Origin of the sequence: Streptomyces sp. NPDC018045, from assembly GCF_044327445.1 — a bacterium.
In the GTDB taxonomy this organism is placed as follows: Bacteria; Actinomycetota; Actinomycetes; order Streptomycetales; family Streptomycetaceae; genus Streptomyces.
Genome location: NZ_JBIRFL010000004.1, coordinates 110045 through 166305 on the forward strand (window position 1 = coordinate 110045; position 56261 = coordinate 166305).

The 56261-nt window shown below is 73.1% G+C and carries 51 protein-coding genes and 1 riboswitch (2 of these 52 running past the window's edge); of the genes, 9 read left to right on the top strand and 42 right to left on the bottom strand.

Annotation, left to right across the window (positions count from 1 at the left end):
- On the bottom strand, window positions 1-453 hold the 5' end (the start) of the coding sequence (gene ribD, locus ACH4EB_RS11365) for a bifunctional diaminohydroxyphosphoribosylaminopyrimidine deaminase/5-amino-6-(5-phosphoribosylamino)uracil reductase RibD (RefSeq protein ID WP_398347606.1). 642 nt of this gene lie to the left of the window's left edge; the window shows 453 of its 1095 coding nt (coding positions 1-453); the start codon lies at window positions 451-453; its stop codon lies off the left edge, out of view.
- 184 nt (window positions 454-637) lie between these two features.
- A riboswitch (FMN riboswitch) is annotated at window positions 638-768 on the bottom strand.
- A gap of 181 nt (window positions 769-949) precedes the next feature.
- Here ribD and ACH4EB_RS11370 point away from each other — a divergent pair.
- Window positions 950-1741 carry an SDR family oxidoreductase gene (locus tag ACH4EB_RS11370; protein WP_398347183.1) on the top strand — a complete coding sequence of 264 codons (792 nt, stop codon included), beginning with the start codon at window positions 950-952 and terminating at the stop codon, window positions 1739-1741.
- Window positions 1742-1935: 194 nt separating this feature from the next.
- On the opposite strand, the gene ACH4EB_RS11375 is transcribed toward ACH4EB_RS11370, so the two are convergent.
- Window positions 1936-3210 (bottom strand): ROK family transcriptional regulator, encoded by a 1275-nt coding sequence (locus ACH4EB_RS11375; RefSeq protein ID WP_398347184.1) that lies wholly within the window; start codon window positions 3208-3210, stop codon window positions 1936-1938.
- A 96-nt stretch (window positions 3211-3306) separates the two neighbouring features.
- Here ACH4EB_RS11375 and ACH4EB_RS11380 point away from each other — a divergent pair, with 96 nt between their 5' ends.
- A complete protein-coding gene (locus tag ACH4EB_RS11380; protein ID WP_398347185.1) occupies window positions 3307-4572 on the top strand; it encodes an MFS transporter in 1266 nt (421 codons plus the stop codon).
- A gap of 60 nt (window positions 4573-4632) precedes the next feature.
- Here the strand turns inward: ACH4EB_RS11380 and ACH4EB_RS11385 are convergent, their stop codons facing one another.
- A complete protein-coding gene (locus ACH4EB_RS11385; protein WP_398347186.1) occupies window positions 4633-5103 on the bottom strand; it encodes an acyl-CoA thioesterase in 471 nt (156 codons plus the stop codon).
- 289 nt (window positions 5104-5392) lie between these two features.
- On the opposite strand from ACH4EB_RS11385, the gene ACH4EB_RS11390 reads away from it, so the two are divergent.
- Window positions 5393-6811 (top strand): uracil-xanthine permease family protein, encoded by a 1419-nt coding sequence (locus tag ACH4EB_RS11390; RefSeq protein ID WP_398347187.1) that lies wholly within the window; start codon window positions 5393-5395, stop codon window positions 6809-6811.
- Between the two features lie 39 nt (window positions 6812-6850).
- Here the strand turns inward: ACH4EB_RS11390 and ACH4EB_RS11395 are convergent, their stop codons facing one another.
- Window positions 6851-7303 carry a phospholipase gene (locus ACH4EB_RS11395; protein ID WP_398347188.1) on the bottom strand — a complete coding sequence of 151 codons (453 nt, stop codon included), beginning with the start codon at window positions 7301-7303 and terminating at the stop codon, window positions 6851-6853.
- Between the two features lie 214 nt (window positions 7304-7517).
- On the opposite strand from ACH4EB_RS11395, the gene ACH4EB_RS11400 reads away from it, so the two are divergent.
- Entirely contained in the window at window positions 7518-8267 is a 750-nt protein-coding gene (locus ACH4EB_RS11400; RefSeq protein WP_398347189.1) for a DUF5995 family protein, read from the top strand.
- 48 nt (window positions 8268-8315) lie between these two features.
- On the opposite strand, the gene ACH4EB_RS11405 is transcribed toward ACH4EB_RS11400, so the two are convergent.
- Window positions 8316-10016, bottom strand: a complete 1701-nt coding sequence (locus tag ACH4EB_RS11405; protein WP_398347190.1) for a flavin monoamine oxidase family protein — start codon at window positions 10014-10016, stop codon at window positions 8316-8318.
- A 128-nt stretch (window positions 10017-10144) separates the two neighbouring features.
- On the bottom strand, window positions 10145-10942 hold the full coding sequence (locus ACH4EB_RS11410; protein ID WP_398347191.1) for a carbon-nitrogen hydrolase family protein: 798 nt from the start codon (window positions 10940-10942) through the stop codon (window positions 10145-10147).
- Window positions 10943-11795: 853 nt separating this feature from the next.
- On the opposite strand from ACH4EB_RS11410, the gene ACH4EB_RS11415 reads away from it, so the two are divergent.
- Window positions 11796-12800 carry a YdcF family protein gene (locus ACH4EB_RS11415; RefSeq protein WP_398347192.1) on the top strand — a complete coding sequence of 335 codons (1005 nt, stop codon included), beginning with the start codon at window positions 11796-11798 and terminating at the stop codon, window positions 12798-12800.
- 39 nt (window positions 12801-12839) lie between these two features.
- On the opposite strand, the gene ACH4EB_RS11420 is transcribed toward ACH4EB_RS11415, so the two are convergent.
- The 3 genes from ACH4EB_RS11420 to ACH4EB_RS11430 form a co-directional block, all read right to left on the bottom strand.
- Window positions 12840-13289 carry an Lrp/AsnC family transcriptional regulator gene (locus ACH4EB_RS11420; protein ID WP_030017398.1) on the bottom strand — a complete coding sequence of 150 codons (450 nt, stop codon included), beginning with the start codon at window positions 13287-13289 and terminating at the stop codon, window positions 12840-12842.
- 19 nt (window positions 13290-13308) lie between these two features.
- Window positions 13309-14784 carry an amino acid permease gene (locus ACH4EB_RS11425; protein ID WP_398347193.1) on the bottom strand — a complete coding sequence of 492 codons (1476 nt, stop codon included), beginning with the start codon at window positions 14782-14784 and terminating at the stop codon, window positions 13309-13311.
- 359 nt (window positions 14785-15143) lie between these two features.
- Window positions 15144-16583: a GuaB1 family IMP dehydrogenase-related protein gene (locus ACH4EB_RS11430; protein ID WP_398347194.1), complete on the bottom strand. Its 1440-nt coding sequence runs from the start codon at window positions 16581-16583 to the stop codon at window positions 15144-15146.
- Window positions 16584-17067: 484 nt separating this feature from the next.
- On the opposite strand from ACH4EB_RS11430, the gene ACH4EB_RS11435 reads away from it, so the two are divergent.
- Window positions 17068-18210: a PP2C family protein-serine/threonine phosphatase gene (locus ACH4EB_RS11435; protein WP_398347195.1), complete on the top strand. Its 1143-nt coding sequence runs from the start codon at window positions 17068-17070 to the stop codon at window positions 18208-18210.
- 21 nt (window positions 18211-18231) lie between these two features.
- Here the strand turns inward: ACH4EB_RS11435 and ACH4EB_RS11440 are convergent, their stop codons facing one another.
- The 9 genes from ACH4EB_RS11440 to fmt all read right to left on the bottom strand — a co-directional run bounded on the left by ACH4EB_RS11440 (window position 18232) and on the right by fmt (window position 27048).
- Window positions 18232-19278, bottom strand: coding sequence for a hemolysin family protein (locus ACH4EB_RS11440; protein WP_398347196.1), 1047 nt, complete (start codon window positions 19276-19278; stop codon window positions 18232-18234).
- Window positions 19275-20618, bottom strand: coding sequence for a hemolysin family protein (locus ACH4EB_RS11445; protein ID WP_398347197.1), 1344 nt, complete (start codon window positions 20616-20618; stop codon window positions 19275-19277). The genes ACH4EB_RS11440 and ACH4EB_RS11445 overlap by 4 nt, the downstream gene beginning before the upstream one ends.
- Before the next feature lie 164 nt (window positions 20619-20782).
- A complete protein-coding gene (locus ACH4EB_RS11450) occupies window positions 20783-21166 on the bottom strand; it encodes a DUF2809 domain-containing protein (RefSeq protein WP_398347198.1) in 384 nt (127 codons plus the stop codon).
- A gap of 59 nt (window positions 21167-21225) precedes the next feature.
- Entirely contained in the window at window positions 21226-21675 is a 450-nt protein-coding gene (locus ACH4EB_RS11455; RefSeq protein ID WP_398347199.1) for a barstar family protein, read from the bottom strand.
- Complete coding sequence (locus tag ACH4EB_RS11460) at window positions 21672-22115, bottom strand: ribonuclease domain-containing protein (RefSeq protein ID WP_398347200.1); 444 nt, start codon at window positions 22113-22115, stop codon at window positions 21672-21674. The genes ACH4EB_RS11455 and ACH4EB_RS11460 overlap by 4 nt, the downstream gene beginning before the upstream one ends.
- A gap of 155 nt (window positions 22116-22270) precedes the next feature.
- The gene (locus tag ACH4EB_RS11465; protein WP_398347607.1) at window positions 22271-23260 is read right to left on the bottom strand and encodes a sugar-binding transcriptional regulator; all 990 of its coding nucleotides are present in this window, start codon (window positions 23258-23260) and stop codon (window positions 22271-22273) included.
- 234 nt (window positions 23261-23494) lie between these two features.
- Entirely contained in the window at window positions 23495-24178 is a 684-nt protein-coding gene (rpe, locus tag ACH4EB_RS11470) for a ribulose-phosphate 3-epimerase (protein ID WP_398347201.1), read from the bottom strand.
- Window positions 24179-24243: 65 nt separating this feature from the next.
- Window positions 24244-25674: an RsmB/NOP family class I SAM-dependent RNA methyltransferase gene (locus ACH4EB_RS11475; protein WP_398347202.1), complete on the bottom strand. Its 1431-nt coding sequence runs from the start codon at window positions 25672-25674 to the stop codon at window positions 24244-24246.
- A gap of 441 nt (window positions 25675-26115) precedes the next feature.
- Window positions 26116-27048 (bottom strand): methionyl-tRNA formyltransferase, encoded by a 933-nt coding sequence (gene fmt, locus ACH4EB_RS11480; protein WP_398347203.1) that lies wholly within the window; start codon window positions 27046-27048, stop codon window positions 26116-26118.
- Between the two features lie 245 nt (window positions 27049-27293).
- On the opposite strand from fmt, the gene ACH4EB_RS11485 reads away from it, so the two are divergent.
- Window positions 27294-27836: a hypothetical protein gene (locus ACH4EB_RS11485; protein ID WP_398347204.1), complete on the top strand. Its 543-nt coding sequence runs from the start codon at window positions 27294-27296 to the stop codon at window positions 27834-27836.
- A gap of 153 nt (window positions 27837-27989) precedes the next feature.
- Here ACH4EB_RS11485 and ACH4EB_RS11490 read toward each other — a convergent pair whose 3' ends face one another.
- On the bottom strand, window positions 27990-30113 hold the full coding sequence (locus ACH4EB_RS11490; protein ID WP_398347205.1) for a primosomal protein N': 2124 nt from the start codon (window positions 30111-30113) through the stop codon (window positions 27990-27992).
- Window positions 30114-30346: 233 nt separating this feature from the next.
- On the opposite strand from ACH4EB_RS11490, the gene ACH4EB_RS11495 reads away from it, so the two are divergent.
- Window positions 30347-31432: a helix-turn-helix domain-containing protein gene (locus tag ACH4EB_RS11495; protein ID WP_398347206.1), complete on the top strand. Its 1086-nt coding sequence runs from the start codon at window positions 30347-30349 to the stop codon at window positions 31430-31432.
- A 133-nt stretch (window positions 31433-31565) separates the two neighbouring features.
- Here ACH4EB_RS11495 and metK read toward each other — a convergent pair whose 3' ends face one another.
- The 13 genes from metK to pyrR form a co-directional block, all read right to left on the bottom strand.
- Window positions 31566-32774, bottom strand: a complete 1209-nt coding sequence (gene metK, locus ACH4EB_RS11500; protein WP_398347207.1) for a methionine adenosyltransferase — start codon at window positions 32772-32774, stop codon at window positions 31566-31568.
- Window positions 32775-33005: 231 nt separating this feature from the next.
- Window positions 33006-34295 carry a bifunctional phosphopantothenoylcysteine decarboxylase/phosphopantothenate--cysteine ligase CoaBC gene (gene coaBC / locus ACH4EB_RS11505; protein ID WP_398347208.1) on the bottom strand — a complete coding sequence of 430 codons (1290 nt, stop codon included), beginning with the start codon at window positions 34293-34295 and terminating at the stop codon, window positions 33006-33008.
- A gap of 163 nt (window positions 34296-34458) precedes the next feature.
- The gene (rpoZ, locus tag ACH4EB_RS11510; protein ID WP_003982715.1) at window positions 34459-34731 is read right to left on the bottom strand and encodes a DNA-directed RNA polymerase subunit omega; all 273 of its coding nucleotides are present in this window, start codon (window positions 34729-34731) and stop codon (window positions 34459-34461) included.
- 40 nt (window positions 34732-34771) lie between these two features.
- Window positions 34772-35365 (bottom strand): guanylate kinase, encoded by a 594-nt coding sequence (gene gmk / locus ACH4EB_RS11515; RefSeq protein WP_398347209.1) that lies wholly within the window; start codon window positions 35363-35365, stop codon window positions 34772-34774.
- Window positions 35366-35403: 38 nt separating this feature from the next.
- On the bottom strand, window positions 35404-35727 hold the full coding sequence (locus tag ACH4EB_RS11520; protein ID WP_398347210.1) for an integration host factor: 324 nt from the start codon (window positions 35725-35727) through the stop codon (window positions 35404-35406).
- 192 nt (window positions 35728-35919) lie between these two features.
- On the bottom strand, window positions 35920-36780 hold the full coding sequence (gene pyrF / locus ACH4EB_RS11525; protein WP_398347211.1) for an orotidine-5'-phosphate decarboxylase: 861 nt from the start codon (window positions 36778-36780) through the stop codon (window positions 35920-35922).
- Window positions 36777-37886 carry a quinone-dependent dihydroorotate dehydrogenase gene (locus ACH4EB_RS11530; RefSeq protein ID WP_398347212.1) on the bottom strand — a complete coding sequence of 370 codons (1110 nt, stop codon included), beginning with the start codon at window positions 37884-37886 and terminating at the stop codon, window positions 36777-36779. The genes pyrF and ACH4EB_RS11530 overlap by 4 nt, the downstream gene beginning before the upstream one ends.
- A gap of 94 nt (window positions 37887-37980) precedes the next feature.
- Window positions 37981-41292, bottom strand: a complete 3312-nt coding sequence (carB, locus tag ACH4EB_RS11535; RefSeq protein ID WP_398347213.1) for a carbamoyl-phosphate synthase large subunit — start codon at window positions 41290-41292, stop codon at window positions 37981-37983.
- Window positions 41285-42466, bottom strand: a complete 1182-nt coding sequence (gene carA / locus ACH4EB_RS11540) for a glutamine-hydrolyzing carbamoyl-phosphate synthase small subunit (protein WP_398347214.1) — start codon at window positions 42464-42466, stop codon at window positions 41285-41287. Before carA ends, carB begins: the two co-directional genes overlap by 8 nt.
- Window positions 42463-43044, bottom strand: a complete 582-nt coding sequence (locus ACH4EB_RS11545; RefSeq protein ID WP_398347215.1) for a hypothetical protein — start codon at window positions 43042-43044, stop codon at window positions 42463-42465. The genes carA and ACH4EB_RS11545 overlap by 4 nt, the downstream gene beginning before the upstream one ends.
- Window positions 43041-44336, bottom strand: coding sequence for a dihydroorotase (locus tag ACH4EB_RS11550; protein WP_398347216.1), 1296 nt, complete (start codon window positions 44334-44336; stop codon window positions 43041-43043). The genes ACH4EB_RS11545 and ACH4EB_RS11550 overlap by 4 nt, the downstream gene beginning before the upstream one ends.
- Window positions 44337-44338: 2 nt before the next feature.
- Window positions 44339-45373, bottom strand: a complete 1035-nt coding sequence (locus ACH4EB_RS11555; RefSeq protein WP_398347217.1) for an aspartate carbamoyltransferase catalytic subunit — start codon at window positions 45371-45373, stop codon at window positions 44339-44341.
- Between the two features lie 94 nt (window positions 45374-45467).
- Complete coding sequence (gene pyrR, locus ACH4EB_RS11560; RefSeq protein ID WP_398347218.1) at window positions 45468-46043, bottom strand: bifunctional pyr operon transcriptional regulator/uracil phosphoribosyltransferase PyrR; 576 nt, start codon at window positions 46041-46043, stop codon at window positions 45468-45470.
- A 222-nt stretch (window positions 46044-46265) separates the two neighbouring features.
- Here pyrR and bldD point away from each other — a divergent pair, with 222 nt between their 5' ends.
- Window positions 46266-46766: a transcriptional regulator BldD gene (bldD, locus tag ACH4EB_RS11565; protein ID WP_398347219.1), complete on the top strand. Its 501-nt coding sequence runs from the start codon at window positions 46266-46268 to the stop codon at window positions 46764-46766.
- Window positions 46767-47009: 243 nt separating this feature from the next.
- Here bldD and nusB read toward each other — a convergent pair whose 3' ends face one another.
- The 10 genes from nusB to mltG form a co-directional block, all read right to left on the bottom strand.
- The gene (gene nusB, locus ACH4EB_RS11570; RefSeq protein ID WP_398347220.1) at window positions 47010-47444 is read right to left on the bottom strand and encodes a transcription antitermination factor NusB; all 435 of its coding nucleotides are present in this window, start codon (window positions 47442-47444) and stop codon (window positions 47010-47012) included.
- 2 nt (window positions 47445-47446) lie between these two features.
- Window positions 47447-48013, bottom strand: a complete 567-nt coding sequence (gene efp / locus ACH4EB_RS11575) for an elongation factor P (RefSeq protein ID WP_030999396.1) — start codon at window positions 48011-48013, stop codon at window positions 47447-47449.
- A 68-nt stretch (window positions 48014-48081) separates the two neighbouring features.
- Window positions 48082-49188, bottom strand: a complete 1107-nt coding sequence (locus ACH4EB_RS11580; protein WP_398347222.1) for an aminopeptidase P family protein — start codon at window positions 49186-49188, stop codon at window positions 48082-48084.
- 88 nt (window positions 49189-49276) lie between these two features.
- Complete coding sequence (locus ACH4EB_RS11585) at window positions 49277-50113, bottom strand: AAA family ATPase (RefSeq protein ID WP_398347223.1); 837 nt, start codon at window positions 50111-50113, stop codon at window positions 49277-49279.
- Window positions 50114-50376: 263 nt separating this feature from the next.
- Window positions 50377-50814, bottom strand: coding sequence for a type II 3-dehydroquinate dehydratase (gene aroQ / locus ACH4EB_RS11590; protein WP_398347224.1), 438 nt, complete (start codon window positions 50812-50814; stop codon window positions 50377-50379).
- Entirely contained in the window at window positions 50811-51902 is a 1092-nt protein-coding gene (aroB, locus tag ACH4EB_RS11595) for a 3-dehydroquinate synthase (RefSeq protein ID WP_398347225.1), read from the bottom strand. Before aroB ends, aroQ begins: the two co-directional genes overlap by 4 nt.
- Window positions 51899-52480 (bottom strand): shikimate kinase, encoded by a 582-nt coding sequence (locus tag ACH4EB_RS11600; protein WP_398347226.1) that lies wholly within the window; start codon window positions 52478-52480, stop codon window positions 51899-51901. Before ACH4EB_RS11600 ends, aroB begins: the two co-directional genes overlap by 4 nt.
- A complete protein-coding gene (gene aroC / locus ACH4EB_RS11605; protein ID WP_398347227.1) occupies window positions 52477-53661 on the bottom strand; it encodes a chorismate synthase in 1185 nt (394 codons plus the stop codon). The genes ACH4EB_RS11600 and aroC overlap by 4 nt, the downstream gene beginning before the upstream one ends.
- A gap of 114 nt (window positions 53662-53775) precedes the next feature.
- Window positions 53776-54615: a shikimate dehydrogenase gene (locus ACH4EB_RS11610; RefSeq protein WP_398347228.1), complete on the bottom strand. Its 840-nt coding sequence runs from the start codon at window positions 54613-54615 to the stop codon at window positions 53776-53778.
- A gap of 113 nt (window positions 54616-54728) precedes the next feature.
- On the bottom strand, window positions 54729-56261 hold the 3' portion of the coding sequence (gene mltG / locus ACH4EB_RS11615; RefSeq protein ID WP_398347229.1) for an endolytic transglycosylase MltG. Its footprint extends 264 nt past the window's final position; only the last 1533 of its 1797 coding nucleotides appear in the window; the start codon falls outside the window, past its right edge — the gene reads right to left on this strand; its stop codon occupies window positions 54729-54731.

A 56261-nucleotide genomic window follows, 5' to 3' on the forward strand; every position in this document is an offset into this window, starting at 1 on the left:
GAGCGTGGCGGCGTACTTCCACAGCACGAAGGGACGGCGGCGCAGTACGGCGGTCAGCCACGCCTCGTTGCCGGCGGCGGCCTCGTCGGCGAGCAGGCCGCCCTCGACGTCCAGGCCGGCCTCGGCCAGGGTGGTGGAACCGCCGGTGGCGGTGGGGTTGGGGTCCGGGACGGCGTAGTACACCCGGGCGATGCCCGCCGCGATGAGGGCCTGGGCACAGGGGCCGGTGCGGCCGGTGTGGTTGCAGGGTTCCAGCGTGACGAAGGCGGTGCCGCCCCTGGCCCGCTCGCCCGCCTCGCGCAGCGCGTTGACCTCGGCGTGCGGGCCGCCGGCCCGCTCGTGCCAGCCCTCCCCCACGACGCGCCCGGCGGCGTCCAGGACGACACAGCCGACGACGGGATTGGGACTGGTGTGTCCGAGGCCGCGGGCGGCAAGCTGGATGGCTCGGCGCATCGCCGCGGTCTGCGCGGGGGCTGGGGTGGCCACCGGGTCCTCCTGCCACTCGGGCACGGACTCCGGGGCTGTCACAACGGACAGGAAAACGGGAACGGGACAACGGGGACACCGAGGCCAAGGAGGAGGCCGCCTTCGTGAAGACGAGGACGACCGCCGGCGGCGGTGTACCGCTGCTCGCCCGCCGCGCACTGCCTCCCATCCGGACTTTAACCGTCGGTGCAGGAATTCCACCTGCTCAACCGGCCGCTGGAGGCGACCGGGTCGCGGACTGTTACCGCCGGTTCGGAATTTCACCGACCCCGGAGTGCGCTGCGTATGTCAATTCAGTACGGCTTCAGTCTGCCACGTCTGATCGTCGGCCATGCGGGCGGCGACCTGTGGAGTGGCTCACAGACGGCGGCACGGGCCTCACCCTCCGGCCCGCCGCGCCGTCCCAGCGCCGCGGGCCCCCACCGGCCCGGACCGCCCACCCCCGACCCGAGGAATGATCGCGATGACGACGATTTTGGTGACCGGCGGCACGGGCACGCTCGGCCGGGCCGTGGTGGACCGGCTGCTCGCCGCAGGTCACGACGTCCGCACCCTCAGCCGCCGCCCGCACCCCGGTACCGGGCGGCCCCGGCTGCACGCGTACGCGGTCGACCTGCGCGACGGCTCGGGCCTGGCCCCGGCGGTGGCGGGCGTGGAGACCGTGGTGCACTGCGCCTCGGCGCCGACCGGCGACACCGAGGCGGCCGGCCGGCTCGTCGAGGCGGCGCTGACGGCCGGGGTGCGGCACCTGGTCTACATCTCCATCGTCGGCGTGGACCGGATCCCGCTGGGCTACTACCGCGCGAAACACGAGGTGGAGCGGCTGATCGAGGACTCGGGGCTCGGCTGGACCGTACTGCGTACCACCCAGTTCCACGACCTGCTGCTGCGACTGGTCAAGGCCGGGGCGCGGCTGCCGGTGATGCCGGTGCCGACCGGTGTGCGGTTCCAGCCGGTGGACGTCCGCGAGGTCGCCGGCCGGCTCGTGGAGCTGGCGTCTGCGGAGCCGGCGGGCCGGGTGGCGGACCTGGGCGGCCCCGAGACCCGTACCGCCCGTGACCTCGTACGGGACACCCTCCGGGCCGGCGGGCGGCGGCGTCTGCTGGTACCGCTGTGGGTGCCGGGCGGAGTAGGCGCGGCGCTGCGGCGGGGCGAGAACCTGGCACCGGAGCACGCGGACGGCACGATCAGCTACGGGGACTTCCTGGCGGAGCGGACGGGCGGGAGCGGCAGAGGGGGGCGGGCCGGAGGGTAGCGGCGGGGGCGGGGGCCCGGCGCTCCCGGGACGGCAGGCCGCCGGTGGCCCGGCAGTCCGGCGCTCCCGGGACGGCCGGGGCGGGCACCCGGCAATCCGGCTACCGCCAGGCCCCGTGCCCCGGACCTCGCTCGGGCCCGAACGTGTCGCGGGCCCGGCTCAGGCCGCAGGCCCGAACAGGTCGCGGTCCCCGCTCAGGCCACAGGACCGAACAGGTCCTCCTGTGCCGCGTCCATCGCCGCGAGCACCGCGCCGCGCAGCACGGCCCGGCCGCCGACCGTCCCCGCGCGTACCTCGGTGCGCAGCGGGGACATCCGCGCGAGGTGACCGGCGACCCGGGCGGCCAGCGCGTCGCCGCCCGCGCGGCCGGTCTCGCCGCCGAGTACGACACAGCCGGGGTCCAGTACGGCGCAGACGGCGGCGGCCCCGACGGCGACCCGGGCGGCCAGCGCGTCGAGGAAGGCGGCACCGGCCCCGCCCGCGCGGCCAGCGGCGCGCACCAGCGCCTCGGCGGCGGGAGCACCGGTCGCGTCCGTGCCACCTGGGCCCGCCCCGCCCTGCCCCGGGCCCGCCACGATGCCGTGCTCGGCGGCCAGCCGGCACACCGCCGCGGAACCCGCCAGCGAGTGGAAGCCGCCGTCGCAGCCCGCGGCCGTGGGCAGCGCACCCGTGCCCGGTACGGGCAGGAAGCCGATCTCGCCCGTGCCGCCCGAGGCGCCGCGGCGCAGCCGGCCGTCCAGGACGACGGCGGCGCCGGTGCCGTGGCCGAGCCAGAGCAGGACGTAGGTGTCGCGGTCGCGCGCGGCGCCGTCGCGCTGCTCGGCGATGGCGGCGAGGTTGACCTCGTTCTCCAGCAGGACCGGCGCGGCGGGCCGGTCGCCGACCGCCGTGAGGAGCGCGGCGTGCCAGGCGGGCACCCATTCCGTACCGCCGAAGCGCCCGGTGGCCGGGTCGACCAGGCCGGGCGCGCCGACCGCGACGACGTGCGGGCGTCCGGCTCCGGCCTCGCCGAGCAGCTTCTCCAGGGTGGCCACGCCGTTCGCCGCCGCCTGGCCGGGGTCCGCGTCCGGGCCGACCGGGACGACCGCCTCGGCCAGCACGTGGCCGAGCAGGTCGGCGACCGCGAGGGTGGCGCTGTGCGTGCGCAGGTCCACCGCGGCGAGGTGGGCGCGGCCGGCGACGATGCCGTACAACCGGGCGTTGGGCCCGCGCCGCCGGGCGCCCGACTCGCCGACCACCGCGATCAGCCCGGCGGCCTGGAGGCGTTCGACGAGGTCGGCGACGGTCGGCCGGGAGAGTCCGGTGCCCGCCTTCAGCTCCCCGGCGGTCAGCGGGCCCGCGGCCTGGAGGAGCCGGAGGGCGAGGCGGTCGTTGATGGCCCGCGCGGTGCGCGGCGAGGCGGTGCGCGGGGTGCCGCGTACGGCGGCCGGGGCGGTACGGCCGGGGGCGGGTCCGCGCGTCTCATCCATGCCCGGATCCTTCCAGGCCCCCTGACACGGGGACCGCTGCGAGGGAGCTGCCGGATGTCTCTTATTATCAGGCAGGCTTCCTGATAATTTACGCCCATGGATGGCACCGGCGCTCCCGATGCGGCTCCGCCGCCCGGCCCACCGCCCGGCCCGGTCCGGGGTCGGCACTTCTCCCCGGCCCGGCTGCGCCGCGCCCGCTGGTCCGTCGCGGCGGTCTTCCTCGTTCACGGCTCGGTGACCGGCGGCTTCGCCACCCGCGTCCCCTGGATCCAGGACCACGCGCAGATCAGCGCGGGCCGGCTCGGCCTCGCCCTGGCCTTCCCCGCGATCGGCGCGTCCCTCGCCATGCCACTGGCCGGCCGGATCAGCCACCACCTCGGCGCCCGTGCCGCCCTGCGCACCCTGCTCGCCCTGTGGACCCTCTCGCTCGCACTGCCCGCCCTCTCCCCCAACCTGTACGGGCTGTGCGGCGCCCTGCTGGTGTACGGCGCGACCGCGGGCATGGCGGACGTGGCGATGAACGCGCTGGGCGTGGAGACCGAGGACCGGCTCGGCAAGCCGATCATGTCGGGGCTGCACGGCATGTGGAGCGTGGGCGCCCTGCTCGGCTCGGCGGCCGGCACCGCGGCGGCGCACGCCGGCACCGATGCCCGGCTGCACCTGGCCGTCGCCGCCGCCGTGTCCACCGTCCTGGGTGCCGCCGCCTGCCAGGGCGTGCTGGACCTGCGCAGCACGCCCGGCGCGCATCCGCCGCCGCGCTTCGCGCTGCCCCCGAAGTCCGCGCTGGTCATCGGCGCGGTCGGGTTCTGCGCGGTCTTCGCGGAGGGCGCCAGCCTCGACTGGTCGGCGGTCTACCTGCGCGACGTGCTGGGCACCGACGCGGGCCTGGCGGCCGCCTCGACCACGGCCTTCTCGTGCACCATGGCGGCGGCCCGGCTGGCGGGCGACCGGGTGGTCGCCCGCTTCGGTCCGGTGCGCACCGTACGGGCCAGTGGGATGCTGGCGACGGCGGGCGGCGTCCTGATCGTGCTGGCGCGGCACCCGGCCATGGCGCTGGCGGGCTTCGCGCTGATCGGCCTGGGCATCGCCGTCGTGGTGCCGCTGGCGTTCGCGGCGGCGGGCCGCAGCGGCCCGGCGCCCAGCCAGGCCATCGCCGGCGTCGCCACCATCACGTACACCTCGGGGCTGATCGCCCCGTCGGCCATCGGCGCGATCGCCCAGGCGACCTCGCTGACCGGGTCGTTCCTGCTGGTCACGGTGCTGGCCTGCGGGCTGTTCGCCGGCGCCGGGGTGCTGCGGGTGAAGGGCCGGAACGCCGCCGGGCGCGACGCGGTGGCGGCCGGCGGCCCGGAGCGCTTCTGACCCGGGGTCCGCACACCGGCGTACCCGTCCGCGGGACGGACGCGGACGGGCGTCCGCCGCTCAGGCGGCCTGCGCCTCCGGGCGCAGCAGTTCCGCCGCTGTCTCCCGTGCCCGCTCCGACCACGGGGTGGGGCGCAGCGCCTGCGGGTCGACGCGCACCAGGACGCGGTGGCCGCGCGCGTAGGTCTGCTCGCCGTCGGCGGAGCACAGCCGGAAACCGTAGGTCAGGCCGGTGCGGCCGAGGCGTTCGACCCACAGGTGGGCGGCGTAGTGGCCGGGCCGGGTGACCGGCCGCTCGTACGAGACCTTCATCTCCTTGATGACGTTGCACATGTCGCCGGCCGTCGCCCGGTCCCCGTCGAAGCCGAAGCCGCGGGCGTGCCAGAACTCGGCCCAGGCGCGCTCGACGAGCAGCGGGTAGCGCGAGTTGTGGAGCATGCCGAGCGCGTCGAGGTCGTCGAAGTGCACGGTGACGGGGACCAGTTGTCCGTACGGGACGGCGGGGGCGGCCTCAAGGGCTTCGACGCTCACGGGTTGGTGCTCCTGGTTCTGCGGCGGGCGGTGCCCGTCGGTGTGCGCCGGGCGGCGGGCGGGCCGTGGGGGCCCGGCGGGCGCCGTGCGACGCTGTTGACGGTTCAAGAAATGGACCGGGCCATCGTAAGCGCCTGCTTAAAATGCTCCGGCCGCCGGGGCAGGCAGCGCCGCACGGCGGAGCGGACCGTTCCGGTCGCCCCGGGCCGGCCCGGCGCCGCCTTACCATGACCCGGCCGGCGCCCTGCCCGGCCGACCCCCTCGACCTACCCGAAGAAGTGGAGCACTCATGGGCCTCGGTGTGCGCTGGACCGTGCACGGCGACGGGCGCACCCCCGCCCCCGGAGCCGTCGTCAGACCGGACGAGCGGCTCTCCTGGCCACGCACCGCGGGCCTCGGCGCGCAGCACGTGGTCGCCATGTTCGGCGCCAGTTTCGTCGCCCCGGTCCTGATGGGCCTGGACCCCAACCTCGCCATCATGATGTCGGGCGTCTCGACCGCCATCTTCCTGCTGGCGACGCGCGGCCGGGTGCCGTCGTACCTCGGCTGCTCGCTCTCCTTCGTCGGTGTCGCCGCCGTGATCCGCGCGCAGGGCGGCAGCAGCGCCACCGTCACCGGCGCGGTCTTCGTCGTCGGCGCGGCGCTCTTCCTGGTGGGCCTGGCGGTGCGGCGGTTCGGCGCACGGATCATCCACGCGGCGATGCCGCCGGTGGTCACGGGTGCCGTGGTGATGCTGATCGGCTTCAACCTGGCGCCGGTGACGGCGAGCACGTACTGGCCGCAGGACCAGTGGGTGGCGCTGCTGACGATGCTCTTCACCGGGCTGGCCGTGGTCTGTCTGCGCGGCTTCTGGTCGCGGATCGCGATCTTCCTCGGCCTGGTCTTCGGATACGGCGTCTCCTGGCTCCTCGACCTGGCCTTCGGCAAGATCCACTCGGTGAACGGCGCCGGGCAGCTCACCGACCACTGGCGCCTGGACCTGTCGGGCGTCGGCTCGGCCGAGTGGATCGGCCTGCCGTCCTTCCACGCGCCGTCCTTCCAGTGGTCCGCGGTCCTGGTCGCGCTGCCGGTGGTGATCGCGCTGGTCGCCGAGAACGCCGGGCACGTCAAGGCGGTCGGCGAGATGACCGGCGACCCGCTCGACGACAAGCTGGGCACCGCGATCTCCGCCGACGGCGCGGGCTCGATGCTCTCCACCGCGCTCGGCGGCCCGCCCAACACCACGTACTCCGAGAACATCGGCGTGATGGCCGCGACCCGCGTCTACTCCACCGCGGCCTACTGGGCGGCGGCCGCCTTCGCGCTGCTCTTCGGCCTGTGTCCCAAGTTCGGCGCGGTGGTGGCCGCGATCCCCGGTGGCGTGCTGGGCGGTATCACCGTCATCCTGTACGGCATGATCGGCCTGCTCGGCGCGCAGATCTGGGTGCACAACAAGGTGGACCTGCGCAATCCGCTGAATCTGGTGCCGGTCGCCGCGGGCGTCATCATCGGCATCGGCGGCGTCAGCCTGAAGATCAGCGACAACTTCGAACTGGGCGGTATCGCGCTCGGCACGATCGTGGTGATCACCGGCTACCACGTGCTGCGCGCGCTGGCGCCCGCCCACCTGAAGCAGCAGGAGCCGCTGCTCGACGAGGGGACCAGCGCGTACGACGAGGAGGCGCCGGGTGGCGAAGCCGGGCCGGAAGGGGCGCGGGGGAAGGCGTGACGTGTCCCCCGCGGCCGGGCCGGCCCGGCGGGGGCCGGGTCAGCCGAGGTTCTTGACCGCCTCGTAGTACGTCCAGGCCAGCGCGTTGCACGAGGTCTTCTTCGCGCCGCCGTACTGGGCGCAGACCCGCTTGAGGTCCTCGTACAGCGCGCTGTCCAGGCGCGGCTTGTTCGCCGGGAAGGTGCCGGCCTCCTTGTAGTTGCGGTAGCCGAAGTCGTGGCGCGCGCACGAGGTTTCGAAGGGGAAGCCGAAGGGGTTGTCGGGCGACTTGGAGCAGTAGTCGGTGCTCCAGTCGAAGGCGTACGCCGCCCACTTCCCCTGGTCGCCGCGGGCCGCGAGCCACCTGCCGTAACTGCCCGCGTCGGTCTGCGTCCAGCCGGCCAGCACCTTGGGCTTGTCGGCGGGGGCGGCCTGCGCCGGGGCGGCGGCCGCCACCAGCGCGGTCACGGTCATGGCCGAGGCGGACAGGGCGGCGGCGAGTCTTCGGGACATCTTCAACCTCCAGGGGAAGGCGGCCCCGTGGCACGACGGGCCGCTTCATCGGAGGCTGAAAATAGTCAGTCCGGATGAGCGCCGGTGGAGTTTTGGCCGAACAGTGATCGACGGACAGGCACTCACGGGCAAGAGGGCGCCGCGGATTCCCCCGATCCGGTCATCCGGCACCGGCCCGCCTCTACGGTACGTACCCGACTGTCACGCTGTGCGCATGACGACGACTCAGCGGGCCCCCGGCGGCCCGCAGGCACAACCGGCGGCGGGCGCGGCCCGGCCGGGCGCGGTGCCCCCGCAGGCCCCGCCCCCCGTGGCCGCGGCCCTGGCGCGGATGCGGGTGCTGGAGGCCACGCTCCCGCCCGCCGACGGCATCGCGGTGTTCAACCGGGTGTACCTGTCCGTCACCGAGGAGATCGCCCGGCGTCTGGGCGCGGGCGGCTTCCAGGACCCGTCGGCGGCGGGCGAGCTGGACGCGGTCTTCGCCCGGCGCTACCTCGCCGCGGTGGACGCGGCCGGCGCCGGCCTGACCGTACCGGCCTGCTGGCGCCCGCTGTTCCAGTTGCGCCGCCACCCCGGCGTCCGGCCGCTGCAGTTCGCGCTGGCCGGGATCAACGCGCACATCGGGTACGACCTGGCGCTGGCCGTCGTGGACACCTGCCGCACCCTGGAGTGCGAACCGGAAACGCTCGCGGCGGACTTCGACCGGGTCGGCGACCTCCTGGAGGGCATGGAGGAGCGCATCCGGGAGAGCCTGATGCCCGGCCCCGACCTGCTGGACGTCGCCGATCCGCTCACCCACCTCGCCGGTTCCTGGAGCCTGGAGATGGCCAGGGACGGCGCGTGGGCGGCGGCGCGGGTGCTGTGGAGCCTGCGCGGTCTGCCCGGGACCGCGCGGGAGTGCGCCGAGCGGCTCGGGTCGGGCGTGGGCCTGGTGGGCCGCTGTCTGCTGACGCCGCTGGGCTGACGGCGGCCGCGTACGGCATGCCGTGGGCGGCCCTCCCGTCCCGGGGGCTCAGTCCTCCGGCAGCTCGACCGGCGCGATCTCGTCGTACACGTCGCCGGGGCCGGGGTTGGCCGCGTCGGTGCTGCCGCCGAAGTGCGTCATCACGCCCCACACCGCGTTCAGCGCGGTCTGCACGGCGCCCTCGGCCCAGCCCGCCGTCCAGGAGATGTCGTCGCCCGCGAGGAAGAGGCCGCGCTTGTCCTCGGGCAGCCGGTCCTGCATGAAGTGGGTGAACAGCCGCCGCTGGTAGCGGTAGTGACCCGGCAGGTTGGCCTTGAACGCGCCCATGAAGTACGGCTCGTTCTCCCAGGAGACGGTCACCGGGTTGCCGATGATGTGCTTCCTGATGTCGACCTTCGGGTAGATCTCCGAGAGCGACTTGAGCATGACCTCCATACGGTCGTGGGCGTTCAGCGGCAGCCACTTGAGGCTGTCGTCGCACCAGGTGTAGGAGAGGCAGATGACGGCCGGCTTGTCGGGCCCGTCGTCGAGCAGGTACGTGCCGCGGGTCATCCGGTCGGTGAGCGTCATGCTCATCACGTCCCGCCCGGTCTCGTTGCCCTCGTCGTCGACGGCCTTGTCCAGCCAGAACGGCCGGTCGACCGGCACGAACAGCTTGGAGGACTCCATGTAGTGGGTGCGCTCCATCGCCGTCCAGTGGTCGATGGGGAACAGCGCGTCGTCGCAGGCGATCTTCGACAGCAGCATCCAGGACTGCGCGGTGAACACGGCCGCCTCGTACGTACGGATGTCGCCGCTCGCGTCGGTGACGGTGACGCGGTTGCCGGCCGTGCGGTGCAGCCGGGTGACCGCGGGGCGCGGTTCGCCGTCGTGCAGGGAGGACAGCGAGGTGCCCGGCGCCCAGTGGACGGTCTTCTCCGGCTCGCGCTCCCACAGGCGCAGCGGCAACTGCTGGCTGCCGCCGACGATGCCGCGGTGGTGGTCGTCGGCCTCGGTGTAGACGACGCGCAGGATCTCCAGGATGGAGTTGGGGAAGTCGGTGTCCCAGCCGCCGGTGCCGAAGCCGACCTGCCCGAAGATCTCGCGGTGCCGGAAGGACGTGAAGGCGGTGGAGTCGCAGAGGTAACCGTAGAAGGTCTGGTTGTCGAGCTTCTCGACGAGCCGCGCCCAGATCTCCCGGATGCGCGGCACGTCGCGCTCGCGGATGGCGCGGTTCATGTCGGAGAAGTCCGCGCCCTCCTCCAGGCAGGCGTTCCAGGCGTCCATGACCTGGTGGTAGACCTCGGGCAGGTCCTCGACGGTGCGCGCGTAGTGCGACTCGCCCTTGAGGTCGACGACGGTCGACGGGGTGCTGGGCGCGAGCGGGTTGGGGAACGGCTTGGTCTCCAGCCCCACCAGGTCGATGTAGTGCTGAAGTGCGGTGGAGGACGGCGGGAAGCGCATCGCGCCCATCTCCGCGGTCAGGCTCGGGTCGCAGCCCTCGAAGCCGACGGTGCGCAGCCGCCCGCCTATCCGGTCCGCCTCGTAGACGACGGGCTTGAGGCCCATCTTCATCAGCTCGTAGGCGGTGATGATCCCGGACAGGCCACCGCCGATGACGGCGACCTCCTTGCCGTGCTCGGTGGCCGGCACCTGGCCGAGGCCCGCCGGGTGGGCGAGGAAGTCGTCGTACGCGTACGGGAAGTCCGGCCCGAACATGGTGATGGGCGGCTGGGCGTCCGCGTGCTGGGCGGCGGTGGGCACGGTCATCGGTTCGGGCTCCTTGCAGGCAGGTACGTGAGGGGGGTGCGGGTGCGCGCGGGCAGGCGTGGGGGCGGCGCGCCGGCGCCGCTGCGGGGTCCTTCAGGCCGGTGCCGGAAGTGGTTTCAGGGCCGGTGTCAGGTGAGCGAGTTGTAGAGGCCGGGGCGCCGGTCGGCGAGGTACGGGTTGTCCTCGCGCGAGCGCTTGAGCAGACCGGCGTCGACGTCGCCGAACACCAGCTCCTCGCCGCGTCCGGCGCGGGCGCGCACGGTGCCGTCCGGACCGGCCAGACAGCTCAGACCGACGAACTCGAAATCGCCCTCGGGGCCGACCCGGTTGACGTAGGCGATGTAGAGCTGACTCTCGAAGGCCCGTACCGGCACGAGCGACTCGGCGACGAACTGGAAGGGGTGGAGCTGGGCGGTGGGCACCAGCAGCAGGTCGGTACCGGCCAGCGCGTGGGCGCGGACGTTCTCCGGGAACTCCACGTCGTAGCAGATCATCAAGCCGAGGCGCAGACCGCCCAGTTCGGCCTGGACGACCGGAGTGTCCCCGGGGGTGAACCACTCGCGCTCGAAACAGCCAAAAAGATGCGTTTTACGGTAGTTCACCATGCTACGCCCCTCGGGGCCGATGAGCTGCACCGTGTTGTACACCGCCGCGCCGTCGCGCTCGGGGTAGCCGTACAGCACCGCGATGCCGTGCTCGGCGGCTATTCGGGCCACCGTCCGCGCGGCCGGGCCGTCGGCGGGCTCGGCGAGCCGGTGCAGGTCCTCACCGATGGCGTAACCGGTCAGGAACAGCTCCGGGCAGACCAGCAGCCCGGCACCGCCCGCCGCCGCCTCGCGCGCCGCGTCCTCGATGGCGCGCAGGTTGTGCGCGACGTCGCCGGGCCGTCCCGAACTCTGGAGCAGGGCGGTGCGCAGCGACGACATGGGACCCCTCGGAGGACACGTTCGGACGGATCGGCCGGGCGGCCCGGGCACTGGCGGCGGCCCGGCGATCGGCGGGACGCCTAGACGGTACGGTTCGCCGGACCGCCCGTACAAGGCGTCACCCTTGCGTGCAGCCGGGCATTTCGTTGCGTGTTGTACGGCCTGGACGGCGATTCGTTGCGCCGTGTGGGGCGGCAGGTGGTGCGGGTCACCGTGCGGCCACGGTGGTACGTCCTCCGGGCGGGCCCGGGCCCTCCCCCGGCCGCACCGCGGCCCCCCGCACGGCGGAGCGGGGATCGCCCGCCGGCCCGATGTGGTGCGCGCGGCCGGACGGCATCGTTCGACGCGCCCGAGGAGGCCGGGCGAACGACCGCGGCTCCAGTGGGGGGAGAGATCCACCATGAGCCGTTTTGTCCGCTTCAATACCGCCGACAGCACCCGCATCCGCGCCCGGAGCACCACACGCAGACGCCTTCGCGTCCTCGCCGCCTCGGCGGTCGGCCCGGCGCTCGCCGAGCCTCCGGCCCACGCGTCCGGCCCAGCGGATGGGGTTCTCCGTCCACGACGTCCGCGACACCCGCGGCGTCCACGACGCCGGGGCCGTCCACGGCCGGGGCGGCCCCGACCGGCTGGGTTACAGTTGGGCCGCCATCCGGGCCCGGCGTCCACCAAGGACCTGCCCGCGCGCGTCGGTTCGGCGCCGTTCGAGACGGCGGAGCGCGGTGACTTCACCGTCACCCCGTGGGACGAGCCCGTGAACCGAGGCGGCGCGCCACCGCCCTCCCCCCTTTCATGGTCCGGTCCATGACGCAAACGGCACCGAACACATGATCGCCCTGTCTACGATGTGCTCATGCTCGCGTACGCCCTACCGGCCCTGTTCTTCGTCCTGTTCGCCTTCGGTGTGCTGCGCGACCGGCGCCGCTTCAGCAACGCCGTCTATCTGGGCCTGACCGTCGTCTTCCTGGTCCCGGCCCTCCTCATCCAGGTGCAGCGGATGCCCGCGGTGGCCGCCGTGGCGGTCACCGTGCTCGTCCTCCTGCTGCCCTCGCTCGGGGTTCTCGTCCTCGGCGTCTTCCTGATCCTCAACGGCGTGAAGATGGTCCGCAAGGAGGGCCGGAGCCTGGCGAACCTGCTGTCGCTGCTGGCCGGACTCGGGATCTTCGCGGTCATCGCACTGCTGATCACGGCTGTCGGCACCGCGTCACGCACCCTGGTGGCGCTCGCCGGCACCACGCTGCTGATCGTCGGCTATGTGTCCTTCCTCTTCCTGTGCTTCGTCGGTTACGCGTTCCTCTACGGGCGGCTGCGGGTGCGCCGCGACGCCGACTTCGTGGTGGTCCTGGGCTCCGGGCTGATCGGCGGCACGCGCGTACCGCCGCTGCTGGCGAGCCGGCTGGAGCGGGCCCGCGCGGTGTACGAGCGCCAGGCGCGGCGCGGCAACCCGCCGGTGCTGCTCACCTCGGGCGGCCAGGGCCCCGACGAACAGCTTCCCGAAGCCCGGGCGATGGCCGCCTATCTGATCGAGCGCGGCTTCCCCGAGGACCGGATCCTGTGCGAGGAGCAGTCCAGGACCACGGAGGAGAACCTGGCGTTCAGCAAGAAGCTCATGGAACAGGCGGTGCCGGACCACCGGTGCGTGATCGTCACGAACAACTACCACGTCCTGCGCGCCGCCCTGCTGGCCCGTCGCGCCGGCGTCAACGGCCAGGTCGTCGGCGCTCCCACCGCCGCCTATTTCTGGCCGAGCGCCACCATCCGCGAGTTCGCCGCGGTCTTCCTCTCCTACAAGCTCGTCAACCTCGGCGTCTGCGGACTCCTCGCCCTGGGCGGCGTGCTCGCCCTGCTGAGCGTCTGACCGCGGGGGCCCGTCGCGGGCCCCGGACCGCGCCCCGCCTCAGCCCGGTGACCCCGAGCTGAAGCGGCGCAGGAGCGGGGAGAGGACCAGCACCGACTTGGTGCGTTCCACGAACGGTTCGCCGGCGATACGTTCCAGCACCCGTTCGAAGTGCCGCATGTCGGAGGCGAAGACCTGGACGATGGCGTCCGCCTCACCGGTGACGGTGGAGGCGGACGCCACTTCCGGATAGCGCGACAGGCCCCGGTGGATGGAGTCCGGCGAGGTGTTGCGGCGGCAGAACAGCTCGATGAACCCCTCGGTCTCCCAGCCCAGCGCCGCCGGGTCGACCCGTACGGTGAACCCGGTGATGGCGCCCTCGGCGCGCAGCCGGTCCACCCGGCGTTTGACCGCCGGGGCGGAGAGCCCGACCTCCGCCCCGATGTCGGCGTAGGAGCGGCGGGCGTCCTCCGCCAGGGCATGGACGATGCGCTGGTCGAGTTCGTTCATCTGTCGCACTGCGGGTGGATCACTTCTCTGCGGTGGCCAATCGGGAGCGGCGGATGCCGTAGACGAAGTAGACCACGAGCCCGACGGCCATCCAGACACCGAAGACCACCCAGGTGACCGGGCCGAGGCTGCCCATCATGTACAGGCACAGCAGGAAGCCGATCGCCGGGAAGAGCGGCGACAGCGGCGTACGGAAGGTGCGCGGCAGGTCCGGCTTGGTGCGGCGCAGCACGATCACCGCGATGTTGACCAGCGCGAAGGCGAAGAGCGTGCCGATGCTGGTGGCGTCGGCGAGCTGGGCGAGCGGCACGGCGGCGGCCAGGATGCCGCAGAACAGCGAGACGATCACGGTGTTGGCGCGCGGCACGCCGGACTTCGCGTGGACCTTGGAGAAGACCTTCGGCACCAGGCCGTCGCGGGACATCGCGAACAGGATGCGGGTCTGCCCGTACAGCACCGTCAGGACGACGCTGGCGATGGCGATGACGGCACCGGCGGCCAGCAGCACGGCCCAGAAGGACTGGCCGGTGACCTCCGTCATGATGCCGGCGAGCGCGGCCTCCGAGCCCTCGAAGCCCTGCCAGGGCCTGGCGCCCACGGCGACCGCCGCGACCAGGCAGTACAGCGCGGTGACGATGATCAGCGACAGCATGATCGCGCGCGGCAGGTCGCGCTGCGGGTTCTTGGCCTCCTCGCCCGCGGTGGAGGCGGCGTCGAAGCCGATGTACGAGAAGAAGAGGGTGGCCCCGGCGCCGCTGACACCGGCGATGCCCAGCGGCATGAAGTTGGCGTAGTTGCCGGAGGAGATGCCCTGCGCGGCGACACCGCAGAACAGCAGCAGCGCGAGGATCTTGACCGTCACCATAATCGTGTTGGCGCGGGCGCTCTCCTTGGCACCGCCCAGCAGGAAGACCATGGCCAGCACCACCACGATCAGCGCCGGCAGGTTGAAGACCCCGCCGTCACCGGGCGGCGCGGACAGCGCGTCGGGCAGGGTGACGCCGATCGTGCCGGACAGCAGCTCGTTGAGGTACTCGCCCCAGCCGACGGCGACCGCCGCGACCGAGACGCCGTACTCCAGGATCAGGCACCAGCCGCAGACCCAGGCGACCAGCTCGCCGAGGGTGGCGTAGGCGTAGGAGTACGAGGAGCCGGAGACCGGGATGGAGCCCGCCAGCTCCGCGTAGGACAGCGCGGAGAACAGGGCGGTGACGCCGGCGATGACGAACGAGATGATGACGGCCGGGCCGGCCTTGGGCACCGCCTCGCCGAGCACGACGAAGATGCCGGTGCCCAGCGTCGCCCCGATGCTGATCATGGTGAGCTGCCACATGCCCAGCGAGCGGCGCAGGGTGCCGCCCTCTCCCTGGCCGCCCTCGGCCACCAGCCGCTCGACCGGCTTGCGCCGCTTCAGCCGGGTGCCGAGGTCCCCGGAGGGGGAGGGGGGCCGGGGATCGCTGCCCGCCGAGGGCGGGGCTGCGCCGTGCTCCAACACAGGGGTGGCTCCTTCATCGCTGCCGGTCGAGGTGGCGGACGACCGGCAGCGGTCCCCACGCGCGGGTACGCCGAAACGACCCACGACAGCAAAGGGGGGAACCGCCGAGCAGACGGTCCCCGCCACTCCACGTACAGCGCATGACTGTACGGGGCGCGTGCGAGCTGCCGTAATGCAGGATCCTTGCGCAACCGTGAACTTTCGTTGCGCGCCTGGGACCATAACGGCCGTTCGTTGCGCACAAACGACAAATCTCACCGGTTGGTCGTTCTCGCCCACCTCGTCCCCCACGCGGTACGGCCCCGTACCGAAACGTTTCGGTACGGGGCCGTACAGGCGATCGCCCTGACGGGCGGCGATCAGCTCCAGCTCGCGTGCAGCGGCTTGCCCTCCGCGTAGCCCGCGGCACTCTGCACGCCGACGACGGCCTTCTCCGCGAACTCCTCCAGGGAGGCCGCGCCCGCGTAGGTGCAGGAGCTGCGGACGCCCGCGATGATCGAGTCGATCAGGTCCTCGACGCCGGGACGGGCCGGGTCGACGAACATCCGCGAGGTGGAGATGCCCTCCTCGAACAGGCCCTTGCGCGCCCGGTCGTACGCCGACTCCTCACTCGTACGGTTGCGGACCGCACGCGCCGAGGCCATGCCGAAGCTCTCCTTGTACGGGCGGCCGTCGGCGGTGTGCTGGAGGTCGCCGGGCGACTCGTACGTACCGGCGAACCACGAGCCGATCATGACGTTGGACGCGCCGGCGGCCAGCGCCATCGCCACGTCGCGCGGGTGGCGCACGCCGCCGTCCGCCCAGACGTGCTTGCCGTGCTTCTTCGCCTCGGCGGCACACTCCAGGACGGCGGAGAACTGCGGGCGGCCCACGCCGGTCATCATGCGGGTGGTGCACATGGCACCCGGGCCCACACCGACCTTGATGATGTCCGCGCCGGCCTCGATCAGGTCGCGCACGCCCGCGGCGGCGACGATGTTGCCGGCCACGATCGGCACCTGCGGGTCCAGCGCCCGCACGGCCTTGACCGCGCTGATCATCGACTCCTGGTGGCCGTGCGCGGTGTCCACGACGAGCGCGTCCACACCGGCCGCCAGCAGGGCCTTGGCCTTGCCGGCCACGTCGCCGTTGATGCCCACGGCGGCGGCGATGCGCAGCCTGCCGTCGGCGTCGGTGGCGGGCTTGTAGAGCGTCGCGCGCAGGGCGCCCTTACGGGTCAGGATGCCCGCCAGCATGCCGTCGGCGTCGACCGCCGGGGCCAGCTTGCGGTTGGCGGCGTCGAGGCGGTTGAAGGCCTCGCGCGGGTCGATGTCCGCGTCCAGGACCAGCAGGTCCTTGGACATGACCTCGGAGACCTGGGTGAAGCGGTCCACGCCGGTCAGGTCGTGCTCGGTGACGACACCGACGGGGCGGCCGCCCTCGACGACGATCCCGGCGCCGTGCGCCCGCTTGGGCAGCAGCGACAGGGCGTCGGCGACGGTGGCGACCGGGGACAGCACGATCGGCGTGTCCAGCACCAGGTGGCGGCGCTTGACCCAGCCGACGACCTCGGCGACGACCTCGATCGGGATGTCCTGCGGGATGACGACCAGGCCACCGCGGCGGGCCACGGTCTCCGCCATCCGGCGTCCGGCGATCGCGGTCATGTTGGCGACCACCAGCGGGATGGTCGTGCCGGTGCCGTCCGGGGCCGCCAGGTCCACGCCCTGACGGGAGCCCACCGCGGAGCGGCCGGGCACCATGAACACATCGTCGTACGTCAGGTCGTACGGCGGCTTGGCATCGTTCAGAAACTTCATACTGGCTCTCTCACCTGCGGGTTCACTGCTCGGGCGGGTGGGGAGTCAGCTTCCGAACCGACACCGGTCAGGATGCGGCTCCTAGGACATCATCCCTGATGAGTCCGCCCGGAGGCGAACCGGTGTTCCCGTACCACTCCCCCGCGCCCCCGTCGGGACGGCGCCGGACACCGTGCCGCGATCTTTCACGGAGCGCCACTTCGTCACTCTCCGTCACGGGATTGACTGGTCTTCGACGGTTCGGACGGCCGGTCACCTGCGGTTCGACGCCGATGTGACCATATGACGGGACGGGAGGTTCTCGCTGGCCAGCAGGTGGGTAGAACCGTGTACAGGCCGCTTCGGGTGGCGATCCGCCGCGACCGCCGGGCCGCCGAGCGCCTGGGCGATCACTTCGCAAATGGATACGTACAGTAACCGCGACGCACGGTGGTGCCCGGCCGGGCCGGGCGGAGCCGCACCGGCCGTGGGGGAAGGGGAGGACATGCGCGAAGTCCGACAAGGCGCCCTGCTGCTGCTCACGGCCCTGGCCGGAGCCGCCGTCGCGGCCTGCGACCTGGCGCTGGGCCCCGACGTCAGCCTGGCCGGGCTGCTGCTGGTGGGCCCACTCGTGGCGGTGACGAGACTCGAAGGCGCGTGCACGGCCGTGGTCTCGTTCACCGCCCTGCTCCTGGGCGTGGCCGTCGCCGGACACGAGCACACCCTGGGCCGCACCGACCAGCTCCTGTCCCTGACCGTGCTCGCCGCCGCCGCGGCCTACGCGACCTGGACCTCCGACCGGCAGGCCGCCCTGGACAGCCAGCTCGCCGGTGTCGCGACCGCGGCTCAGCGCGCCATCCTGCGGCCGACCTCGTTCCGGGTCAGCGGGGCCTCGGTCTGTGCCCGCTACCGCTCCGCCGCGCCCCGCGCCGTCATCGGCGGCGATCTGTACGCCTTCGCCGACACCCCCAGCGGACTGCGGGTGCTGATCGGCGACGTACGCGGCAAGGGCCTGGAGGCGGTACGCCTGTCGGCCGCGGCCATAGGGCACTTCCGCGACTGCGCCTACACCCGCGGCCATCTCGCCGAGGTGGCCGAGGAGGTCGACCGGCGGCTGATCGACGACCTCGGGCCCGAGGACTTCATCACCGCCGTGATAGCCGAGATATCGCCCGGCCGGCTCCGGCTGGTCAACTGCGGCCACCACCCGCCCCTGCACCTGCCCGCCGCCGGCCCGCCCGTCCTGCTCACTCCGTCCGAGCCGACCACGCCCATCGGGCTGCTCCCGCTGCCGCGGGTGCAGGAGGTGGAGCTGGCCCCCGGCGACCGGCTGCTCCTCTACACCGACGGCCTCGCCGAGGCCCGCGACCCCGACGGCACGATGCTCGACCTGGCCGGCCTGCTGCCGGCCTGCTCACTGCCCGATCTGAACGACGCGATCGAGGCGGTGCTGTCGACGATGTGCCGGCACACCCACGGCGCCCAGGACGACGACGTCGCGCTCGTCCTGGTCGAGCTGGAGCCGAGCATGCCCCGGCAGCACCGCGGCCACACCCCGCCCGCCGTCACCCGTACGGCCGCCGAGCCGCCCGGTGGGCCGCGGGGCCCGGCCGGCCGCCCTTCGCCTTCCGCCGCGGTGTCCGACTGACGCGCGGCCCCGCCCGCCCGCTCACGGCTCCCGGCCGGCGCTCCGGCGGCGGTCCGGGTCCGGCGGGCCCACCAGCTCGTCCAGTACGTCGGTCATGGTGACGAAGCCGAGCACCGCGCCCTGCTCGTCGCCGACGGCGGCGACCTGGGTGCCGGCCGCCCGCATCGCGGACAGGGTGTCGTCCAGCGGGGTCCCGGGGCCGACCCGGGGCATCGGGCGCAGCGCCTCCCGGGGGAACGGCCGGTCCCGGTCGGTGACGCCGAGGGTGTCCTTGATGTGGAGGTAGCCGAGGACCGTACCGGCCGGTCCGGTGACCGGCAGCCGGGAGAAACCGGCGCGGGCCGCGATGCGTTCCAGCTCGTCGGGGGTGACGTCCCGGTCGACGGTGACCATCCGCGCCGGCGGGACGAGCAGTTTGCCGACGGGCCGCCGCCCGAGTTCCAGCGCGTCCCGCAGCCGCTCGCCGCCACTTTCGGAGAGCAGGCCCGCCTGGTGGGACTCCTGGACGATACGGGCGAGTTCCTGGTCCGTGAAGGCGGCGGCGACCTCGTTCCTGGGCTCGGTCCTGGCCAGCCGCAGCAGGGCGTTGGCGAGGGCGTTGATGCTCACGACGACGGGGCGCAGCGCGCGGGTGAGGGCCACCAGCGGCGGTCCCAGCAGCAGCGCGGCGCGCTCCGGCGCGGCCAGGGCGACGTTCTTGGGCACCATCTCGCCGAAGAGCATGTGCAGGTACGTGGCCAGGGTCAGCGCCAGGACGAACGCGATCGGGTGGACCAGCCCGTGCGGGACGTACAGCGCCTCGAAGGCCGGTTCGGCGAGGTGCGCGATGGCCGGTTCCGCCATCGCGCCGAGGACCAGCGAGGAGGCGGTGACGCCCAGTTGGGCGGTGGCGAGCAGCTCGGAGAGGTGTTCCAGTCCCCACAGCACCCGCTCGGCCCGCCGGTGCCCGGCCTTGGCGCGCGGTTCGACCTGGCTGCGCCGTACGGAGATCATCGCGAACTCGCCGCCGACGAAGAAGGCGTTGCTGAACAACGTCAGCGCGGCGACGGCGAGTTGGACGGCGGTCACGGCCGCTGCCCTCCCCCGCCGGCGGACCGGGCGCCCGGCGAGGACGAACCGGCGGGCGCGGTCACCCGTACCCGCTCCGCCCGGTGCCGGCGCGCCGCCAGCACCGTCAGCCGCCAGCCGTCCGCCACGCCCATCTCGTCGCCGTCCTCGGGAATCCGGCCCAGGCAGGTGGCGAGCAACCCGGCCAGCGTCTCGTACGGCCCCTCGGGCGCGACCAGGCCGATGCCGGCCAGCACGTCCAGGCGCACCCCGCCGTCCGCCTCCCAGCACCGCGCCCCGGTCCGCAGCAGGTCCGGGCCCTCCACCGGGTCGTGCTCGTCCCGTACGTCGCCGACGATCTCCTCGACGATGTCCTCCAGGGTGACGATCCCGGCCGTACCGCCGTACTCGTCGATCACCACGGCCATGGTGCGGACGGTGCGCAGCCGGTCCAGCAGCCGGTCGACGGGGAGCGACTCGGGCACCAGCACGGGGTCGGTGGCCAGTGCGGCGACGCCGGTGGTGGCCCGTTGCCCGGGGGCGAGGGCGAGGACGTCGCGGATGTGCACGGTGCCGACGACCTCGTCCAGGGTGCCGCGGTACACGGGGAAGCGGGACAGCCCGGTGGCCAGGGTCAGCGTGGCCGCGTCGGCCGCCGTGGCGTGCGCCTCCAGGGCCCGTACGGCCACCCGCGGTGTCATGACGTTCTGCGCGGTCAGCTCGCTCAGGTGCAGGGTCCGTACGAACAGCTCCGCCGAGTCGGCCGGCAGCGCGCCTTCCCGCGCCGAGTAGCGGGCCAGGGAGACCAGCTCGGCGGGGCTGCGGTAGGACTCCAGCTCCTCGGTGGGCTCCAGCCCGAAGCGGCGTACGAGCCGGTTGGCGGACCGGTTCAGATGGCGGATGAACGGCGCGAAGACAGCACTGAAGGCGCGCAGCGGTCCGGCCACGAGCCGGGCCACGGCCAGCGGCCGGGAGATCGCCCAGTTCTTCGGCACCAGTTCGCCGACGACCATCAGCACCACCGTGGACCCGACCACACCGAGCGCGGACGCGACGCCCGGGGCCACCGTGCCGGGCAGCCCGGCCACCGCGAGCGGACCGCGCAGCAGCGCCGCCAGGGACGGTTCCGCGAGCATGCCGATGACCAGCGAGGTCACGGTGATGCCGAGCTGGGCGCCGGACAACTGGAACGCGAGCGCGCGGACGGCCCTCAGCACCCCCTCGGCGCCCCGCTCCCCCTCCTCCACCGCGCGCTCCACCACGCTGCGCTCGACCGTCGTCAGCGAGAACTCCGCCGCGACGAACACGGCACAGGCCAGGGTGAGCGCCAACGCCACCAGTAGAAGCAGCACCTCGGCCACCGCATCACCTCCCGCCGCACCTCGGTGCCCGGCGGCGGGCGGGTGAAACCTCGGGCACGCCGGAGCGCGGGGGAACGGCGGGGCGCTTGCGGGTCCCGGCGGCGCGCCGGGCGGGAAGGCACCGACGGCACGTCAGGAGGAGGTACCGCCGCAGGAGGTACGTGTCAGGCGGGGCCGGCGCGGCGCCGGGACCGCAGCCACCCGTGCACCGCGCACGCGCACGCGGCGCCCACCGCGTACCAGAGCAGGTCCGGCGCGTTGAAGGTCGAGCCGAGCACCAGGCGGGCCACCACGCTGCGCCGGGAAAGCTCCGCCGGTACGTCGCTGAGCTGCGCGAACTCCACCGCCGAGCTGAAGGCCAGGGCCGCGGCGGCGGCGACCGGCGGCCGGACGCGCGGCGCGGCCAGCACGACCAGCGCCTGCGCGAGCACGGTGTACAGCGCGTCGCCCGCGTACTTGGCGACTTCGGGCCCCAGCCCCACGCGGGCCGCGCCCGCCCGCACACCGAGCCCCGTCGCGAGGGTCAGCAGCGCCGCCGCGCCCGCCACCAGGCGCGTCCTCGCCCCGCCGCCGAGCCACCCGCCCCGCGGTTCCCCACCCCCGTATGTCACGTCGCCCGCGGCTCCGGCTCCCGGCCCCGTGCCATCACGACGACCAGCCCGGTGTCCGTGTCGCGCCAGCAGCCCACCGCGTCCGCGATGATCTCCTCCGCGATGCTCCAGTCGTCCGGCGCGGCCGCCGCGTACTGCTGCCAGCCGCACACCACCAGCACCCGGCCGCGGTCCGCCGGGCACCACGACAGGTCGGCGAGGCAGTCCGCGAGCGCGTCCCAGTTGCGGCCGAACCAGTCCGGCAGCCGCAGCGCCCGCGCGCAGCGGTCCATGAACTCCGCCTTGCCGGTGACCCCTTCGAGGTCGAGCAGCGCGCCGTGCCAACCGGCCGCGCGCGCCGCGTCCAGCGCTTCGTGCACGGGCCGGTCGTGCGGCCAGGGCACGACCCCGGGGGGTGTACTGCCGTCGAGCACCGCCGCGAGCGGCCGGGGCGCGGGAGCCGTCATCGGAGCACCGCCTTGAAGGTCCGGTAGTGGTCTTCGGTGTAGTACGTCTCGTGGCTGTCGCCCGTGATGATCCGCCGCGCGCCCCGGTCCTTCGCACCCGGGGTACGGACCGTGTACTCGTGGTAGTAGCCCCGCTTCTGCCGAGGCAGCAGCCGCTCGTGGTTGCCGAAGACCGTGCCGTCCTTCGGGTACGGGAACGGGCCACGCGCGTCGATCAGCCGCAGTGTCTCGCGGGCCTGCGCCGGCAGCCGCTCGGCCGGTACGGTCGTCATGCCCCGGGCCCAGCCCGGCGTGGCGGCGGCCGAGGGCGCCCCGTGCGTGGACTTGGCACTCCCCTTTCCGCCACCGTCTCCGGAGCAGCCGGACACCAACAGCAGCAGGCAGGCCAGCAGCGCGGCGAGTACGCCGACGGCCGGGCGGGGAGCGGAGCGGATCACCATGCGCCGATGCTGTCACAGCCGTACACGGGGTGCGCGCCCGCGCCCGTACAAGATCACATCGGTGGCCGGCCGGAGGCCGGGGCCCGTCCGGACCGGCCCACCACCGGAAGGCGACGCGCGCCCGTACCGGACCGCCCGGCCGACCGGCCCGCGGCTCATGCCCCGTCCGGGTCCGCCCGCTCCAGCGCCGGACGCGGGCCCGGACCCGTCTCCAGCAGCAGGTGATCGGCGGCGGCCGTGTCCGTGACCAGGCTGGTCACCAGCCCGGACCGCAGCACCGCGCCGATCGCCGCCGCCTTCTGCCGGCCGCCCGCGATGGCCACGACCTCGGGGATCCGGCGCAGCCGGTCCGCCTCGACCGTGATGCACCGCTCGCCCAGGTCCCGCCCGATGCGGCGGCCCTCCGAGTCGAAGAGGTGTGCGGACATCTCGGCGGCGGCGCCCAGCGAGGCGTACTGCTCCCGCTCCTGCTCCGAGAGCATGTCGTAGACGGTCGAGATGCCCGGCGCCCAGGAGCCGATGGAGACGCAGGCGACGGTGACCTTGTCGAAGTACTCGAACGCGCGGGCGATACCGGTCTGGCCGCGCAGCGCGGCGGCCGTCGCCGAGTCGGGCAGCAGCATCGGCGCGTAGATCGGGTGCGCCTCGCCGCCGGAGACGTCGGCCGCCCGGCGTACCGCCTCGACCGAGCCGCGGTCCGCGGTGCCCGCGTCGTACACACCGGTGAGCTGGACGACCGTGCACGGCGGGAGGCGGTGCAGCGCGGCCGCCATGTGGATGGTGGACCGCCCCCAGGCCAGGCCCAGCACATCGCCCTCGGTGACCAGTTCGCCGAGCAGGTCGGCCGCGACCTCGCCGAGGTTCTCCGGGTCGGGGGCGTCGTCGGTGACGTCGGCGGGCGACTCGACCACGACCGCGTGCCGCAGGCCGTAGCGGGCCCGCAACGCGTCGGACCGTTCGGCGTCCAGCTCCGCCGGGACCCGGATCTCGATCCGTACGAGGTCACGCTCCAGCGCCGTCTCCAGCACCCGGGCGACCTTGAAGCGGCTGACGCCGAACTCCTCGGCAATCTGGATCTTGGACTTGCCCTCCAGATAGAAGCGGCGGGCCATGGCCGCGGCCTGCACCAGCTCGGCGGGGCCCATTGCGGACTGCGGGCGGCTGGCAACCACGAGATTCTCCCCTTGTGCGCACCTGATCGAGTCTTTGCTCATCCTTGCAGAAACCCGAGGTGGTCGGGGACCATCACCGCCCCGGCCGTCATGAACGCTCGGTAGCGGCAACACCAAGAAACACCGGCGTGCGGGGATCCGTGCGCACGCTCCCCGCACACCCCGTGCGGCGCCGGTGCCCGCGGCTGTCACGCGGGCACCTCTGAGTCAGTGGGCGCAGCCCCAGCCGGCCGCGGCCGTCGCGGACTCGGCCTGGGCGCGCAGATCGCGCACCGCCTTCGCCGGGTCGTCCGCGCCGTAGACCGCCGAACCCGCCACGAACACGTCCGCGCCGGCCTCCGCACACCGCTCGATCGTGGCCGCCGAGACCCCGCCGTCCACCTGGAGCCACATCTCCAGCCCGTGCTTCGCGATCAGCTCCCGGGTCCGGCGGATCTTCGGCAGCATGATGTCCAGGAACGCCTGACCGCCGAAGCCCGGCTCCACCGTCATGATCAGCAGCATGTCCAGCTCGGGCAGCAGGTCCTCGAACGGCTCGACCGGCGTGGCCGGCTTCAGCGCCATCGACGCCCGCGCGCCCTTGGCCCGGATCTCCCGCGCCAGGCGTACGGGCGCGGCTGCCGCCTCCGCGTGGAAGGTGACCGAACCGGCGCCCGCCTCGATGTACTGCGGCGCCCAGCGGTCCGGGTCCTCGATCATCAGGTGCAGGTCGAGCGGGGTGTCCGTCGCCTTGCTCAGCGCCTCGACGACCGGAGCGCCCAGCGTCAGGTTCGGCACGAAGTGGTTGTCCATCACATCGACATGCAGCCAGTCGGCGCCCTCGACGGCCTTCGCCTCCTCGGCGAGCCGGGCGAAGTCTGCGGACAGGATGCTGGGGTTGATCAAGGCCATACCTCCAGTATGTCCTGCCGCCACGGACGCGCCTCAGCGGGTGGGGCGGGGCGCGGACCCGCGCGCTACGCCGTCCGCCGCAGCAGCGCCAGGTACATCGCGTCCGTACCGTGCAGATGCGGCCAGAGCTGTACGTCCGGGCCGTCGCCCAGCGCGGGCACGCCCGGGATCAGCGGGCGCGCGTCGATCCACTCCGCCGTCACGTCCGCGCCGGCCCGCCCCTTGAGGACGTCCTCCACCACGGCCCGCGTCTCCGCCGGGTGCGGCGAGCAGGTCGCGTAGCCGACGACACCGCCGACCCGCACCGACACCAGCGCCTGCCGCAGCAGTTCCCGCTGTAGCGGCGCGAAGCCGTCCAGGTCCTCCGGGCGGCGCCGCCAGCGCGCCTCGGGCCGCCGGCGCAGCGCGCCGAGCCCGGTGCACGGGACGTCCATCAGCACCCGGTCGAAGGAGCCCGGCCGCCACGGCGGGCGGGTGCCGTCGGCCGCGATGACCTCGTACGGGCCGGGGTTGCCCGCCAGCGACCGCGCCACCAGGCGCGCGCGGTGCGGCTGCTTCTCGGAGGCGAGCAGCCGGGCACCGCGCTGCGCGGCGAGCGCGCCCAGCAGCGCGGCCTTGCCGCCCGGCCCGGCACACCCGTCCAGCCACCGGCTGTCGGCGCCTTCGACGGGCGCGTTGGCCAGCGCCGCCGCGACGAGCTGACTGCCCTCGTCCTGCACACCCGCCCGGCCCTCGCGCACCGCGTCCAGGGCACCGGGCTCACCGCCCTCGGCGAGCCGTACCGCGTACGGGGACCAGCGCCCCGGCAGGGCGCTCTCCGCCCCCACGGCCTCGACGAGTTCCTCGGTGGTGGACCGCCCCGGCCGGGCCACCAGCGTGACCTCGGGCCGCTCGTTGTCGGCCTCCAGCAGGTCCTCCATGCCGGCCCGCCCGCCGCCGAGGGCGTCCCAGAGCGCCGAGACGATCCAGCGCGGATGCGCGTGCACGATCCCCAGGTGCTCCTCGGGGTCGTCGTCGTACTCCGGCGCGACCCGCTCCAGCCACCCGTCCAGGTCATCCGCGGCGATCTTCCGCAGCACCGCGTTGACGAACTTCGCCCGCCCGTCCCCCAGCACCACACGCGCCAGTTCGACGGTCGCGCTCACCGCGGCGTGCGTCGGGATGCGGGTGCCGAGGAGCTGGTGCGCGCCGAGCGACAGGACGTCCAGGACCGGCGGGTCCACCTCCCGCAGCGGCCGGTCCACACAGCGCGCGACGATCGCGTCGTACGTGCCCTGCCGCCGCAGCGTGCCGTACACCAGCTCGGTCGCCAGCGCCGCGTCCCGCCCGTCGAAGTCCTCGTTCTCGCGTGCCTTGCGCAGCATCGGCGGCAGCACCAGGTTCGCGTACGCGTCCCGCTCGTCGACGGCCCGCAGCGCCTCGAAGGCGAGTATCCGGACCGGGTCCTTCTGGGGCCGGCGGTAGGGCTTGCTGGGACGACGCGACTGACCACTCACGAGAAATGTGCTCCGCTGCTGTACGGGAAGAGGTTCGGCCCCAGCCTACGTGGCGGGGCAGGGTGGGGGCGGGGGCTGGGGGCAGGCCGGGACCAGGCCAGGGGGCGGGCGGGAGTCGGGAGTCGGAGTCGGGGCCGGGACCCCGAGCCGGGGCCGGGGCCGGGAGGGCCGGAGGCTGGCCCGGAGCCGGGGTCGGAGCCGGGGCCGGGACCCCGAGCCGGGGCCGGAGTCGGAGCCGGGAGGGCCGGAGGCTGGCCCGGAGCCGGGGTCGGGGCCGGATTCGGGGTCCGGAGCTGGGGAGGCCGAGATCAGGCCCGGAGCCGGTCGTCGGCCCGGACCCGCTTTTCCCGATCGCCTCGCCCCGGATTCCTCGCGGATCCTGAGCCGGGCCCCGGCCGGGCGCCCAGCCCGGCGCTCGACCCCCGGCTACCGAGGCGTTCCTCACTCCCCCAGCCGCTCGCCCTCACCGATCCGTACCCCGCGTGCCCAGTCCGCGCCACGCATCGGCTTCTTGCCCTGCGGCTGTACCCACAGCAGCTCCACCGCGTGGCTGCCCGTACCGGCGTACACCGCCTTCTTGGTGACGGCGAGTTCGCCGGGCGCCAGGTCCGTACGGTCGGGGACCAGCGCGACCGTCATCAGCTTCAGCCGCTCCCCCCGGAAGACGGTCCACGCGCCGGGCGCGGGCGCGCACCCGCGCACGACCCGGTCAACCCGCAGGGCGGGCGCCGTCCAGTCCGCCTTCGCGTCCTCGACCTCGATCTTCGGCGCGAGGGTGACGCCGTCGGCGGGCTGCGGCACCGGCGTGAGCGTGCCGTCCTCGATGCCGTCCATGGTGGCGGCCAGCAGCCCGGCCCCGGCGAGGGCCAACCGGGTCAGCAGGTCGCCGCTGGTGTCGGTCGGCCGTACCGCCTCCGTCACCACCCCGAACACCGGCCCGGAGTCCAGCCCCTCCTCGATGAGGAACGTGGCGGCGCCGGTCACCTCGTCGCCCGCCAGCACCGCGTGCTGCACCGGCGCCGCGCCGCGCCACGCGGGCAGCAGCGAGAAGTGCAGGTTGACCCAGCCGTGCGCCGGAATGTCCAGGGCCGGCTTGGGGAGCAGCGCCCCGTAGGCCACCACCGGGCAGCAGTCCGGCGCGATCTCCCGCAGCCGGGCGAGGAAGTCCTCGTCGCGCGGCTTGGCGGGCTTGAGCACCTCGATACCGGCCTCCGCCGCGCGCTCGGCGACCGGGCTGGCGACCAGCCGCCGGCCGCGGCCGGCGGGGGCGTCGGGCCGGGTGACGACGGCGACGACCTCGTGCCGGTCCGAGGCGATCAGGGCATCCAGGGCGGGTACGGCGACCTCGGGGGTGCCGGCGAAGACGAGCCTCATGGGTGGCGTACTACCTCTCACACGCTGCGGAACGGCGCACCAGTCTATGGGCCACCCCTTCGGGGGGCGTGCGAACAGGCGCGCGCCCCTCATTGGAGCCTGTACGCCCCCATACCGTGACCGAAGCCGCGTCTGCTGCGTTGGTCAAGCAGTATTGACCGACCGGGCCGCCCTCGCGGCCCGCTCGTTTTCACCTCTTTGTCACGTTTCTCCGCACATTCAACGCCGGTTCGAGAGGCTTGTTCATGGCCGACCACGCAACCCACGACGCCCAGGCACGCGCCAGCCTGCACCTACTGGTACGGGACATCGAGCGGGTCCGCCGGCAGGTGGACGCCCTGCGCACCCTGACAGCTCAGCTCGGCAACGTCTACCGGCCGCGGCGCACCGGCCCGTCCGCCGGCTTCGTCGTCTACGGCCGCGCCCCCGCCCCGACCGTACGTCTCGCCCAGGAACTGCGCGACAGCGTCGAGACCCTCGTCACCGCGGCGGTGGACTTCGACCGTTCGCTGGGCTTCTCCTGGGATGCGGTGGGCTCGGCCCTGGGCGTCACCAAACAGGCCGTGCACCGCCGTTACGGCGCCCGCCGCTCCACCTCCCAGCCCGGCCCCGAGACCAGCGAGGCGGTCCGTACGCCCGAACCGTCGGCGGCCCGGAGCATGGCCGCCTCCCCCGGCCTGCCGAGCGCACCGGCCGTCCCCGCCGCACGCACCCTCCCGGGCCAGTCCTCGCTCCCCGCACGGGAAGAGGCGCGCCCCGGCGTCTTCCCCGGCCCCCGCAACGGCTGACCCGGGCACCGCCCCGGCCCGCCCCCGGGGCACCCGCTCCCCTTTCCCAGCCGCGACCGCAGCATCAGCCCTTCGCGTGGGCCGCCATCCTTCAGCCCGTCGCGGAGGGTCTGAATCGGCACCCAACTCCCCCGCGCGCAGGGCTCGCCCGGCTCACCCGAGATCGGGCGGATCGACCCGTACCCGCACCGCCTCCCCCTCCCGTTTGACCAGCCGCGCCGCCTGCGCCGTCTTCAACGCCGCCGCCAGCGCGGCTCCCTGGCCGGGGCGTACCCGTACCAGCGCCCGTTCCCATTCCTCCCCGGGCGGCGGGTCCCCCGGCCGGCGCGGCCGCCCCGCGTCGGGCGACGGCACCGGCACCGGGCCCAGCACCTCGGCACCCTCCGGCAGCCCGGCCGCCGCGAGCATCTCCGCCACGTCCGCGGGGCGGCCCGTCACCGACGCCATCCGGGACACCGGCGGAAAGCCCAGCTCGGCCCGCTCCGCCAGCTCACGCACCGCGTGCCCGGCCGGGTCCCACCGCACCAGGGCCTGTACGGGGCGCAGCGTCGCCTCCGCGATGACCACGACCGTGCCGCCCTCGGCATGGCCCCGTACCAACGACGCGGCATGCAACCAGCGTCGTAGCGCCTCCTCACCCGCCCGCAGGTCGGGCCGGCTCAGCAGGGCCCACCCGTCCAGCAGCAGCGCGGCGGCGTACCCGCCCTCGGCGACCGGCTCCGCCCCGGGCGTACTCACCACCAAGGAGGGGGTCCCGGGCACCGTGTCCAGCACATGATCACGCCCCGACGTCCGTACCGGTACGGCCGGGAACGCCCGGCCCAGCTCCTCCGCCGTCCGCCGCGCACCCACGATCTGGGCCCGCAGCCGCACCCCCCCGCACTCCGCGCAACGCCAGTCCCCCTCCTCGCGCCCGCACCAGCCGCACCGCAACTCCCCCGCGTCCCGCGCTTCCAGGGGCCCCGCGCAGGCCCGGCAGCGCGCGGGCTCCCGGCACCGCTCGCACGCCAGCCGCGGTACATATCCCCGCCGCGGCACCTGCACCAGCACCGGCCCCTGCTTGAGCCCTTCGCGCACCACCTGCCATGCCAGCGTCGGCAGCCGCGCGGCACGCGCGGCCGCGTCCCGCGCCTCGTCGGCGTCCCCGACCGTACGCACGAGCGGCGCCGCGGCCCGCACCTGCTCACGCTCGGCCGTCAGCGGCCGCGCCCACCCCGTCTCCACCAACTGCGCAGCCTCGACCGTGCAGCTCAGCCCGCCCAGCAGAAATCCGGCCCGCTCCGTCACCGACCGCTGCAACAGCACTTCTCGCGCGTGCGGCTGCGGCGCATGCGGATCACTGTGACTGCCGTCCCCGTCATCCCAGATGGCCACCAGGCCCAGGTCCCGCACCGGCGCGAACATCGCCGCCCGCGTCCCGATCACCGCCCGCACCGCGCCACGGCTGACCGCCAGCCACCGCCGATACCGCTCCTCAGGCCCCGCGTCGGCGCTGAGCACCACATGCCGGCCCGCCCCGACCAGCTCCCCCAGCGCCGCGTCCACCCGCGCGGCGGCCCGCCCGTCCGGCAGGACGGCCAGGGCCCCGCGCCCGGACGCCATGGCCGCGGCCATCGCCCGCGCCAGCTCCTGCGGCCAGTGCGGCCCCGGCAACGCCGTCCACACCGCACGCGGCGCGTCCCCCCGCCCCAACGCCTCCAAGAACCCGGGGCCCGCCGCATACCTCTCCCAACTCCCCGCATCCGGCATGGGGTTGGGCGGCAAGGGCGCCCCGGAATCCTTCCCCTCCGCCTTCGCCCGCCGCGGCGGCACCGCAAGCTGCACCACATCCGCGAGCGTCCCCGCATACCGGTCGGCGACGGCCCGGCAGAGCGCCAGCAGCTCCGGCGTCAGCACCCTCTCGGGCGACAGCACCTGGGCGATCGGTGCGAGCACCCCACGGAAGTCGCTCTCCGCCACCCGCTCCACCACGAACCCGTTGACCAGCTTCCCCCCTTCCCGCCGGCCCCCCTTCTCCCCGGCCCCGAACCGCACCCGCACCCGCACCCCGGGCTGCGCCTCCTCGTCCATCGCCGCCGGCACCGCGTAGTCGAAATACCGGTCGAGATGCACCAGACCCTTGTCCACCAGCACCCGAGCCACCGGCAACCGCTCCGCCGTCTCGGCCCCCCGCCACGTCCGCGGCTTCGCCCGCGCCGCCTTGGTCCCCCGCACCGCCTCCCGCACCAACGCAAGCTGCTCCGGCCCCGCACCCTGCCCCGCGTCTTCCCTGCTCACAGCATCAGTCTTAGCAGACGGGACTGACAGCGGCCGCGGGGCCGGAGCCCTGGCCGACGGTCTCGACAGCGGTCGGACGTTCGGGTTCGCTTCCCCCTCCGGGCCGTGCCCGGAATGAAGAGGAAACGGGAAACCGTCCGGCTGCCTTGTCGGCACCGGCTCGACGGCAGCAGGCTGACGTCCGGAGTCGGGACCGCCCGAGCGGCCGCGCGGTCGACATGCCGGAGGTTCACGTGCTGGAGCAGCCGATCTCGTTCGGATCCGAACTCCGCAGACGCCGCACAACTGCCGACTGGTCCCTCACCCGGCTGGCCATGGCGGTGCACTACAGCAAGGGGCACCTGAGCAAGGTCGAGACGGGACTCAAACGTCCGACGTCCGAGCTCGCCCGGCTCTGCGACACCGCTCTGCGCGCCGGCGGCGCACTGGCGGGGCTGGTGCCGCCGCAGGCAGCACCGGAGGCGGCGTCCCTTTCCGAGTCCCGGCCCGACGAGGAGGTGTGGATCATGCAGTGGGATGCAGACGGCTCGGTCCGCTTGGCCGTCATGGATCGCCGCCGCGCGTTGGCATTGGGCGCCTCCTGTCTGCTCGCCGTGACCGCCGGCGAGGAGCAGGCCGCGGCTTCTCCGGCGGACGCGGGGCTGCTCCAGGCCTCGCGGTCGATGTTCGATCAGTACCGCAGGCTGGGCCAGAGCGCGGAACCGGGCGCCCTGGTGCCACCCCTGGTCGCCCAGGCCCAGGCATTACGCGACCTCGCCACCCGCTCAGCGGGCGAAACCCGCCGTGGGCTGCTCGTCCTGGCCTCCCGCTACGCGGAATTCGCGGGATGGATGGCCCAGGAGTCCGGCAACGACCGCGCGGCCTCGTGGCTGACCCGCCGCGCGGTCGATCTCGCCGAGGCCGGAGGCGACCGCCACCTGGCGACCTACGCGCTGGCCCGGCAGGCGCTGATCTCCTTTTACGCCGGGCGCGGCCCAGACCCGCGACTTCCCCGGCCCCGGCGAGGAGCCGGACGCACCGCCATCGGTCAATGGGCACCGGCCTCCCACCGCGTGGCAAGACCGTGCGGCCGGCCCGGGAGACGGCGAACCGTGCCCCGGGACCAGGACCGTCGACTGTGTCAGCCTCCTGCTGGAACAGTTGGGCATCCCCGATACGCCGGAAGGCGCCGTGCTGGCTCAGCGCGTCGCGGAGAACATCGCCAGGTGTTCGGCCCCGGTGGCGGCCGAAGCCGCAGCGGCCGTCCGCGACCATTTCACTCCGCCCGCCCCGCCGCCGTACGCGGACACCGCCCAGGGGGAAGGTGGCCCGGCACCTGAGGGCTTCGGCACCGAACCCTCTTCGCCTTTTCCGGAGCCGCCCCTCCCGGACAATCAGCCCTGAGGCCCCGTCCCCACGCCAGAGGCCCGCCCCGAAGGGGCGGGCCTCAGCGTCGTGCCGACGGGCCGGGACCTACAGCCCCGCAGCCCCCCGCAGTGCGTCCACCCGGTCCGTTCGTTCCCAGGTGAAGTCCTCCAGCTCGCGGCCGAAGTGGCCGTAGGCGGCGGTCTGGGCGTAGATGGGGCGGAGGAGGTCGAGGTCGCGGATGATGGCGGCCGGGCGGAGGTCGAAGACCTCGGCGATGGCGTGCTCGATCTTGTCGACGTCGACGGTGGCGGTGCCGAAGGTCTCGACGAACAGGCCCACCGGCTCGGCCTTGCCGATGGCGTAGGCGACCTGGACCTCGCAGCGGGCGGCCAGCCCGGCCGCTACGACGTTCTTGGCGACCCAGCGCATGGCGTAGGCGGCCGAGCGGTCGACCTTGGACGGGTCCTTGCCGGAGAAGGCGCCGCCGCCGTGGCGGGACATGCCGCCGTACGTGTCGATGATGATCTTGCGGCCGGTCAGGCCGGCGTCGCCCATCGGGCCGCCGATCTCGAAGCGGCCGGTGGGGTTGACCAGCAGGCGGTAGCCGTCGGTGTCCAGCTTGATGCCGTCCTCGACGAGCTGGTTGAGGACATGCTCGACGACGAACTCGCGGATGTCGGGTGCGAGGAGCGAGTCGAGGTCGATGTCCGACGCGTGCTGCGAGGAGACGACGACGGTGTCGAGGCGGACGGCCTTGTGGCCGTCGTACTCGATGGTGACCTGGGTCTTGCCGTCGGGGCGCAGGTACGGGATGGTCCCGTTCTTGCGGACCTCGGACAGGCGCTTGGAGAGGCGGTGCGCGAGGTTGATCGGGAGCGGCATCAGCTCCGGGGTCTCGTCGCAGGCGTAGCCGAACATCAGGCCCTGGTCGCCCGCGCCCTGCTTGTCGAGCTCGTCCTCATCGCCCTCGACGCGCTTCTCGTAAGCGGTGTCGACACCCTGGGCGATGTCCGGGGACTGTGCGCCGATGGAGACGGAGACGCCGCAGGAGGCGCCGTCGAAGCCCTTCTTCGAGGAGTCGTAGCCGATCTCCAGAACCTTGTTGCGCACGAGGTTGGGGATGTCGGCATACGCCTTCGTCGTCACCTCGCCGGCCACGTGGACCAGGCCGGTGGTGATCAACGTCTCGACGGCGACCCGGGAGGTCGGGTCCTCCTTCAGGAGGGCGTCGAGAATGGTGTCGCTGATCTGGTCAGCGATCTTGTCGGGGTGACCCTCGGTCACGGACTCCGAGGTGAACAGGCGGCGGGACACATCGCTCCCTGGGGTTGCAGCGGCTGCTGGCTGATCATTGGCGGAAAGGCCGAGAGCTGCGCTCGACGCGATCCGGGGCCAGTTTATCGGTCATGAGCGGCGTTCGGGCACGTAGTCTCGATTTATGGACCCACCGTGACCTGGGACACCTTGCCGGAGAGAGGAAGATCTCGTTCCGGCAACGGCTCGGAAGAGGCGTTTCGATCATGGGGCGGAGGGGGGCGGAGGGGCCTACGGTGCGGTCAGACGGGGGGCGACGAGGTCCCAGATCCGGTCCGAGAGAGCTTCCTTCGGGCCGTACGGTACGGGGGTCTCGGTCCCGTCGGCGGCCAGGATCACCGCCTCGTTCGCGGCCGATCCGAACGCCTTGTGGTCGCCGACCTCGTTGACGACCAGCAGGTCGCATCCCTTCCGGGCGAGCTTGGCGCGGCCGTTGGCCAGGACGTCGTCGGTCTCGGCGGCGAAGCCGACGATCACCTGGCCGGGGCGGGGGCGGTGCGCGGAGATCTCGGCGAGGATGTCCGGGTTACGGACCAGGGCCACCGCCTCGGGCTCCTGGCCGTCCTTCTTCTTGATCTTTCCGGTGGCGTACGCGGCGGGGCGGAAATCGGCCACGGCGGCCGCCATGACCACCGCGTCGGCGTCCGCGGTGGCCCTCAGCACGGCCTCGCGCAGTTCGCGGGCCGTACCGATGTGCACCACGTCCACCCCGGCCGGGTCGGGCAGCTCGCTGTTGCCGGCGACGAGGGTGACGCGGGCGCCGCGGGCCACGGCGGTACGGGCGAGCGCGTACCCCTGCTTGCCGGAGGAACGGTTGCCCAGGAAGCGGACCGGGTCCAGGGGCTCGCGGGTGCCGCCGGCGCTGATGACGACATGCCGCCCGGCGAGGTCCTGGTCGAGCCCCCGCGGGCCGCGGGCCAGCACCCGGCGGCAGGTCTCGAAGATCTCGGCGGGGTCGGGGAAGCGGCCCTTGCCGGTGTCCACGCCGGTCAGCCGGCCGACGGCGGGCTCGATGACGACGGCGCCGCGGCGGCGCAGCGTGGCGACGTTCTCCCGGGTGGCCGGGTGCTCCCACATCTCCGTGTGCATCGCCGGGGCGAAGATCACCGGACAGCGCGCGGTCAGCAGGGTGTTCGTCAGCAGGTCGTCGGCGAGGCCGTGGGCGGCCTTGGCCAGCAGGTCGGCGGTGGCGGGGGCCACCACGACCAGGTCGGCGGACTGCCCGATGCGGACGTGCGGGACCTCGTGGACCGACTCCCAGACCTCGGTGGAGGCCGGGTTCCCGGAGAGCGCCGCCCAGGTGGCCTCGCCGACGAAGTGCAGGGACGCCGCGGTCGGCACGACCCGGACGTCGTGCCCCGACTCGGTGAGCCGGCGCAGCAGCTCGCACGCCTTGTACGCGGCGATGCCGCCGCTGACTCCCAGGACGATCCTGGGGCGGCGCGCCGGGCCGCTCCCCTGCGCCGCCTCGGCCCCGTCGGCCGGTCCGGCGGTCTGTCGCGGCTGTGTCGGCCTGTCCATCGCGTTCTCTCCCCACGCCGTGGGTTCCGTCCCTGCGGGGTGCGGACCCGGTCGGTTACTCCCCCATGACACACCAAGGGCCCGGCAGCGGCGCTGCCGGGCCCTTGGTCGAGGCGCCGTGGCGGAGTCCTTCAGGACGCCGTGCCCCACGGCGCCGCAGTGCTCACTGAGCCGGGCCCTCCACGGCCTCGGAGGTCAGCAGACCCGCGTTGATCTCACGGAGCGCGATGGACAGGGGCTTCTCGTGGACGTGGGTGTCGACCAGCGGGCCGACGTACTCCAGCAGGCCCTCGCCGAGCTGCGAGTAGTACGCGTTGATCTGACGCGCGCGCTTGGCGGCGTAGATCACGAGGCTGTACTTCGAGTCGGTGGCCTCAAGAAGCTCATCAATCGGCGGGTTGATGATGCCCTCGGGCGCGGTGATGGAAGAGGACACTCTCTGCCTTCCGAAGGGGGGTGTGAATCCGGTGTAAAGATCAAAGAACCTTCATCAAGGCTAGCAGCTCACGGCTGACACCCTCGACGGAGGTATTGACCAGGGTCTGGTCGAACTCGGGCTCGGCGGCCAGCTCGACCTTGGCGGCCGCCAGGCGGCGCTCGATGACCTCGGGCGCCTCCGTACCCCGGCCGGTGAGCCGGCGGACCAGCTCGTCCCAGCTCGGCGGGGCCAGGAAGACGAGCTGGGCCTCCTTCATGGTCTCGCGGACCTGCCGCGCGCCCTGGAGGTCGATCTCCAGGAGGACCGGCTCGCCGGCCTCCAGGCGGTCCTGGACGGCCTTGCGGGGGGTGCCGTAGCGGTTGCCCGCGAATTCGGCCCACTCCAGCAGTTCGCCGTTGGCGACGAGCTTGTCGAATTCCTCGTCGTCCACGAAGAAGTACTGGACGCCGTGCCGTTCCCCGGGGCGCGGCTTGCGTGTGGTGGCCGACACCGAGAGCCAGACCTCGGGGTGGACCTTGCGCAAATGGGCGACGACCGTGCTCTTGCCGACCCCGGAGGGGCCGGAGAGCACGGTCAGCCGCGGACGGGCGTCCGGGGAAACGGGGGACGAACCCCGAGGTGTTGCAGCCATACGGCGATTATTCCAGTTCCCCGGCAGTGCCCGGAAACTCAGCCGGTTTTCTCGCCGAACTCTCGCTCAAGAGCGGCGATCTGGTTGGTGCCCAGGCCGCGCACCCGGCGGCTCTCGGAGATGCCCAGCCGCTCCATGATCTGCTTGGCGCGGACCTTGCCCACGCCGGGCAGGGACTCCAGGAGAGCGGAGACCTTCATCTTGCCGATGACGTCGTTCTCCTGGCCCTGCTTGATGACGTCATGAAGGGAGGCGCCGGAGTTTTTGAGCCGATTCTTGACCTCGGCGCGCTCCCGGCGAGCCGCGGCGGCCTTCTCGAGCGCGGCTGCGCGCTGTTCAGGGGTAAGGGGCGGAAGAGCCACGCCTACGTCACCTCGGATGTCGAACTGTCGGATAAGGACCGGTGTGGAACCTAGTCGCCCCGCATCTGCGGAGCAACGAGCAACGCGCTTACGTGCACTGCTCTCGTCGGAGACTAGCGGCCAAGGCGCTCGGAGTCAGCGAGAACAGACGAAAAGTCCTGGTCAGACTCTGCTGACCAGGACATAACGGGACTAAAGTCCCTGTCGTTCGACCGCTGTGCGCACCTCGTCGGCACATCCGAGGGCGGCCTCGCGAAGCGCGGCGGCATCCGGGCCGTGCCGCAGCACTCCCCGGCTGACGCTCGGCACGACGTTGCGGACCGCGTCCCCGAAGACCCGCGGGAGGTCCGCGGGGGTGGCGCCCTGCGCGCCGATGCCGGGCGCGAGCAGCGGCCCGCCGGTCGCCAGGTCGTACGCGGACAGGTCGCCGAGCGTGGCGCCGACGACGGCCCCGTACGAGCCCAGCTCCCCCCGGGAGGCGGCGTCGGCGTTCTCCGCCTTCAGGTGCCCCAGTACGGTCGCGGCGACGGTGCGGCCGTCGGCCCGTACCGCGTGCTGGACCTCCTGCCCCTCGGGGTTCGAGGTCAGCGCGAGGGCGAACAGGCCGCAGCCGTGCTCCCGGGCCAGCTCGACGGCCGGGCGCAGCGACCCGAAGCCCAGGTACGGGCTGACCGTGACCGCGTCGGAGAACAGCGGCGAGGCCGGATCCAGGTAGGTGGCGGCGTACGCGGCCATGGTGGAACCGATGTCGCCGCGCTTGGCGTCCATCAGCACGAGGGCGCCGGCCTGCCGGGCCGCCGCGACGGTCTCCTCCAGGACGGCGATGCCGCGCGAGCCGAAGCGCTCGAAGAAGGCGGACTGCGGCTTGAGGACGGCGACGCGGTCGGCCAGCGCCTCGACGACGGTGCGCGAGAAGGCCGCCAGGCCCGCCACGTCGTCGCTCAGGCCCCAGTCGGCCAGCAGCGAGGCGTGCGGGTCGATGCCGACGCAGAGCGGGCCTCGTGCGTCCATGGCGGCCCGCAGACGGGCACCGAAGGGGGTCGGGGCCGTCATGCGGTCACCTTCTTGTGTTCGGCGCCGACGGCGTCGGCGAGGGTGGCGTACGGGCTGTCGCGCAGGCGGGCGGCGAGGCCCTTGTGGATGGCGCGGGCGTAGCACGGGCCCTCGTAGATGAAGGCGCTGTAGCCCTGCACCAGGGTGGCCCCGGCGAGGATGCGCTGCCAGGCGTCCTCGGCGTTTTCGATGCCGCCGACGCCGATCAGGGTGACGCGGTCGCCGACGCGGGCGTACAGGCGGCGCAGCACCTCCAGGGAGCGCGCCTTGACCGGGGCGCCGGACAGCCCGCCGGTCTCGCGGATCAGGGCCGGGTCGGAGGCCAGGCCCAGGCTCTCGCGGGCGATGGTGGTGTTGGTGGCGATGATGCCGTCCAGGCCCAGTTCCACGGCGAGGTCGGCGACCGCGTCCACGTCCGCGTCGGCGAGGTCCGGGGCGATCTTGACCAGCAACGGGACGCGGCGGCCCGGGACCGTGCGGTCGGCCGCCGCGCGGACGGCGGCGAGCAGCGGGCGCAGGTGGTCGACGGCCTGGAGGTCGCGCAGGCCGGGGGTGTTCGGCGAGGAGACGTTGACGACCAGGTAGTCGGCGTGGCCGGCCAGGCGCTCCGTGGAGGTCACGTAGTCGGCGATCGCCTGGTCCTCGGGGACGACCTTGGTCTTGCCGATGTTGACGCCCAGCGTCGTACGGAAGACCGGGTTGCGGGCCGCCAGGCGGGCCGCCACGGCCGCCGAACCGTCGTTGTTGAAGCCCATGCGGTTGATGAGCGCGCGGTCCGGTACGAGGCGGAACAGGCGCTTCCTGGGATTGCCGGGCTGCGGCTCGGCGGTGACCGTGCCGATCTCGACGTGGTCGAAGCCCAGCATGGCCATGCCGTCGATGGCCACGGCGTTCTTGTCGAAGCCGGCGGCCAGCCCGAAGGGCCCGTGCATCCGGCGGCCCAGGGCCTCCGTACGCAGCTCCTTGTAGCGGGGCGCGAGGACGGCCGCGGCGAAGGTGCGCAGCACCGGGACGCGCGCGGCCAGCCGGATCCAGCGAAAGGCCAGGTGGTGGGCCTTCTCCGGGTCCATGCGGCGGAAGATCAGGTTGAAGAAGAGGGAGTACACGAGCGGGCGGGCCTTCCGCGGGTCGAAAGGGTCGGGTCGGGGGTCGGGCTCATGAAGAGGGGGACACCGCGGCGGTGTCCCCCTCCGGCCGGCCCTACTCCTCGCGGGCCGCGGTGAGCTGCCGCGCGTGTTCCTGGAGGGAGCGCACGCCCACGTCGCCGCGGGACATCGCCTCGATGCCCTGGACGGCGGCGGCCAGCGCCTGGACCGTGGTCAGGCACGGGACGGCGCGGGCGACGGCCGCGGTACGGATGTCGTAGCCGTCGAGCCGGCCGCCGGTGCCGTAGGGCGTGTTGACGATGAGGTCGACCTCGCCGTCGTGGATGAGCTGGACGATGGTCTTCTCGCCGTTGGGGCCCTCGCCCTCGCTCTTCTTGCGCACCACGGTGGCGTTGATGCCGTTGCGGCGCAGCACCTCGGCGGTGCCGGAGGTGGCCAGCAGCTCGAAGCCGTGGGCGACCAGCTCGCGCGCCGGGAAGATCATCGCGCGCTTGTCGCGGTTGGCGACGGAGACGAACGCCCGGCCCTTGGTGGGCAGCGCGCCGTACGCGCCGGACTGCGACTTGGCGTACGCCGTGCCGAAGACCGAGTCGATGCCCATGACCTCGCCGGTGGAGCGCATCTCCGGGCCCAGCACGGTGTCCACGCCCTGCCCGGTGACGTCGCGGAAGCGCGACCAGGGCATGACGGCCTCCTTGACGGAGATCGGCGAGTCCAGCGGCAGCGTGCCGCCGTCGCCGCTCTTCGGCAGCATCCCCTCGGCACGCAGCTCGGCGACGGTGGCGCCCAGCGAGATCCGGGCGGCGGCCTTGGCGAGCGGCACCGCGGTCGCCTTCGAGGTGAAGGGCACGGTCCGGGAGGCGCGCGGGTTGGCCTCCAGGACGTACAGGATGTCGCCCGCCATCGCGAACTGGATGTTGATCAGGCCGCGCACGCCGACGCCCTTGGCGATGGCCTCGGTGGAGGCGCGCAGCCGCTTGATGTCGAAGCCGCCGAGGGTGATGGGGGGCAGCGCGCACGCGGAGTCGCCGGAGTGGATGCCGGCTTCCTCGATGTGTTCCATGACGCCGCCGAGGTACAGCTCGGTGCCGTCGTAGAGGGCGTCCACGTCGATCTCGATGGCGTCGTCCAGGAAGCGGTCGATGAGGACCGGGTGCTGATCGATGAGGCCGGCGTGCCGGGTCAGGTACTCGCCCAGCGACGGCTCGTCGTAGACGATCTCCATGCCGCGGCCGCCGAGGACATAGGACGGCCGGACCATGACCGGGTAGCCGATCTCGGCGGCGATGCCCTTGGCCTCGTCGAAGGAGTAGGCGGTGCCGTACTTGGGGGCGGGCAGCCCCGCCTCGGTCAGCACCCGGCCGAACGCGCCGCGCTCCTCGGCCAGGTCGATGGCCTCCGGCGAGGTGCCGACGATCGGTACGCCGTTGTCCTTCAGCGCCTGGGCCAGGCCCAGCGGGGTCTGGCCGCCGAGCTGGACGACGACGCCGGCGACCGGGCCCGCCTGCTGCTCGGCGTGCACGATCTCCAGGACGTCCTCCAGGGTGAGCGGCTCGAAGTAGAGCCGGTCGGAGGTGTCGTAGTCGGTGGAGACGGTCTCCGGGTTGCAGTTGACCATGACGGTCTCGTAGCCCGCCTCGGACAGCGCGAAGGAGGCGTGCACACAGGAGTAGTCGAACTCGATGCCCTGGCCGATGCGGTTCGGGCCGGAGCCCAGGATGATCACCGCGGGCTTCTCGCGCGGCGCGACCTCGCTCTCCTCGTCGTAGGACGAGTAGAAGTACGGGGTCCTCGCGGCGAACTCGGCGGCGCAGGTGTCCACCGTCTTGTAGACCGGGCGGACACCGAGCGCGTGCCGGACCTCGCGGACGACGTCCTCCGTCAGGCCGCGGATCGCCGCGATCTGGCTGTCGGAGAAGCCGTGGCGCTTGGCGTACGCCAGGATCTCGGGGCCGAGCTGGTCGGCGGCCGCGATCTCGTCGGCGATCTCCTTGACCAGGAAGAGCTGGTCGACGAACCACGGGTCGATCTTCGTGGCGTCGAAGACCTCCTCCGGGGTCGCCCCGGCCCGGATGGCCTGCATGACGGTGTTGATCCGGCCGTCGGTGGGGACCTCGGCCTTCACCAGCAGCTCCGCCTTGTCACCGGGGTCGCCGGTGAAGTCGAACTGGCTGCCCTTCTTCTCCAGCGAGCGCAGCGCCTTGTTGAGCGCCTCGGTGAAGTTACGGCCGATGGCCATGGCCTCGCCCACCGACTTCATGGTGGTGGTCAGCCGGGCGTCCGCCGCCGGAAACTTCTCGAAGGCGAAGCGCGGCACCTTGACCACGACGTAGTCGAGGGTCGGCTCGAAGGACGCCGGGGTCTGCTCGGTGATGTCGTTGGGGATCTCGTCGAGCGTGTAGCCCACCGCGAGCCGCGCGGCGATCTTCGCGATCGGGAAGCCGGTGGCCTTGGAGGCGAGCGCCGAGGAGCGCGAGACGCGCGGGTTCATCTCGATGACGATGACCCGGCCGTCGACGGGGTTGACGGCGAACTGGATGTTGCAGCCGCCGGTGTCCACGCCGACCTCGCGGATCACGGCGATGCCGACGTCGCGCAGGGTCTGGTACTCGCGGTCGGTGAGCGTCATCGCCGGGGCCACGGTGATGGAGTCACCGGTGTGCACGCCCATCGGGTCGAAGTTCTCGATGGAGCAGACGACCACGACATTGTCGTTCTTGTCGCGCATCAGCTCCAGCTCGTACTCCTTCCAGCCGAGGATGGACTCCTCCAGGAGCACCTCGGTGGTCGGCGACAGGGTCAGGCCCTGGCCGGCGATGCGGCGCAGCTCCTCCTCGTCGTGGGCGAAGCCGGAGCCGGCGCCGCCCATGGTGAAGGAGGGGCGCACGACGACCGGGTAGCCGCCCAGCTCCTCGACGCCCTTCATGACGTCGTCCATGGAGTGGCAGATGTAGGAGCGCGCGGACTCGCCGTGGCCGATCTTGCGGCGGACCGCCTCGACGACGTCCTTGAACAGGTCGCGGTCCTCGCCCTTGTTGATCGCCTCAACGTTGGCGCCGATCAGCTCGACGCCGTACTGCTCCAGGGTGCCGGACTCGTGCAGCGAGATCGCGGTGTTCAGCGCGGTCTGGCCGCCCAGGGTGGGCAGCAGCGCGTCCGGGCGCTCCTTGGCGATGATCTTCTCGACGAATTCCGGGGTGATCGGCTCGACGTAGGTGGCGTCGGCAATCTCCGGGTCGGTCATGATCGTGGCCGGGTTGGAGTTGACCAGGATGACCCGCAGGCCCTCGGCCTTCAGGACCCGGCACGCCTGGGTGCCGGAGTAGTCGAACTCCGCTGCCTGGCCGATGACGATCGGGCCGGAGCCGATGACCAGGACGGACTGGATATCGGTGCGCTTAGGCACGCTGGCCCTCCATGAGCTGGACGAAGCGGTCGAACAGGTAGGCCGCGTCGTGCGGACCCGCGGCGGCCTCGGGGTGGTACTGGACGCTGAAGGCCGGCCGGTCGAGGAGCTGGAGCCCCTCCACCACGTTGTCGTTGAGACACACGTGGGAGACCTCGGCGCGGCCGTAGGGGGTGTCGGAGACCTGGTCGAGCGGCGCGTCCACGGCGAAGCCGTGGTTGTGCGCGGTGACCTCGACCTTGCCGGTCGTACGGTCCTGCACCGGCTGGTTGATGCCGCGGTGCCCGTACTTGAGCTTGTACGTGCCGAAGCCCAGTGCGCGGCCGAGGATCTGGTTGCCGAAACAGATGCCGAACAGCGGCGTGCCGCGTTCCAGCACGCCCCGCATGACGGAGACGGGGTGCTCGGCGGTGGCCGGGTCGCCCGGGCCGTTGGAGAAGAACACGCCGTCCGGCTCGACCGCGTACACGTCCTCGACGGTGGCGGTGGCGGGCAGCACGTGCACCTCTATGCCGCGCTCGGCCATGCGGTACGGGGTCATGCCCTTGATGCCCAGGTCGACCGCGGCGACCGTGAAGCGCTTGGTGCCCTGCGCGGGAACCACGTACGCCTCCTTGGTGGCCACCTCGGCGGACAGGTCGGCGCCCTTCATCTGCGGGGCCGCCTGCACCCTGGCGAGCAGCGCCGCCTCGTCGGCGAGGCCGGTGCCGGCCGGGCCGTCGAGCGCGGACCCGGAGAAGATGCCGACCCGCATCGCGCCGCGCTCGCGCAGGTGGCGGGTGAGCGCGCGGGTGTCGATGCCGCTGATGCCGACGACGCCCTGGGCGGCCAGCTCGTCGTCGAGGGAGCGGGCCGAGCGCCAGTTGGACGGGGTGCGGGCGGGGTCGCGTACGACGAAGCCGGACACCCAGATGCGGGCGGACTCCGGGTCCTCGTCGTTGACGCCCGTGTTGCCGATGTGCGGGGCGGTCATGACGACGACCTGGCGGTGGTACGAGGGGTCGGTCAGTGTCTCCTGGTAGCCGGTCATGCCGGTGGAGAACACCGCCTCGCCGAAGGTCTCCCCCACGGCCCCGTAGGCGCGGCCGCGGAAGCTGCGGCCGTCCTCCAGGACGAGTATGGCGGGAGACGCCGCCCTCCTCTTCGAGGCGTTCCCCTGCATGGAGGTCGTCATCGTGCGCCTTCCGTTTCGGTGGTCTTGCGGTTCTTGCTGGTCAGGTCGGTGATGGCAGCGACCCAGGCGGTGTGCTCGGCGGCCCGGTCGGACCGGAAACCGGAGTCGATCTCCTGGTCGCCGTGCGCCCAGGAGATCACCAGCAGGCCGCCCTCGGGCAGGACCTTGCCGGCGATGCCCTTGTCGAGGCGGGCGCCGCGCAGCGCGGCCGCCGGGACGAAGAAGTCCTGCGCGCCGGGCCGTACGACGTCCACGCCGGCGTCCGTCAGGGTCAGCTCGGCGCGGCTGCGGGTACCCAGGCCGCGCGCGACGACGCGGTCCAGCCACTGCCCGGCGGTCGTCGAGCCGTGGTAGCGGCCGGTCGTCGTCAGCCGCGGCTCGCCGGCGTCCTCGGGTGCCGTGGGCAGCTCGGGCAGATCGCCCTGGAGGGTGCCGCGCCACTTCCAGCCCTCGCGCATCAGCCAGTAGACGAGCGCGATGAACAGGAGCAGTCCGACGACCCAGCCGATGCGGGCCGCCCAGTCGGTGACCTCGGCGGACTTCTGCTCGGCTGCCAGTTGAATGATGGAAGATGTCACGCCAGTGTCCCGTCCACGACCGTTGCCCGGCCCCGCAGGAAGGTGTGGGTCACGCGACCCGGCAGCTCACGGCCCTCGTAGGGCGTGTTGCGGCTGCGGGAGGCGAAGCCCGCGGGGTCCACGGGTCCACGGTATGCCGGATCGAGCAGCGTGAGGTTGGCGGGCTCGCCAGGCGAGACGGGCCGGCCGTGGCCCTTGAGACGGCCGATCCCGGCGGGGCGGAAGGACATCCGGTCGGCGACGCCGGCCCAGTCGAGCAGACCGGTGTCGACCATCGTGTGCTGGACGACGGACAGGGCCGTCTCCAGGCCGACCATGCCCATGGCGGCCGCGCCCCACTCGCAGTCCTTGTCCTCGTGCGGGTGCGGGGCGTGGTCGGTGGCGACGCAGTCGATGGTGCCGTCGGCCAGCGCCTCGCGCAGCGCCAGTACATCGGCCTCGGTGCGCAGCGGCGGGTTCACCTTGTAGACGGGGTTGTAGGACCGGACGAGCTCGTCGGTCAGGAGCAGGTGGTGCGGGGTGACCTCGGCGGTGACGTCCCAGCCCTTGGACTTGGCCCAGCGGACGATCTCGACGGAGCCGGCGGTCGACAGGTGGCAGATGTGCACCCGCGAACCGACGTGCGCGGCGAGCAGCACGTCCCGCGCGATGATCGACTCCTCGGCCACCGCGGGCCAGCCGGCCAAGCCCAGCTCGGCGGAGACGATGCCCTCGTTCATCTGGGCGCCCTCGGTCAGCCGGGGCTCCTGGGCGTGCTGGGCGATGACGCCGTCGAACGCCTTCACGTACTCCAGCGCGCGGCGCATGATCACCGCGTCGTCCACGCACTTGCCGTCGTCGGAGAAGACCCGGACACCCGCGGCGGAGTCGTGCATGGCGCCCAGCTCGGCGAGCTTCTTGCCCTCCAGGCCCACGGTCACCGCGCCGACCGGCTGTACGTCGCAGTAGCCGGACTCCTTGCCCAGGCGCCAGACCTGCTCGACGACGCCCGCGGTGTCGGCGACGGGGAAGGTGTTGGCCATGGCGTGCACGGCGGTGAAGCCACCGACGGCGGCAGCCTTGGTGCCGGTCAGGACGGTCTCGGAGTCCTCGCGGCCCGGCTCGCGCAGGTGGGTGTGGAGATCGACCAGGCCGGGCAGCAGGATCTGGCCCGCGGCCTCGACGACGGTGGCGCCCTCGGCGCCGGAGACGGTCAGGTCCGTACCGACGGCGCTGATCACACCATCGGTGATCAGGACGTCCCGCGCCTCGCCACCCAGGACCTTCGCCCCGCGAATCAGCGTCTTGCTCATGATTACTTGCTCTCCTCGGTACGAGCGGAGGGGCGGCGCGCAGCGCCTCCATCCGGGGTGGTGGCGGGCGACGGGTGGGTGGCCGCAGCGGTGGTGACGGCGGGTTCGTTCCCGCCCAGCAGCAGGTACAGGACGGCCATCCGGATGCTGACACCGTTGGCCACCTGCTCGACGGCGGTGCAGCGCGGCGAGTCGGCGACCTCGGCGGTGATCTCCATGCCGCGGTTCATCGGGCCGGGGTGCATCACGATCGCGTGGTCGGGCATCCGGCCCATCCGGTCGCCGTCGAGCCCGTAGCGCCGGGCGTACTCCCGCTCGGTGGGGAAGAAGGCGGCGTTCATCCGCTCGCGCTGGACGCGCAGCATCATCACCGCGTCCGACTTGGTCAGCACCGCGTCGAGGTCGTAGCTGACCTCGCACGGCCACCGCTCGACGCCGACCGGCACCAGCGTGGGCGGCGCGACCAGCGTCACCTCGGCGCCCAGCGTGGTCAGCAGGTGGACGTTGGAGCGGGCCACCCGGCTGTGCAGGATGTCGCCGACGATGGTGATGTGGCGGCCGGACAGGTCCTGGCCGGCGCCGTCGGTCAGGTGCCGGCGCATGGTGAAGGCGTCCAGCAGCGCCTGGGTGGGGTGCTCGTGCGTACCGTCGCCGGCATTGACGACCGAGCCGCCGATCCAGCCGGAGGTGGCCAGGCGGTGCGGGGCGCCGGAGTCGCCGTGCCGGATGACGACGGCGTCCGCGCCCATCGCCTCCAGGGTCAGCGCGGTGTCCTTCAGCGACTCGCCCTTGGAGACGGAGGAGCCCTTAGCGGAGAAGTTGATGACGTCCGCCGACAGCCGCTTGGCGGCCGCCTCGAAGGAGATGCGGGTGCGGGTGGAGTCCTCGAAGAAGAGGTTGACGACGGTGCGGCCGCGCAGAGTGGGAAGTTTCTTGATCGGCCGGTCGGCCACCCGGGCCATCTCCTCGGCGGTGTCGAGGATCAGGACGGCGTCGTCGCGGGTGAGGTCGGCGGCCGAGATGAGGTGACGCTTCATCCGGTGTTCTCCGTGAGTGGTGGAGGTGTACGGGTACGTCCGGCGAGCAGGCATGACTGGGGGCCCGGTGGCACCGGGTCCGTCCAGGGGTGTGCTACTGCTCGCCGGCCGGGGCGGTCTGCTTGACGCCGAGCAGCACGGCGTCGCGGCCGTCCTCCTCGGTGACCTGGACCTTGACCGTCTCCCGCAGCGACGTGGGGAGGTTCTTGCCCACATAGTCGGCACGGATCGGCAGCTCGCGGTGGCCGCGGTCGACGAGGACCGCGAGCTGCACGGCGCGCGGCCGGCCGATGTCGTTCAGGGCGTCGAGCGCGGCGCGGATCGTCCGGCCGGAGAAGAGCACGTCGTCGACGAGGAGGACCACCCGGCCCTCGATGCCGTCACCGGGGATGTCGGTGCGCGCGAGGGCGCGTGCCGGGCCCAGGCGCAGGTCGTCGCGGTACATCGTGATGTCGAGCGAGCCGACCGGCACGCCGCGTCCGGTGATCTCTTCGAGTTTGGCGGCCAGCCGGCGGGCGAGGAAGACGCCGCGGGTGGGGATGCCGAGGAGCACCACGTCGTCGGCGCCCTTGGCGCGTTCGACGATCTCGTGGGCGATACGGGTGAGCATGCGCGTGATGTCCGGGCCTTCGAGGACCGGACGCGCAGCGTTGGAGCTGGGGGCGTCCATGATGAACGGACCTCCTTCTCCGCCTCACAGGACGGACTTTAAAGGACGTCGGGGTTACGCCGTTCACGGTACCAGGAGCCGCGGCGGAGTCCGACAGCACCCCTTCGGGGCCACCGTGTGACTCATTCGGCTTGACGATGCCGAATTACGCTGCGTAACCTCACAGTGAGTTACCAGCCGCGCGGCCCGCGCCGCACGTCTACACAGCGTCCGGGGAGCTTTATGTCCAGCGAATACGCCAAACAGCTCGGGGCCAAGCTCCGCGCCATCCGCACCCAGCAGGGCCTCTCTCTCCACGGTGTCGAGGAGAAGTCCCAGGGCCGCTGGAAGGCCGTCGTGGTGGGCTCGTACGAGCGCGGCGACCGTGCCGTGACCGTGCAGCGCCTGGCCGAGCTGGCCGACTTCTACGGCGTGCCGGTGCAGGAGCTGCTGCCGGGCACGACCCCGGGCGGCGCGGCCGAGCCGCCGCCGAAGCTGGTCCTGGACCTGGAGCGGCTCGCCCACGTCCCCGCCGAGAAGGCCGGCCCGCTGCAGCGCTACGCCGCCACGATCCAGAGCCAGCGCGGTGACTACAACGGCAAGGTCCTCTCGATCCGCCAGGACGACCTGCGCACCCTCGCGGTGATCTACGACCAGTCGCCCTCCGTGCTGACCGAGCAGCTCATTGGCTGGGGTGTGCTGGACGCCGACGCGCGCCGCGCGGTGCAGCACGAGGACATCTGACCGCACGGCCGTCACCTGCAGAAACGTACCGCCGCCCCGATCGCATCGGGGCGGCGGTTTTCTGTGTCCACGCCCGGTGCCCGCGCCAGGGTGTTCCCGGACGCCCCCGGGCGTCCCCCAGGCGCCCCATCGGGCCACTGCCGGCCCGGACCCATCCGCCCTCCCCCGCGCACCCGGCCCCCGCGCATGCGAAGGGCCCGGAGCATCCTGCGCTCCGGGCCCTTTCACGGATCCACCGCCGCCTCAGCGCGCCTCGCGCCGCAGGCCGGGCTTCAGTTCCTTCAGGCGGGCCAGCAGGCCGTTGACGAAGGCCGGGGACTCGTCCGTGGAGAACTCCTTGGCCAACTGCACCGCCTCGTCGATCGCCACGACGTCCGGCGTCTCGTCCACCCAGATCAGCTCGTACGCGCCGAGCCGCAGGACATTGCGGTCGACCGTCGGCATCCGGTCCAGCGTCCAGCCGACGGAATAGGAGGAGAGCAGTTCGTCGATTCGCTCGATGTACTCGGCGTACCCCTCGACCAGTTGCAGGGTGTACTCGTTGACCGGCGGCTGCCGCGGGTCGGTCCGGGCGTGCCGCATCCAGTCCGCGAGCACGGTCTGCACGTCGGCACCGCGCTGGTCGGCCTCGAAGAGGATCTGGAAGGCGCGCTTACGGGCCTTGTTGCGGGCGGCCACGGTTAGCTGTTCACCCGGCCGAGGTACTCGCCGGAGCGGGTGTCGACCTTGATCTTCTCACCGGTCGTGATGAAGAGCGGCACCTGGATCTGGTAGCCGGTCTCCAGCGTGGCGGGCTTGGTGCCACCGGTGGAGCGGTCGCCCTGGACGCCCGGCTCGGTCTCCTGGATGGTCAGCTCGACGGCGGCCGGCAGCTCCACGTAGAGCACCGAGCCGTCGTGCTGCGCCACCACGGCCTCGAAGCCTTCGAGGAGGTAGTTGGCGGCGTCACCGACGGTCTTGCGGTCGATGTGCAACTGGTCGTAGGTGTCCATGTCCATGAAGACGAAGTACTCGCCGTCCATGTACGAGAACTGCATCCCGCGCTTGTCGACGTTGGCCGTCTCGACCTTCACGCCGGCGTTGAAGGTCTTGTCCACCACCTTGCCGGACAGCACGTTCTTCAGCTTGGTGCGGACGAAGGCCGGGCCCTTGCCGGGCTTGACATGCTGGAACTCGACGACGGACCAGAGCTGGCCGCCTTCGAGCTTGAGCACCAGGCCGTTCTTGAGGTCGTTCGTGGAAGCCACGGTTGCGGAATCTCCTGGACTGCGGGTGGTGGGACCCCGGGCACGCACGCGCCGAACCGTTCGCCGGTTCAGAGCGCGAGCAGCTCCTTGGTCGTGATCGTGAGTAGCTCGGGTCCGCCGTCCGCCTCGGGGCGGACGACGAGTGTGTCGTCGATCCGGACACCGCCACGGCCCGGGATGTGAACCCCCGGATCGACGGTGACCGGCACGCAAGCGTCCAGTTTACCCATGGCCGCAGGTGACAGCCGAGGGTCCTCGTCGATTTCGAGTCCCACACCGTGTCCGGTGCCCGGCCCCAGGCGCTCGCCGTGGCCCGCGCCGACCAGTACCTGGCGCGCCGCCCGGTCCACCTCCCGGCACTCCACACCCGGTGCCAGCGCCTCCCGGCCGGCCCGCTGGGCTGCGAAAACGAGATCGTACAGCTCGATCTGCCAGTCCGCCGGCGTGGTGCCGATGACGAACGTACGGCCGATCTCACACCGGTAACCCCGGTAGTTCGCGCCCAGGTTGACGGTCAGGAAGTCACCTTCCTCGACCCGCCGGTCGGTGGGCAGATGCCCGGGTCGTCCGGAATGGGGTCCGGAGGCGACCGAGGTGGGGAAGGCGGGGCCGTCCGCGCCGTGGTCGACCAGGCGGCGCTCCAGTTCCAGGGCGAGGTGCCGCTCGGTGCGGCCCACCAGAATCGACTCCAGCAGTTCGCCGAGGGCCTGGTCGGTGATCTCGGCGGCGATCCGCAGGCTGGCGATCTCCTCGTCGTCCTTGACGACCCGCTGCGCCTCGACGGCGCGGGCGAGGTCGGCGAGCCGCAGCCGCGGGGCGACCTGGGCCAGCGCGCGGTGCCGGGCGACCGTGAGGTGGTGCTCCTCGACGGCGAGCGAGCCCGCCCCGGCCCGCGCGGCCTGGTCGGCGGCGGCCACGGCCGGGTCGCCGCCCCGGGTGGGCAGCTCACAGACCCGCAGCTCCTCGGCGGGCCGCCCCTCCGAGGGGTCGCCGCTCAGCGGCCCCCCGGTCAGCAGGAGGTCGTCGGCGGGCCCGAGCAACAGGGCCGCGCCGGGCGGCGCGCACCCGGTGAGGTAGCGGACATTGGCCGGACGCGAGATCAGCGCGGCGGCGCTTCCGGCGGCGACGCAGCGGTCGCGCAGCCGCGTACGCCGGGCCGAGTAGAGCTCGGACATGCACCGAGCGTACGGTCCCCGGACCGGCCCGGCCGGTCGGGCGGGTCCGGCCGGGGGACCGCCGGGAAACCCGCGTCCGCCCGCCCCGCTACCAGCTCGGCGGGCTCGCGATGCTGCGGGCGACCACGTCGTCCAGCAGGCGGGCCGTGGTGGGCACGTCGTGCGCGGAGTTGTCGATGATGGGCAGGCCGGAGCCGTACCAGCCCGCCATCCGGCCGTGGATGCGGGCGACCTCCTCGTCGGACAGGCGCCGGTTGCCCGTACGGCGGGCGTTGCGCTCCAGGACGATCTCCAGGCCGGGCAGCAGCACGATCGGCAGCAGCCCGGGGCCCACATGGCGCTTCCAGCCGCCGAGACCGATGACCGGGCGGTCCGGGAAGACGGCGTCGTCGAGAATGCAGGAGATGCCGTTGGCGAGGAAGTTGCGGGCCGCGAAGCCGCAGGTGCGGCGGGCCAGGCGGTACTGCGTCTCGGAGTGGTCGTTCCAGCCCGCCCGGGGGTCGGCGAAGCCGGACCGTACCCATTCGCGGACGTCGTCGAGACTGATGTGCGCGGTGGGCACCCGCCGGGTGTCGGCCCAGTGCCGGGCGACGCTGGTCTTGCCGGCTCCGGCCGGGCCGATCAGCAGGACGGCCACGGCGGCGTGCGCGGCGTCCTGCGCCGAGGTGCCGGCCGGCGGGCTGGGCAGTGCCACGGGGGCGCCGGGCGGGAGCTGGATGTGCCCGGTGGCCTCGGCGGGCGGCGGCGCGGTCGGCGCGCCGTGCGGCGCGGCGGTGGGCGGCGGGGCGGCGGGCCAGCCGTGCGCGGCCTGCGGCCGGTGCGGCGGTATGGGGTGGCCGGGGCCGGGCGGCGGGCTCATCGCGGCTCCCTGGCCCGGTACCGGTCCGTGCGGCGGTGGCAGCGGAGTCCCCCCTGCGTGCTGCATCCGGTGGCTCTCCGTCTCGTACGGTCGAATGGCGTGGGCCGCCCGCGGCGGGCGCGGTGCTCGGGGTACGGGCGGTTCTTCGTCCATACGGTGCTCGCGTGTCCGGCGCGCCGGGCGTCCGGCCCGGGTGGGCCGAGGTGGTTGTCCGGCGAACGGTACCCGCAGAGGGTGGCCGCAGTCCTCCCCCGCCGGGGCGGCCGGAACCCCCCGGCCGTCGGCGCGGCGACGGCCGGGGGCGGCGTGGTGCGGGCGGCGGGCCGCGCTCAGCCGGTGAGTTCGGCGGCCAGCGCGCGCAGCGCGAGTTCGTAGGAGCCGATGCCGAAGCCGGCGATCGTGCCGCTGGCCACCGCCGCGATCACCGAGGTGTGGCGGAACTCCTCGCGGGCGTACGGGTTGGAGATGTGCACCTCGACGAGCGGCGCCGTGCGCTGGGCGGCGGCGTCCCGCAGGGCGTACGAGTAGTGCGTGAACGCGCCGGGGTTGATGACGACCGGAACGGATCCGTCCGCCGCCTCGTGCAGCCAGCGCACCAGCTCGCCCTCGTCGTTGGTCTCCCGGACCTCCGCCGCGAGGCCCAGCTCCTCGCCGAGCGCGGTGCACCGCTCCACCAGCCCGGCGTAGGAGGTGGCGCCGTACACGTCGGGTTCGCGGGAGCCCAGCCGGCCGAGGTTGGGCCCGTTGAGGACCAGGACGCGCCTCACGCGGCGATCTCCGCGTGCGCGGCGAGCAGCATCGCCGGGTCGGGACCCTCCAGGACGGTGGGCTTGGCCAGGCCGTCCAGCACGATGAAGCGCAGCCGGTCGCCGCGCGACTTCTTGTCCACCTTCATCGTCTCCAGCAGCTTGGGCCACTGGTCGCCGCGGTAGGTCAGCGGCAGGCCCACCGACGCCAGGACGGCGCGGTGCCGGTCGGCGGTCGCGTCGTCCAGCCGCCCGGCGATCCGGCCCAGCTCGGCGGCGAAGACCATGCCGACGGAGACGGCGGCGCCGTGCCGCCAGTTGTAGCGCTCGTTCTTCTCGATGGCGTGGCCGAGGGTGTGGCCGTAGTTGAGGATCTCGCGCAGCCCGGATTCCTTCAGGTCCGCGGAGACCACCTCGGCCTTGACGCGGATGGCGCGCTCGATCAGCTCGGTGGTGTGCGGCCCGTCGGGGCGCTTGGCGCCCTCGGGGTCGGACTCGATCAGCTCCAGGATCACCGGGTCGGCGATGAAGCCGGCCTTGATGACCTCGGCGAGCCCGGAGACGTAGTCGTGGACCGGGAGGGAGTCCAGCGCGGCCAGGTCGCACAGCACACCGGCCGGCGGGTGGAAGGCGCCGACCAGGTTCTTGCCCTCGGCGGTGTTGATGCCGGTCTTGCCGCCGACCGCCGCGTCCACCATGGCGAGCACGGTGGTCGGTACGGCGATCCAGCGCACGCCGCGCAGCCACGTCGCGGCGACGAAGCCCGCGACGTCGGTGGTGGCGCCACCGCCGACGCCCACGATCACGTCGGTGCGGGTGAAGCCGCTCTGCCCCAGCGCCTTCCAGCAGTACGCGGCGACCTCGGCGGTCTTGGCCTCCTCGGCGTTGGGCAGTTGGACGGCGATCGCCTCATACCCCTGGCCCGCCAGGTCCTCGCGCAGCGCCTCGCCGGTGGCGGCCAGCGCCTCCGGGTGCAGGACGGCGACGCGCCGGGCCTTGTTGCCGATCAGGCCCGCCAGCTCGCCCAAGAGCTGCCGGCCGACCAGGACCTCGTACGGGTCGGTGCCCGCGGTGCCGCCGACCTGGATGCGGATGGGCTGCTCCGTCACGGGTGTTCCTCTCTCCCGGGCGTGCCGGGGGCCGCGGCGTCCGCCGCCGGCGCCCCGGCCTCCGGGGGTGTCTGTAGCTGCAATGCGTCCAGTACGGCGTCGGCGACCTCTTCGGGCGTCCGGCTGTCCGTGGCGACCACGGCCCGCGCGACCTCCGTGTACAGCGGGCGGCGCGCCTCCATCAGCTCGCGCCACCGCTGGCGCGGGTTGACGGCGAGCAGCGGACGCGGCGCGTCCAGCCCCACCCGCCGTACGGCGTCGGCCAGCCGGACGTCCAGGAAGACGACCGGCAGGCCGGACAGCAGGGCGCGGGTGCCCTCGTCCATGATCGCGCCGCCGCCGAGCGAGAGCACCCCGGGGTGCCCCTCGACCGCGGCGCGCACCGCGCGGCGCTCCAGCTCACGGAAGTGCGGCTCGCCGTGGTCGATGAAGATCTCCGCGATGGGCTTGCCCGCGCCCGCCTCGATGTCCGCGTCGGTGTCGCGGTACCCGGCACCGAGCCGCTCGGCCAGCAGGGCCCCCACGGTGGACTTCCCCGCGCCCGGGGGGCCCACCAGCACCACGAGCGGCGGCGTCACCTGATCGCCAGGCCGTCGAGGAAGGACCGGACGTTGCGGCGGGTCTCCGGCACGCTGTCGCCGCCGAACTTCTCCGCCACCGCGTCCGCCAGCACCAGCGCGACCATCGCCTCGGCGACGATGCCGGCCGCCGGGACGGCGCACACGTCGGAGCGCTGGTGGTGGGCCCGTGTGGCCTCGCCGGTGGAGACATCGACGGTGGCCAGGGCGCGCGGGACGGTCGCGATGGGCTTCATCGCGGCCCGTACGCGCAGCAGCTCACCGGTCGACAGGCCGCCCTCGGTGCCGCCGGAACGGCCGGTGGTACGACGCATGCCCTCGTCGGTGGAGACGATCTCGTCGTGCGCCTGGGAGCCGGGCACCCGGGCCAGGTCGAAGCCGTCGCCGACCTCGACGCCCTTGATGGCCTGGATGCCCATGAGGGCCGCGGCCAGCCGCGCGTCCAGCCGCCGGTCCCAGTGCACGTGCGAACCCAGACCGACGGGCACGCCGTACGCCAGCACCTCGACGACACCGCCGAGGGTGTCGCCGTCCTTGTGGGCCTGGTCGATCTCGGCGACCATCGCCTCGCTCGCCGCGGCGTCCAGGCAGCGCACCGGGTCCGCGTCCAGCTTCGCCACGTCCGAGGGCGTGGGCAGCACGCCGTAGGGGGCCTTGGCGGCGGCCAGCTCGACCACGTGCGAGACGATCTCGATGCCGGCGGTCTCCTTGAGGAAGGAGCGGGCGACCGTGCCGAGTGCGACGCGGGCCGCGGTCTCGCGGGCGGAGGCGCGCTCCAGGATCGGCCGGGCCTCGTCGAAGCCGTACTTCTGCATGCCGGCGAGGTCGGCGTGACCGGGGCGGGGCCGGGTCAGCGGGGCGTTACGGGCCAGTTCGGCCAGCTCCGCCTCGTCGACCGGGTCGGCCGCCATGACCTTCTCCCACTTGGGCCACTCGGTGTTGCCGACCATGATCGCGACGGGCGAGCCGAGGGTGAGACCGTGCCGGACACCACCGAGGAAGGTGACCTCGTCCCGCTCGAACTTCATGCGGGCACCGCGGCCATAACCGAGCCGGCGACGGGCCAGGGCGTCCGCCACCATGTCCGTGGTGATCGGGACGCCGGCCGGGAGGCCCTCCAGCGTCGCCACGAGTGCGGGGCCGTGCGACTCCCCCGCCGTCAGCCAGCGCAACCTGCTCAACGATGCTCCTCATGTCCTGCTACTGCGCGAAGTCTTCCCCTGATCCTCCCACGTCCGCCCGGGCGGCCCGCTTCCCGTCCGGAAAACGGACCGGTGCCGGGCGGCTCCGGGGCGTCACCGGCTCGCGAGCGCCGCCTCCCCCGCCGCGCGCATCGCCTCCAGGGGCGCGGGCGACCGCCCCGTCATCTGCTCCACCTGTAGTACGGCCTGGTGGACGAGCAGGTCCAGGCCGCCCACGACCGCTCCGCCCCGGGCACCCCACGCCGTGGCCAGGGTGGTCGGCCACGGCTCGTACAGGACGTCGAAGAGGGTGCCGGGCTGCTCGGGCACGGCGGCGGCCAGCGCGTCGGTGGTCCCGGCCGGGGTGGTGGCGATCACCAGCGGCGCCTCGAAGGCCGCGGCCGCCCGCGACCAGTCGGCCGTACGGACGGACACGCCCAGCCGCTCGCCCCAACCGCGCATTTCCGCGGCCCGCGCGGCACTGCGTACGTAGGCGGTCACCTCGCCCACGCAGATGCGGGACAGGGCCGCGAGCGCGGAGGAGGCGGTGGCGCCGGCGCCCAGGACCGCGGCCTGTTCGACCTGCTGCACCCCGCGCTCGCGCAGGGCGGCCAGCATGCCCGGGATGTCGGTGTTGTCGCCCGTGCGCCGCCCGTCCTCGGTGAAGACGACGGTGTTGACGGCCTCGACGGAGGCGGCGGTGTCGCTGACCGCGTCCAGCAGCGGGATCACCGCGCGCTTGAGCGGCATGGTCAGGGACAGCCCCGCCCACGCGCCGTTCAACCCCGCCATGAAGCCGGGCAGCGCGGCCTCGTCGACCTCGTGCCGGCCGTACTCCCAGTGGGCCAGGCCCAGTTCGGCGTAGGCGGCCCGGTGCAGGACCGGGGAGAGGGAATGGGCGATGGGCGACCCGAGGACCGCCGCGCGGTGTCGGCCCTGGATTTCACTGGTCATGCTGCTCCTCAGCTCGGACCCGCGAAACGATAGACGAACCGCGTACGGCGGCCGAGGCGCCCCCGGACCGGCCGCCCCCGCCCGGTCGCGGGACGGCGGCCGGGCGCCGGGGCCTACGACTGGCGCTTGCGCTTGTTGAACTCCTCGACCAGCTTCTCGTGGTCCTTGAGGTTGGTCGTGAAGTCCGTCTTCTTGCCGTCGATCGAGATGAAGAACATCCACTTGGCGCTGTTGTCCGGGTCGATCGACGCCTTCAGCGCGTCCGCGCCGGGGTTGCCGATCGGGCCGGGCGGCAGGCCCTTGTAGAAGTACGTGTTGTACGGGTCGTCGAAGGTGCGGATCTCGCGCGTACCGATGTCGATCTTGCTTTGGTTCTTCAGGTAGTTGTACGTCGAGTCGAATTCGAGCTTCTGGTTGGTCACCGTGTTGCTCGGGGCGAGCCGGTTGTAGACGACCGCGGCCATCTTGCGGAAGTCGTCGTGGGTGATGCCCTCGGCCTGGGTGAGGCTGGCGACCGTGATCAGGTCCAGCGGCGACTTGAGGTCGAGCTTCCGCGCGTTCTCCTCCAGGTCGTACTTGGCGTACTCCCGGGTGGCCCGCGCCACCATCTCCTTGAGGACGTCCGCCGGCTTCGCCTTGCCGCTGACGCTGTAGGTGGAGGGGTAGAGGAACCCTTCCAGCGGGTCCTTGATCTTCGGGTTGCCGTTCGCCCAGGAGGGCAGCCCGAGGTCCTTGGCCTGCGAGACGGCGACGTCCTTGGTCGTGCCGGGCTTCAGGTGCAGCTTCTTGTCGATCAGCTCGTAGACGGCGCCGTTGCGCAGGCCCTCGCGGACGGTGAGGCCGTTGCGGCTCTTGGGGTCGAGCATGAGCCGCACCGCGGACGCCGCGGACATCTGCTTGCGCAGCGAGTAGGCGCCGGCCTGGAGCTGCTTGTCGCTGGCCGCCTCGGTGAAGGCGTCGGCGCTCTTGACGACGCCCTCGCGCTTGAGGATCAGGCCCATCTCCATGACGGAGGTGCCCGACGGGATCTGGACCTGCACGTCCCCGCTGCCCTCCCCCTCGAAGTCGGGGGCCGGGCCGAAGTGGCTCATCCAGAAGTCGTAGCCGAAGTAGGCGACCGCGCCGCCGCCGACGACGAAGACACCGGCGACGATCAGGCAGGCCATCCGGCTGCGCTGCTTGCCCTTGCGGCCGCGGCCGGCGCGGCGCTCCTCACGCGGGAGGGGGCCGGCGTCGTCGTAGCGGTCGTCGTCCCGGTCGTCCCGGTCGTCCTGGAAGAAGGAGTGCGCCGGGTCCCGTACCTGCTCGTCCTGCTCGGGCCCGGGAGCGGCCCGGAAGTCGTCGGCGGGCGGGGACGGGTGCGGCGGCTGGCGCAACTGCTCCGGCCGCACCGCCTCGAACTGCGCGGTCCGGGCGACCTGATCGCCCTCCTCGCCCTGCCCCGGCCGGCCCGGCTGTCCGTGCTGCCCGGCCTGCTGCTGCCGCAGGTGCTGCGGCTGGGGCGGCGGGTAGGCGTCCTGCGTCCCGTAGTAGTCGGGGCTCTGACCGCTGTACGGGTCGACGGGCGGGTGCTGGCCATACGGGTCGTACGGGACGCCGCCGCCCTGGGAGGCGTCCCATCCGCCGTTGTACTGCTGCGGGGCCGG

What these genes read in the sequence shown, in the direction of transcription:
- ACH4EB_RS11370 (WP_398347183.1), top strand. Translation starts at nt 950, where the DNA reads ATGACGACGATTTTGGTGACCGGCGGCACGGGCACGCTCGGCCGGGCC.
- ACH4EB_RS11375 (WP_398347184.1), bottom strand. Translation starts at nt 3,210, where the DNA reads ATGGATGAGACGCGCGGACCCGCCCCCGGCCGTACCGCCCCGGCCGCC.
- ACH4EB_RS11380 (WP_398347185.1), top strand. Translation starts at nt 3,307, where the DNA reads ATGGATGGCACCGGCGCTCCCGATGCGGCTCCGCCGCCCGGCCCACCG.
- ACH4EB_RS11390 (WP_398347187.1), top strand. Translation starts at nt 5,393, where the DNA reads ATGGGCCTCGGTGTGCGCTGGACCGTGCACGGCGACGGGCGCACCCCC.
- ACH4EB_RS11395 (WP_398347188.1), bottom strand. Translation starts at nt 7,303, where the DNA reads ATGTCCCGAAGACTCGCCGCCGCCCTGTCCGCCTCGGCCATGACCGTG.
- ACH4EB_RS11400 (WP_398347189.1), top strand. Translation starts at nt 7,518, where the DNA reads ATGACGACGACTCAGCGGGCCCCCGGCGGCCCGCAGGCACAACCGGCG.
- ACH4EB_RS11405 (WP_398347190.1), bottom strand. Translation starts at nt 10,016, where the DNA reads ATGACCGTGCCCACCGCCGCCCAGCACGCGGACGCCCAGCCGCCCATC.
- ACH4EB_RS11410 (WP_398347191.1), bottom strand. Translation starts at nt 10,942, where the DNA reads ATGTCGTCGCTGCGCACCGCCCTGCTCCAGAGTTCGGGACGGCCCGGC.
- ACH4EB_RS11415 (WP_398347192.1), top strand. Translation starts at nt 11,796, where the DNA reads ATGCTCGCGTACGCCCTACCGGCCCTGTTCTTCGTCCTGTTCGCCTTC.
- ACH4EB_RS11420 (WP_030017398.1), bottom strand. Translation starts at nt 13,289, where the DNA reads ATGAACGAACTCGACCAGCGCATCGTCCATGCCCTGGCGGAGGACGCC.
- ACH4EB_RS11430 (WP_398347194.1), bottom strand. Translation starts at nt 16,583, where the DNA reads ATGAAGTTTCTGAACGATGCCAAGCCGCCGTACGACCTGACGTACGAC.
- ACH4EB_RS11435 (WP_398347195.1), top strand. Translation starts at nt 17,068, where the DNA reads ATGCGCGAAGTCCGACAAGGCGCCCTGCTGCTGCTCACGGCCCTGGCC.
- ACH4EB_RS11455 (WP_398347199.1), bottom strand. Translation starts at nt 21,675, where the DNA reads ATGACGGCTCCCGCGCCCCGGCCGCTCGCGGCGGTGCTCGACGGCAGT.
- ACH4EB_RS11460 (WP_398347200.1), bottom strand. Translation starts at nt 22,115, where the DNA reads ATGGTGATCCGCTCCGCTCCCCGCCCGGCCGTCGGCGTACTCGCCGCG.
- ACH4EB_RS11465 (WP_398347607.1), bottom strand. Translation starts at nt 23,260, where the DNA reads ATGGGCCCCGCCGAGCTGGTGCAGGCCGCGGCCATGGCCCGCCGCTTC.
- rpe (WP_398347201.1), bottom strand. Translation starts at nt 24,178, where the DNA reads ATGGCCTTGATCAACCCCAGCATCCTGTCCGCAGACTTCGCCCGGCTC.
- fmt (WP_398347203.1), bottom strand. Translation starts at nt 27,048, where the DNA reads ATGAGGCTCGTCTTCGCCGGCACCCCCGAGGTCGCCGTACCCGCCCTG.
- ACH4EB_RS11485 (WP_398347204.1), top strand. Translation starts at nt 27,294, where the DNA reads ATGGCCGACCACGCAACCCACGACGCCCAGGCACGCGCCAGCCTGCAC.
- coaBC (WP_398347208.1), bottom strand. Translation starts at nt 34,295, where the DNA reads ATGGACAGGCCGACACAGCCGCGACAGACCGCCGGACCGGCCGACGGG.
- gmk (WP_398347209.1), bottom strand. Translation starts at nt 35,365, where the DNA reads ATGGCTGCAACACCTCGGGGTTCGTCCCCCGTTTCCCCGGACGCCCGT.
- pyrF (WP_398347211.1), bottom strand. Translation starts at nt 36,780, where the DNA reads ATGACGGCCCCGACCCCCTTCGGTGCCCGTCTGCGGGCCGCCATGGAC.
- carA (WP_398347214.1), bottom strand. Translation starts at nt 42,466, where the DNA reads ATGACGACCTCCATGCAGGGGAACGCCTCGAAGAGGAGGGCGGCGTCT.
- ACH4EB_RS11550 (WP_398347216.1), bottom strand. Translation starts at nt 44,336, where the DNA reads ATGAGCAAGACGCTGATTCGCGGGGCGAAGGTCCTGGGTGGCGAGGCG.
- ACH4EB_RS11555 (WP_398347217.1), bottom strand. Translation starts at nt 45,373, where the DNA reads ATGAAGCGTCACCTCATCTCGGCCGCCGACCTCACCCGCGACGACGCC.
- pyrR (WP_398347218.1), bottom strand. Translation starts at nt 46,043, where the DNA reads ATGGACGCCCCCAGCTCCAACGCTGCGCGTCCGGTCCTCGAAGGCCCG.
- bldD (WP_398347219.1), top strand. Translation starts at nt 46,266, where the DNA reads ATGTCCAGCGAATACGCCAAACAGCTCGGGGCCAAGCTCCGCGCCATC.
- ACH4EB_RS11580 (WP_398347222.1), bottom strand. Translation starts at nt 49,188, where the DNA reads ATGTCCGAGCTCTACTCGGCCCGGCGTACGCGGCTGCGCGACCGCTGC.
- ACH4EB_RS11585 (WP_398347223.1), bottom strand. Translation starts at nt 50,113, where the DNA reads ATGCAGCACGCAGGGGGGACTCCGCTGCCACCGCCGCACGGACCGGTA.
- ACH4EB_RS11610 (WP_398347228.1), bottom strand. Translation starts at nt 54,615, where the DNA reads ATGACCAGTGAAATCCAGGGCCGACACCGCGCGGCGGTCCTCGGGTCG.